Raw genomic sequence first — 41,255 nt, forward strand, 5'->3', positions numbered from 1 at the left:
AATCCCGAAGAGCGACCTTACATGGGCGATAACTGGATTCGTTTTCCTGGTGGGTGGAAGCGTTGTCTAGGGACGGATTTTGATGATCTTTATGCGTTCTGTAACGGGAATACTACCGACTTCAAGCCCATCACAATGCCCGATGGGCGTATATGCGACATCTATCCAACTTGTACTGAATAAGGATATCCAGGCATGACGATGGAAGAATGGAAGCACCCTTTTTTTGATGAAAGTATGCCTGCTTGCGCATTGCATGGAGGTTGGCTGAGTTTTTGTCTGGTGGATGAATCAGGTGATGGGAAAGCCTATGGAGGGCTTAGATATGAGGTTGTTGACAGCGCAGGGCAGCGGTACAAAGGCCATTTGAATGGAGAAGGGTTTGCACGGTTGGAGGGGCAGTGTCGCGGTCCTGTCGTGCTGGTTTTAGATGCTCCATATGAGGCGGGGAGGGGCTACTATTCAACATTGCAGCAGCGAGACAGCTATCCATTACCGATCACCGATCTTCAAGTGCGAGCTGAACAAACCCGTTTTTCAAGCGTCGATGGTCGGCGAACTGAAAGCAATCCAGGACGACAGAGCTCAGATCGGTTTTACCAAGTTGAAGTAAGCGATCTGGTTCGCCATATCGCCCATCTTCCCCCCGTGGAAAAAACACCCCACCGCCCCCAGCGCCACGCATTAAAAATGATGGCCGACCTGGGCTTTGGCCCGCCCCAGCCAACCTTATCGGGTATCGTGCTGTTCCCCAGCCAGCATACCGTTCTCGAAGTCCGACCGCTGCGAGCCTTGCGCCCGATGCTCTCCACTGAAGATGAGTTCTGTGCTTTGAACCTGTATCAGTTGGCTTTGTTTGCAGCGTTGAGTTACTGCGATTTTGGGCAGGAACCCTCAAAGAAACCCGTTGATAAAGTCCATTTCCCGCTGGACCCCAGCGTTGGGAATCTGTTTGGCAAGCAACTGTCTGGATACCGTGAAGCCTGGCGAGTTGATCCCGAGCAAACCCGGCGATTTTTCCCTCTTTATGAAGATGTCCCTTATTCCAGGCGCTTCGAAATCCTGCCCTTCGACCCTGAGTTGTACCTGCAAAATCGCCCGGAGTTGGGCGAGAAACAGGAACATCCCGCAAGCTTGCACTTCTTTGATGACGAAAAAGACGGCACTGACACCCAGGCGTTCATCACCCATCACGATGAGGTGATCCTGATTTCAGTGCGCGGAACGTTCAGCACGGCCGACGCACTACGGGATGCAAACGCCCATCAGGTTGCATTCGCCGACGGGGTCGGCAAGGCACACGAAGGTTTCTATCAGGCTTACCGGGCTGTGCGTGACTTCGTACTGCGTTACCTCAGTCAATTTCACATAGGCCAACGAATAGTCATTTGCGGTCATAGCTTGGGCGGCGCAATTGCGTTGTTACTGGCAGAAGCGTTACGTCGTATTCCTGAGCGTAACTACAACATCCTCCTCTACACCTACGGCGCCCCCCGCGCCGCCGATGCCGAGTTCACTGCCGGCGCTTCCACGTTGGTCCACCACCGCATCGTCAACCACAACGACCCGGTCCCCAGCGTCCCGGCCCCTTGGATGAACACCACCGCCAAACTCTGGATCCCCGGTGCCGTCACGCTATTCAGCGCCCCCACGGCCGGGGGCCTGTTGTTCGCCGCCGGCCTGGTGCGTATTGGCGGCAACCCCTACCAACACCACGGCGATCAACAGCACTTCATGCCGATCATGCTCCCGGACGGTACGCATTCGTCCGTGCTGTGGAAGCCGGGCTGCGAGTCCATTGAAGAAGCCGGCCGCAACCGGGCATGGCAAACGCGCGGTGACATGCCCGATCGCGAAGGCCTGATCAAACAGTTGGTGCAATACAAGCAGCATTTCATGACCGCCAGCTACATCCCGGCCGCCTGGGCGACGTTGCGTCGCTGGCAACAAGCGGTGGATAGCAACGGTCCTCTGGTGACCCAACGGGAGTTTGAACTGCTCGACCACGCCCTTGCGACCATGCGCAAGCAACTGCAAGACAAGCGGCGTGAACTGGCTCGACAGCGCCCGGCCAACGACCGTGCCTATGAATACCATGAGCCGCTGAACGCTGAGATCGACCGCCTGCACACCGGTCGCGAACGCCTGCAAACCCTGCGCTGGCGTCGTCTCGACGCGCGTGATGTCTACGGCAGCCATAGCCACTCCTCCAACCTGCAACCCAGTCTCAAGCGCTGGTTCCGCCATCGTGAAAACCAGGCGTTGCCTCAGGTCGCGAGCATCCCTCCCGCTGCGCAGAGTGAGCTGGGGAGGGCACAGCCGCTGGATCTCGACTCAATCGTCTGACCTGGGTGCTTAGACAAACTCTACCTGCGCCGGCTGGCGTTTCATCAACACCTTGCCGTGGCGAATCGAGTACAGCGGCAGCCCTTGGCTGCGAATCACCTCGTAGTCGCTGTCGGCCGAGAGGATCAGCAGGTTGGCTGGGCGCCCGGCTTCTAGGCCGTAACGGTCACCCAGGGCCATGGCCTTGGCGCTGTTGTCGGTCACCAGGTCGAGGGCGCTTTGCAGGTTGCGGTAGCCGAGCATATGGCAGATGTGCAAACCGGCTTCCAGCACGCGCAGGATGTTGCCGTTGCCCAGCGGGTACCAGGGATCGACGATGGAGTCCTGGCCAAAGCATACGTTCATGCCGGCCTCCAGCAGCTCGTTGACCCGGGTGACACCACGGCGTTTCGGGAAGCTGTCGAAGCGACCCTGCAGGTGGATGCTTTCGGTGGGACAAGAGACGAAGCTGATCCCGGAGTGCCCCAGCAGGCGGAACAGTTTGGCGCAGTAGGCATTGTCGTAGGAACCCATGGCCGTGGTGTGGCTGGCGGTGACGCGGGCCCCCATGTCGCGGCTGCGGGCTTCTTCGGCAAGTACTTCGAGGAAGCGTGAGTGCGGGTCGTCGGTCTCGTCGCAGTGCACATCCACCAGGCAGCCGGTGCGTTCGGCCAGGTCCATCAGGAACTTCACCGAACTCACGCCTTGGTCGCGGGTGTATTCAAAGTGGGGGATGCCGCCGATCACATCGGCGCCCAGGTGAATAGCTTCTTCCATCAGTTCGCGGCCGTTGCGGTATGACTCGATGCCTTCCTGGGGAAATGCGACGATTTGCAGGTCGATCAGGTGCGTGCTTTCTTCGCGCACTTGCAGCATGGCCTTGAGCGCCGTGAGGTCGGGGTCGGTGACATCGACATGGGTGCGTACATGCTGGATGCCGTGGGCGGCGAGGGACTGGATGGTTTTTTTGGCGCGGGTCCTGGTGTCTTCCTCGGTGATGGTGGCCTTGCGTTCACCCCAGCACTCGATGCCTTCGAACAGGGTGCCGCTCATGTTCCAGCGTGGTTCGCCGGCGGTGAGGGTGGCATCGAGGTGAATGTGCGGTTCGACGAAGGGCGGTATCACCAGGTTGCCGGCTGCGTCCAGGTCATTGGGCCCCACTGCCGGCGCTGTTGTGTGTGGGGTGATGCTGGCGATCCGGCCGTGTTCCAGGTGCAGATCATGCAGGCCTTCACGGTTGCGCAGGCGGGCGTTGATGATGTGCATGGGCAAGTTCCTCTTGGCTAAAAACAATCAGGCAGACAGCCGCCAGATCATCAGGGCGATGCCGATGTCCAGGCGGTCATAAGCGTTATCCAGTGTCAGACCGCACAGGGCTTCGATGCGCTGGACACGGTGTGTCAGGGTATTGCGGTGCAAGGCCAGGCGCTGGGCGGCAGCCACAAGGTTACCATTCTCGTGAAACCAGGCTTCCAGGGTCGGCATCAGGCTGGGCCCGTGGTGCAGGTCGTGACGCAGCAGCGGGCCCAGGCGTTCATTGAGGAACTGGTCGAGCAGGGCGCGATCACGCACACCGCTGAGCAGCTTGAGCACGCCCAGTTCGTCATACACGCACAGCCCGGCACGCTCGCTGAAGCGTCGTGCCGCCACCAATGCCTGGCGTGCTTCGTCCTGCGCCTGGGCCAGGCGCGCGGGTGGGTGTGCAGCGGCGCTCAGGCCGATAAACAATTTCAGCGGCGCCAGGCGCAGGTTGAGCGGGTTCAGCCAGTTGGCCAGTTGCTGGCGGTTGGCCAAGGCCGTGACGGCATCCGGTGCCGGCAGCAGCAGGGTCCATTGTCCGGCGCGCCCCAGTACCGGCAGTACCGCCGATAATTGACGCAAGCGCCGACTGATACCGTCGTGTTGCCGCGCCAGCTGTGCCTCCACCTGTGCCGCGTCACCCTGGGCAAACAGCAACTCACTGCCTTCCAATTGCAGTTGGGCGACCTGCCAATGCCCGGCCAGTGGCATATTCAATTGCACGGCCCGATGCAGCAGCAAATCCAGGGATTGATAATCCCCGCTCAGCAAGCGCTCCAGCACGTCGTGCCGCGAGCGTCCCAGTTGCTCGGACTGGATCAGCGCCGAACCAATCGCCTGGGTCACCAGTACCATTTTCAGCGAGTAGGGCTGTTCGATCAGCGGCATGCCGGCGGTTTCGGCGGCGTCGAGCAAGCGCTGGGGAATTGCCTGGATATACGCCGCTCCCGTCAGGATCACCAACCCGGCCACTTGGCGCTGGCAGGCTTCGTCCAGCAGTTGCAGGAGGTTGGCCTCATCCCGTGGGTGGTTGATGCCGGTGACGAACACCAATTCACCGCCCAGCACCCACTCGGCGATCCCACTGTTTTCCGCCACATAAGGCCAACGCACGACGTTATCCAGGGCGGCAGCGCCGGCGCGCAGGCGCATGGATTCCAGTCCCGGCAACGCCAGTACATCCGCAATGGTCAGGCTCATGCCCGGGCATCAGCCAAAGGCACGCGCAGCACGGCGGTGAGCGCGACGTAGGTCAGCGACGCGGCAGCGATGCCCACCAACGGCGCGACCCACGGCGAGTTGAACGCCAGCACGGTACCCACTGCGTACGCCACCAGCCCGGCCCAGTTGAAGGCTGGCAGGCGCGCATCCGCCAGGCGCGGGTAGTGGCCGCGCCAGCGGTAGAAGAAGTCCGCCATGATCACCCCGCCAATCGGCGGAATCACCGTGCCCAGCAGGATCAGGTACGGCACCAGCATGTCGTACATACCCAGCAACGCCAGCAAGGTGCCGATCACCGCACCCGCCAAGGTCACGGTTTTGCGCCGCTTGGTGCGCAGCAGGTTGCAGCCGGCCACGGCGAAGTTGTAGATGGTGTTGTCCTGGGTGCTCCAGATATTGAGCAGTAACATGGCCATTGCCGCCATGGCAAAGCCTTGCAGCAGCAACACTTCGACCACGTCGGGCTGTTGGTAGACGATCGCGCCATAGGCGCCGATCAGCACCATCAAACCATTGCCGATAAAGAACCCGATCAGGCTGGCCAGCACCGCGACCTTGGCCGAGCGGGAAAACCGCGTCCAGTTGGTGGCCTGGGTGGCGCCGCTGACGAACGTGCCGAACACCAGGGTGATCGCCGTGGACAAATCCAGCTCGCCGGTCGGCACCACCGCCAGCAGCCCATCCAGCCCGCCGACTTTCACTGTGGCGACCCACATCGACAGCAACAGCAACAGGCCCATGGCTGGCACCGCGATGTAGGAAAGAATCTCCAGCCCGCGATAGCCCACGTAGGCCGTGGCGCAAAACACCAGGCCGAACAGCACCATCAACGCAAGCACGCTGCCCTGGCTCAGCTCGAAATACTTGCCCAGCACCACGGCCGCCGTGGCGGTGCCCCAGGCGTACCAGCCGATCTGGGTGAACCCGAGGATCAAGTCACTGAGCTTGCTGCCCACCTCGCCAAAGCAGAAGCGGCCCATCAACACCGAGTTCAACCCGCTCTTGAACGCGATGTAACCCAGGCCTGCGGCGTAGATACCCAACAGCAGATTACCCAGGGCCACCACGCCGAGCATCTCGGTGAAACTGAACGCCACCCCGAGCTTGCCGCCGGCAAACATGGTCGCGGTAAAAAAGGTAAAGCCCAGCAGCACCATGGCGGTCGACGCCAGGCCTTTGCGCGCATGCATGGGGACTTCGCTTAAGGGGTAATCGTTGCCCGGTTCTTGCTGCGTCATGTGCGTGCTCCCTGAATGAGTGACGCAGGCCTGTTGCACCGGGCGTGCCAAATCACCGGCAGTGACAGGCGCACGGTTGTCGCTGTGCACTGTGCACAGTATTTATAGCCAAACAGGCGGGGAACGCAGGCGGGAGTGTTCGTTGTGCCCAGTCGGGCACGAAAGCGGTGCAGCAGTGATACAAATTGGATCAGTCGAACAGCGTCTGCGTGGTCTCGCCGCGATGAAAGGCGAACGCCGCCTCCAGATCACTTTCGATGGTGCGCCCCCGGGACAGCGGCGGCAGCTCGTCCAGGCTGAAAAAGTCCACCTCGGTGGTCTCGGACCCGGCCACCGGCGCCAGTTGATCCACCCGTTCACACAGGAAATACAACTTGTAGAAATCCCGCACATCCGGCCGGTACAGCCCCTTGGCCTTGTGGGTGACGCTATACAGTGCCCGCGCAGTAACGCTCAGCCCGGCTTCCTCGCGAATTTCCTTGATGATGTTTTCCGCCGCCGACAACCCGATATCGGCATAACCACCGGGCAGCGCCCAGCAACCGTCGGTGGCCTCGCGCACCAGCAGAATCCGCTCACCCTCGATCACCGCGCCACGTACGTCGATCATCGGCGTCGAATAGCGCTGGGCGAAATCCGACACCAGCCCGGTGATGCGCTCCAGCGGCACGTTGCCCAGTTGTGCCAGCATGCTGTGGGCAATCTCGGCGATTTCTTCCAGGCGTTCGCGCTCGAAATCATCGGTGCAAAAGTGCAGCCCCGTGGAGGCCAATGCTTGCAAGCGTTTGGCCTGGGCCAGCCAGGTAGTTTCCATGGACATCTCCTCGGTCGCGAAGAAGGGCAAGGGTGGAAGGGTGCTACGGGAGGCACAAAAAAACCACCGCAAGGGTGGTTTTTTAACAGCGCAGGTTTACTCGCCGCGATAGATGCAGCCACTGGTGCAGGTCTCGTGGATGCGGATCGCACTGAGCTCCGGCAGCAGCGGCTTGAGTTCAGTCCAGATCCACTTGGCCAGCACTTCGCTGGTGGGGTTTTCCAGGCCTGGGATGTCATTGAGGTAGTTGTGGTCGAGGCGTTCGTAGAGCGGCTTGAAAATCGCCTTGATCTCCGAGAAGTCACGAATCCAGCCGGTATGGGGATCCAGGTCGCCGCTCAGGTGGATCGCCACCTTGAACGAATGCCCATGCAGGCGCCCGCACTTGTGGCCTTCCGGTACGTGGGGCAGGCGGTGGGCGGACTCGAAGGTAAACTCTTTGAAGATTTCCACAGTATTTTCAGCTCGGTCAGGTATCTGGCAGGCGGCGAGTTTAACAGCTTGATCCCATCCCGCGCATACCGCTGGGTCAAAGCGCCTGCAAGCGCTCGCCCAGGCCACCGTTATCGGCCAGTTGCAGAAACTCATCCCCCAGCCGCCGGCTCTCGCTCATCGCGGTTTGCCAGTACTTGTTGCGGCTCGGGTCGTCGCCCATGAAGCGCTTGAAGTCGCTGCGGTCCGGCAGTTTGCCGTGGGGCAGGCGGGCCAGGTAGTCCCTGGACGGCGCCAGCAGCAACACATCCTGCAAGCCGTGCGGGTTGCTGCGCCGCCATGGCAGGCCCTTGTCAAACCAGCCGGGGATGACCCGGTCGGTGAAGTGCGGGTACAGCACGATGTCGTCGCCGTGGTAGGGCAGGTCGAGGTGGTAGTCCAGCAGGCCGCCGTCGCGGTAAGTGCCGGTGCCGGCTCCGGGCAGGTCGCGCACGCCTTGCATCACCATGGGGATCGACCCGGACGCCAGCAGCGCCTGGCGCAGGTTACCCATGTCCAGCTCAAGAAAGCGCGATGGAAAATCCTTCAGCGGGTGCACCGGCGGTGCCTGGCGCGGGTCGTGGATGATCAGCCGCTCGAAATGCCGCGCCAGCCGCGCACGGCCGCGCAGGTTGTCGGCAATCACCGATGACAGGCCCAAACCCAGGCGTCCACGGTGGTCATCGGCGAGCAGGCCGTGGCTCTTGACCACCATGATGTTCAGCCGGTAGTCGGGGTTGTCCAGCACCCGTGCATCGCGGCCGGCCAGCAGGTCGTCGAGCATGCGCTGGCAGCTGCGGCTGACTTCGGCCATGGTCACGCCTTTGGCAAAGCGTTGTTCGTTGTACAGGCGGCCGAGGTCCAGCAGGCCTTGCACCGGGTCGGGCAGGCAGGCGCTGGCAAACCGCCAGGAACCGATCGATGCGCCGATCAACGCCCGCTCCCGCAGTGCGCGCGGCAGCCAGTCGCCGAACAGCGCCAGGTCCAGGCCCTGGATCCCCAGCGCCTTGGGGCCGCCGGCCGCACCGGGAAGGATGCCGACATCCGCAGGCTTGAGACCCTGTTCGCGAATGTGCGCAAAGGCGCGTTTGCCGGCCTTGAGGGTCAGGGCGGGGAACTTGATATGGATGGCTGTCATACCGGTCTCTGTTGAAGCGAGGTGTAGGCGCAAGCGTGCTCGCGAAAAACGTTAACGATACCGCGTGAGTCCTGAATAAACATCGTAGCCCGTCGCGCCTGCTGGAAATTGCCATGGTGGCAATTCAGTTTCAGTTAAGTTGCAGCCGCTACCGTGGCCGGCGTAGGAAAAACATCGTGTAACGGAGACTCATCATGAAACGCCTCACTGCTCTGGTCGCCGCCGCTATCATCGCCTCCACGGCGACTCAGGCCGGAGCCGTGGACCCCGACAAACCACTGATCGTGCCCGCCACTGTTACAATTGTCGCTTTCGACCAGCTCGAAGCCACAGCTCAGGCCCTGCACCCCGGTTCAACGCTGTTGGACACCGACCTGGACGAGGCTTACGGCAAGTATGTCTATGAAGTCGAACTGCAAGATGCCGACGGCATTGAATGGGAGGTCGAATTGGACGCGCTTACCGGGCAGGTTCTCAAGAATCATCAGGATACGTAATGAAGGTAAATTTACGCGCCGGCAGTCGAGTGGCGTTGGTGCTGGTGGTGTTCTGCTCAGGCTTGCAGGCCCGCGACCTTAACCAGGACGAAGCCTTGGCGCTGCGCCAGCAGGGGGTGATCCTGCCTCTGGAGCAACTGTTGCAGCAGGCCATGGCGCGGTATCCCGGCTCGCGCCTGCTGGAAGCCGAGCTTGAGAAAAAGCACGGCCAATATGCCTACGAAGTGGAACTGGTGACCACCGACGGCGTGGTGCGCGAGATCAAACTCGACGCCACCAACGGTGTACTGATCAAAGATGAGGAAGACTGATGCGCCTGCTCCTGGTGGAAGACAACGTACCCCTGGCCGATGAACTGCTGGCCGGCCTGCAGCGCCAGGGTTATGCCGTCGACTGGCTGGCCGACGGCCGTGACGCCGCGTATCAGGGCCGCAGCGAACCCTACGACCTGATCATCCTCGACCTCGGCCTGCCCGGTTTGCCCGGCCTTGAGGTGCTGGCGCAATGGCGCGCCGCCGCGCTGACCACCCCGGTGTTGATCCTCACCGCCCGCGACTCCTGGGCCGAGCGCATCGAAGGGCTCAAGGCCGGTGCCGACGATTACCTGAGCAAACCGTTTCACCCCGAAGAGCTGCACCTGCGCATCCAGGCGCTGTTGCGCCGCTCCCACGGGCAGGCCAACCAACCCACCTTGCAAGCTGCCGGCCTGCACCTGGACGAAGGCCGCCAGTGCGTGCTGCGCGATGGCGACGAGATCCAACTGACCGCCGCAGAATTTCGCCTGTTGCGCTACTTCATGCTGCACCCCGAACAGATCCTCTCGAAAAGCCACCTGGCCGAGCACCTGTACGACGGCGAGACCGAGCGCGACTCCAACGTGCTGGAAGTGCACGTCAACCACCTGCGCCGCAAACTCGGCCGCAGCGTGATCGAAACCCGGCGCGGCCAGGGTTACCGCTTTGGCGCCAGCCCTGCATGAAGTCGATTCAGCGCCGCCTGAGCCTGGGCCTGATCAGCGTGATGGTGATCGTCGGCGTGGTACTGGCGCAAACCAGCCTGTGGTTGTTCGAGGCCGGTTTGCAACGCTACCTGGAAGCGGGGTTGCGCAACGATGCCGAGAACCTGCTGGTCGCCCTGGTACGCGGGCCCAACGGTGTGCAACTGGATGAGCAGCGCCTGTCGCCGGCCTACCAGCGGCCGTTTTCCGGGCATTATTTCCGTATCGATTTTGCCGAGACTCACTGGCGCTCCCGTTCGCTGTGGGACCAGGAATTGCCCCGACTGCCCGAGGCCGGGCTCAAGGGCAACCTGCAATTGGGGCCCGAAGGCCAGCAATTGCTGGTGCTGCGTTCGGACTACAAGCGCTTTGGCCAATCGATTTCCATCAGCGTGGCCCAGGACTACACCCCGGTGCGGGAAAGTTTTCGCCTGATGCGTCGGATCGGCCTGGTGCTGGGGCTGGCGGCACTGCTGCTGGTGTTGTTTTTGCAGCGAGTCACCGTACGTCGCGCCTTGCGCCCGCTGGAAAACGCGCGTAACCAGATCGCCCAACTGCAACAAGGCCAACGCTCGCAACTCGACACCCAGGTGCCGCTGGAACTGGAACCACTGGTCGCCCAGATCAACCACCTGCTGGCCCACACCGAAGACAGTCTCAAACGTTCGCGCAATGCCCTCGGCAACCTTGGGCATGCGCTGAAAACCCCGCTGGCGGTGCTGTTGAGCGCCGCCTCGAGCGAGGCGCTCAAGGATCACCCCGAACTGAGCAAACTGCTGCGCGAACAATTGGAGCAGGTGCAACAACGCCTCAACCGTGAACTCAATCGCGCCCGGCTGGCCGGCGAAACCCTGCCGGGTGCCTTGTTCGACTGTGAACAAGAACTGCCCGGCCTGCTCGCCACGTTGAACATGATCCATGGCGAACACCTGGACCTCAGTTACCACGTCGCGCCGGGTCTGCAACTGCCCTGGGACCGCGAAGACCTGCTGGAGCTGCTCGGCAACCTGCTGGACAACGCCTGCAAATGGGCGGATGCGGAGGTGCGCGTGAGCGTCAGCGAGACGCCGCATGCTTACCTGCTGGCGGTGGAAGATGACGGTCCCGGGATTCCCGAGGCCCAGCGTGACCAGGTCTTCAGCCGCGGTGCACGCCTGGACGAACAGATCGACGGCCATGGCCTGGGGCTGGGGATCGTGCGCGACATTGTCGAGGTGTGGGGCGGGATGTTGCAGTTGCAGGAGAGCGAGCTGGGCGGGCTCAAGGCACTGATCGAATTGCCACGCCGCCAGATCTGAAAACACCCCCGTAGATACCGTCTTATCCAACACCGCGCAAATCCGCAGCTGCCGAGCGCAAGCGAGGCTGCGTCAGGCGCGCTGCCGACTCAAGCTCGAGCCGCGGCCGACGCAGCCTCGCCAAGGCTCGGCAGCTGCTACGGATGTGTGTGGTGTTGGATAAGACGGTATCCACGCGTGGGAGCGATCACTCAGACGCGGAACTGGTCCATCAACCCCTGCTGCTGATTGGCCAGGCTGTTCAACGCCTGGCTCACCCGCGCCGACTCATTGGCCTGTTCCGACAACGACTCGGTCACATCGCGAATGGTCGCCACATTGTGGTTGATCTCTTCGGCCACCGCGCTTTGTTCTTCGGCAGCGCTGGCGATTTGCAGGTTCATGTCGCTGATCACCGTGACCGCATCGCCGATCTGGCGCAGGGCGGTAACGGCCTCGCCGACCTGTTCGACACTGCCCTGGGCCTGGCGATAGCTGTTGCCCATGGAGCCGACGACCTCTTCGGTACCGCTCTGCAATTGCTCGATCACCAGGCGGGTTTCCTCCACCGACTCCTGGGTCCGCCGTGCCAGGTTGCGTACCTCGTCGGCGACCACGGCAAACCCCCGGCCGGCCTCACCGGCGCGGGCGGCTTCGATTGCCGCGTTGAGCGCCAGCAGGTTGGTTTGCTCGGCGATGCCGCGAATCACTTCGAGCACGGAGCCGATCTTCTCACTGTTGGCAGACAGGCCTTCGACCTGGGCCATGGCGGTGCTCATATCGGCCGCCAGTTGGCCGATGTTGGTGGTGGTGCGGTCGATCACTGTCAGGCCGTCGCGGGTAGCCTGGTCGGCATCCCGCGCGGCCTGGGCCGCCTGGGCGGCGCTGCGGGCCACGTCCTGGGCTGTGGCGCTCATTTCGTGGGAGGCGTTGGCCACCTGGTCGACCTGGCGGTACTGCTGCTCCATGCCGGCGCTGGTTTGCGTCGCAATCGCGGCGGACTGGTCGGCGGTGCCACGGGCGTCCTGCACCGAGCGTTTGACTTCGGCAATGATGGGTTGCAGCTTGTCGAGGAAACGGTTGAACCAGCCGGCGAGCTGGCCCAGTTCGTCCTGTTTGTCATACGGCAGGCGGCGGGTCAGGTCGCCTTCGCCGCTGGCGATGTCTTCAAGCATATGGGCCACGCCGAGGATCGGTCGGGTCACGCTGCGGGCCATCAGCCAGACCAGGATCAGGCCGATCACGGCAGCCAGCAGGCCCAAGCCCAGTTCCAGCAGGGTGCCGCGGGTATTATCGGCGTCCATCTGGGTCTTCAGTGCTTCAGCCGGCCCCACCAGGACTTTTTCCGGTACATTCAGCAACACCCCCCATGGCTTGCCGTCGGGAATCGGCGCGAACGGCGCCAGCACCTTGAGTTGATGGTCGGTGCGCAGACTGCGGGTCTGTGTCCCGCCGGCCAGGGCGCTGATCAATTGCGCGCCGCTTTGCGTATCGACCTGATCCAGGCGTTTGCTCAACTGGCTGGCGTCCGCGCTGTAGCCGGCAAGCAAACCGGTGGGGCTGAGGATACTGACCTGGGTCTGGCCGTCATACAGCTTCTGGCTGGCCTGCTGGCTCACGGCCTGCAGGCTGTTGAGGTTGATGTCCACCGACAGCGAAGCGATCACCTTGCCATTGACCGTCAACGGAAACACGATGCTGGTCATCAGCACGTTTTGCCCGTCGATCACATAAAAGTACGGTTCGATCACACACGGCTTGAGGGTGCTGCGCGGGCAGGTGAACCAGGCGTTGGCCGGTTCGCCGCTGGGGCCGACGCGGGTGTCGGACATGTCGCTTTCCGGCAGTGCCATCGATGTCAGCGTGCCCGGCGTCGGCTGCGACCAGTACAGGGCGAAGCGGCCCTTGTCGTTGCTGCCCAGTTCGGCCTGGTCGGCAAACAACTCATCCTTGCCATCCAGCGCATTGGCTTCGAATACCAGGGACAGGCCCAGCAGTTCCGGGTTGGCCTGCAATGCGGCCTTGACCTGGCGGGTCAGGTCTTCGCGGGTGTCGAAGGCGTCGAGGAAGCGTTTTTCGGCTTGCTCACGCAGGAACAGGACCTGGCGGGAAAACCCGTGCCCATATTGATAGGCGTCCATGAATTGCCGGCGGATGCCCGCGGCCTGCACCTCACCTTGGGCCTCGATGCGAGCCTGGGCCGCTTCATCGAGCATCTGCATGCTGGAAGCCTTGACCTGCTCGGAACTCTGCGCCATGCGGTACAACGACAAACCCACCAGCAGGGTCACGATCCCCAGCAGGCACAGGCCGGCGAGCAGGGTGATTTTCCATTGAATGGAGAGCTGTCTGAGGGACATCGGTACATCCTTACCTGAAAACACATAGAGCACGGTTATCGGCCGATCTGGAATTTTCTTTATTCAAACGATCAATTTAAACCTGAAAGCGGCGTCGCTTTTTGACATGGGGCGCGACCTGCTGCACAGTGCGCGCCCTCTAATAAGACCTCCTTCAAGCCTGCACGCCGGCTGCCATCCGATGGCCGCCCGGGCGCGGGCATGCCTGTTTTGTATGTTTCTGCTTGAGGTAACCATGATTAACGCAGTCATCGCCGCGGTCGGCACCATGCTGGTGCTCAGCCTGTCCCGCGTGCATGTGGTCATCGCCATTATTGTCGGCGCCCTGGTGGGCGGCCTGACCGGTGGCCTGGGCATCGAGGCCACGCTCAAGGCGTTCAACGGTGGCTTGGGAGGGGGGGCGACCGTGGCCTTGTCCTACGCCTTGCTCGGCGCTTTCGCCGTGGCGATTGCCAAGTCCGGCCTGGCCCACGCCCTGGCGGACAGGGCCTTGCTGCTGGTCGACCGTCAGCAAGCCAGCGGCGGCAACCACGTCAAATGGCTGCTGATCGGCCTGCTGTGGGTGGTCGCGATTGCGTCGCAGAACATCCTGCCGATCCATATCGCGTTTATCCCGTTGCTGGTGCCGCCCCTGTTGTATGTGCTGACCAAATTGCAGTTGGACCGCCGCCTGATCGCCTGCGTGATGACCTTCGGCCTGATCACGCCGTACATGTTCCTGCCGGTGGGCTTCGGCAATATCTTCCTCAACCAGATCCTGCTGGCCAACGTGGCCAAGAGCGGCGTGGACATCAGCCAGGTCAACGTCACCCACGCCATGAGCCTGCCGGCGCTGGGCATGGTGGTCGGGCTGCTGGTGGCGGTGTTTATCAGCTACCGCAAGAAGCGCGTGTATGACCTGGAGAAAATCGAGCGGGTCGAGCAAGTGGCGGTGCAGTACAACCCGCTGACCCTGGCGGTGGCGGGCCTGGCGATTGCCTCGGCGTTCATCATCCAGTTGTGGCTGGACTCTATGATTATCGGCGCCTTGGCCGGGTTCCTGATCTTCTCGGTCTCGGGCATCGTGCGCTGGCGCGACACCGACGACCTGTTTACCGAAGGCATGAAGATGATGGCGATGATCGGCTTCATCATGATCGCCTCGTCAGGCTTTGCCGAAGTGCTCAAGGCTACCGGCGACGTACGCTCGCTGGTGGAAACCTCGGCGGCGTTCATCGGCCATAGCCGTGGGGTGGGGGCGTTGTTGATGTTGCTGGTGGGGCTGCTGGTGACCATGGGCATCGGCTCGTCGTTTTCCACAGTACCGATCCTGGCGGCGATTTTCGTGCCGCTGTGTGTGCAACTGGGCTTCAGCCCGCTGGCCATCGTGTGCATCGTCGGCACCGCCGGGGCGCTGGGTGATGCCGGTTCGCCCGCCTCGGACTCCACCCTGGGCCCGACCTCCGGCCTGAATATCGACGGCCAGCATCACCATATCTGGGACACCGTGGTGCCGACGTTCCTGCACTACAACCTCCCATTGCTGGCGTTTGGCTGGTTGGCGGCGATGACGCTCTGATCTACAGATTCACCGGCGCTGGCCGATAACCTCTCAAGTCGCCCAATAAGAGAGAAAAGCCATGCGTCTGAGCCTGAAGGCCAAAGTCCTGTCCCTCGCCGTTGTGCCGGTGTTGCTGTTCGCCGTGGTCATCAGCCTGACCACCGTGTGGATCCTCCAGGGCCAGGCGCGCAATGAGGTGGATGAAACCCGCCAGCGCCTGCTCAACAACGCCAAGGCCACCCTGCAAAGTTATGTGGAAGTGGCCATGACCACCATCAAGCCGCTCTATGACGCGGCCGCCCCCGGCGATACGGCGGCGCGGGCCGAGGTGGTCAAGCTGCTGTCCAACACCAGCTACGGCAAGGACGGTTACTTCTTCGGCTACGACTCCGAGACCATCCGCCTGTTCAAGGGCAACAGCCCCGACGGCGTGGGCAAGAGCTTCAAGGACAACCGTGATCCCAACGGTGTCTACGTCAACCGCGACCTGGTCAAGGTCGGCAAGGACGGCACCCACTACCTGCAATACAGCTCGACCCAGCCCGGCCAGACCGAACTGGTGCCCAAGATGGGCTACACCGAATACCTGCCCAAGTGGGACATGGTCATCGGTACCTCGGTGAACCTGGATGGCATCGAAGCCCAGGTGGCGGTGGTCGAAGCCAAAGTGAAAACGCGCATGGAAGGCGTGCTGCTGAGCATCCTCGGCGTGGCCGTGGTGGTGTTGCTGGTGATCGCCGCTGCCGGCATGCTGCTGGCCAACACCATTTTGCGCCCGCTGCATTTGATGAAAGCCAACCTCGACGACATTGCTGCCGGCGAAGGCGATTTGACCCGCCGCCTGGCCATCACCAGCCAGGACGAGCTGGGCGACCTGGCTGGTGCGTTCAACCGCTTTGTCGACAAGATCCATGGCCTGGTGCGCCAGATCACCGAGATGACCACCCAACTCACCGGCCTGGTCAGCCAGGTGTCCGACCAGGCCCAGCGTTCTGAGCAGGCCATGGAACGCCAGCGTCACGAGACCGACCAGGTGGCCACCGCCATCAATCAGATGTCCTCCGCAGCGCAAGAAGTGGCGCGCAGTGCCCAGGGCGCCTCCGTGGCCGCGCAACAGACCGACGCCGAAGGCCAGGCCGCCAAGCGCGTGGTGGACGGCAGCATCGCGCAGATCCATGCGCTGGTGAATGACATCCGCAGCAGCGGTGTGTCCCTCGACAGCCTGCAGCAGGACGTGTCGTCGATTGTCAGCGTGCTCGGCGTGATCCGCTCGATTGCCGAACAAACCAACCTGCTGGCCCTCAACGCGGCGATCGAGGCCGCGCGGGCAGGGGAGGCCGGGCGCGGTTTTGCCGTGGTCGCCGACGAGGTGCGCGCCCTGGCCAGCCGCACGCAAACCAGCACCCAGGAAATCCAGGGCATGATCGACCGCCTGCAAAAAGGCACCGAGTCGGCCGTAGATGCCATGCGCCGCTCCAGCGATGCCGGCGACGGCACCTCGGCCAAGGCCAACGAAGCCGGGGCGTCCCTGGACACCATGGCCCAGTTGATCGGCACCATCAACTCGATGAACGCGCAGATTGCCAGCGCTGCCGAAGAACAGACCGCCGTCGCCGAAGAGATCAACCGCAGCGTGCATCAGATTGCCGTGGCGGTGGACAGCGTGGCCGATGAAACCCAGTTGGGCGCCCAGACCTCGCGCAGTCTGGCGGACCTGGGCCAGCGGTTGGGGCAGTTGGTGGGGCAGTTCAGGATCTAGAGATCGCGCATCAACAACCCAAAGCGCAGATCCACCTGCGCTGGCAGGGGCACATACACCGTGTGCCCATCCCCCGGCGCCACTTCGATGGCTTCACCCTTGGCGTTGTGCAGACTGGACAGGTCAAAGTGAAAGTTGCCGGCGGGGGTCATCAATTCCAGATGATTGCCGACGGCAAAGCGGTTCTTCACCTTGACCTCGGCCAACTCGCCGCGGCGCTCGCCGGTCAATTCGCCAACAAACTGCTGGCGCTCGGACACTGAGCTGCCGTTCTGGTAATTCTGGTATTCGTCGTGCACGTGGCGGCGCAGGAAACCTTCGGTGTAGCCGCGTTGGGCCAGGGATTCCAGGTCGGTCATCAAGTTGCGGTCAAACGCACGGCCGGCCACGGCATCATCGATTGCCTGGCGGTACACCTGGGTCGTGCGGGCGCAGTAGAAATGCGATTTGGTGCGGCCTTCGATCTTCAGCGAATGCACGCCCATGTGGGTCAGGCGCTCCACATGCTGCACGGCGCGCAGGTCCTTGGCGTTCATGATGTAGGTGCCGTGTTCATCCTCGAAGGCGGGCATCTGTTCGTCGGGGCGGTTGGCTTCCTGCAGCAGGAACACCTGGTCGGTGGGCGCGCCGATCCCCAGTGTGGGTTCCGGTTGATACACCTGGACAATATCGCCCGTGGCGTTTTCCACCGCCGGGGTGGCCTGGTATTTCCAGCGGCAGGCATTGGTGCAGGTGCCCTGGTTGGCGTCACGCTTGTTCATGTAGCCCGAGAGCAGGCAGCGCCCGGAATAGGCCATGCACAAGGCACCGTGCACAAACACTTCCAGCTCCATGGCCGGCACCTGCTGGCGAATCTCGCCGATTTCTTCCAGGGACAGCTCCCGCGACAGGATCACCCGGCAAATTCCTTGCTGCTGCCAGAACTCCACGCTGGCCCAGTTCACCGTATTGGCCTGCACTGAGAGATGGATCGGCATCATCGGGAAGTGCCGGCGCACCAGCATGATCAGCCCTGGGTCGGACATGATCAGCGCATCCGGGCCCATGGCGATCACCGGGGCGAGGTCCTTGAGGAACGTCTTGAGCTTGGCATTGTGCGGCGCGATGTTCACCACCACATAGAACCGCTTGCCCAGCGCGTGGGCTTCCTGGATGCCGAGCGCCAGGTTGGCGTGGTCAAACTCGTTGTTGCGCACGCGCAGGCTGTAGCGCGGCTGGCCGGCGTAGACTGCATCGGCGCCGTAGGCGAAGGCGTAGCGCATGTTTTTCAGGGTGCCGGCGGGGGCGAGCAGTTCGGGGGCAAGGACGAGAGGCATGGGGATCGGATCGCAAAAGGCCGCGAGCGTAGCCCAACATGTGCCGGGCTTTATTGATCTGGGTCTACGCTTACCGCAACAAAGATGGCACTCCCGGGATTTGCGGTGGACTAAGCAGCTGGACGCACACGCGCGGCCTGCTTTTCTGACATGGATCGGACATGAATCAAACCAACCTGCAATTCAAGACCCTGCTGCTACTGCTGGCCCTGGTGACCGTCGCCTTTATCTGGATATTGCTGCCGTTCTACGGTGCAGTGTTCTGGGCGGTGATCCTCGGCATCATCTTTGCGCCGATGCAGCGTCGCCTGCAGCAGCGCTTCGGCTGGAACCGCAACCTGACGTCCCTGGCCACCTTGATGGTGTGCCTGGTGATCGCGATCCTGCCGGTGATCATTACCAGCGCATTGCTGGTGCAAGAGGGCGCCACGCTGTACAAAAACGTCGAGAGCGGCAAGCTGGATGTGGCCGGCTATATCGAGCAGTTCAAGAACTTCCTGCCGCCGTACTTCCAGCACCTGCTGGACCGCTTCGGCATGGGCAACCTGGAAGGGCTGCGCGAGAAGATCGTCAAGAGCGCCATGCAGGGCAGCCAGTTCTTTGCGACCCAGGCGTTCAGCTTCGGTCAGGGCACGTTTGATTTCCTGGTGAGTTTTTTCATCATGCTGTACCTGCTGTTTTTCCTGCTGCGGGACGGCCCGGAACTGGTGCGCAAGGTCCGCACGGCGGTGCCGCTGGCCGAGCCGCAGAAGCGTCGGTTGCAGCTCAAGTTCAATCGGGTGGTGCGCGCCACGGTCAAGGGCAACGTGCTGGTGGCCGTGACCCAGGGGGCGCTGGGTGGTTTGATCTTCTGGTTCCTGGACATTCCCAGTGCGTTGCTGTGGGCGGTGTTGATGGCGTTTCTGTCACTGCTGCCGGCCGTGGGCGCGGGCATTGTGTGGGGGCCGGTGGCCGCCTACTTCCTGTTGAGCGGTTCGATCTGGCAGGGTGTGGTGCTGGGCCTGTTCGGCGTGTTTGTGATCGGCCTGGTGGACAACGTATTACGCCCGATCCTGGTGGGCAAGGACACCAAGATGCCGGACTACCTGATCCTGATCTCGACCCTGGGCGGCCTGTCGGTATTCGGCCTCAACGGATTTGTGATCGGGCCGCTGGTGGCGGCGTTGTTCATGTCCAGTTGGGCGTTGTTTGTCGAAAGCAAGCCGCGGGTCAAGTTGCCGTTGCCGTAGAGGGGCAGCTTCAAGCTTCAAGTTTGTAGCTTGTAGCTTGTAACTGCTTCTCCGCTGCGTCTTTAGTCGTCAGCGGGCCGCTGATGGCTTCGCCGTCGCGCACCACGTACCAGCAAGCCAATAAACCCAGCTCTCGAAGCGGGGCAGGGACGGCGCTGCCGATGACGGACATGATTTGAACAGTGGGCATAAGGACCTCCAATCGCTATAGAGGTCACCTTACGGGGCACAGGCGCTCAGGAAAAATCATCTGGCTCGATAGTCGACATCAACAAAAGGCCTCAGTCGACCACTTGATCGAGCATGCTCACCACTTCCTGCTCATTAAGCAGGCCTTTGTGCACCAGGTTTTCCGCCAGCAGCGCGAGGAACTTGGCGCTGCGGTGGCCTTCCAGGTGCTTGAGCTCCGTGAGGGCGCTGTAGACCTTGCTGGACGTACACAGGCCAGCGGTGCGGTGCGGATTTTGTGTGGGCATGGTCAGTCGTCCTTGTTGTTATGGAGTGGACAGGATTGATAGTGGGAGTGTGTCGTGACACAAACATGACAGCGTGAGCCCCGTTCGGGCAAGTAGACTTTCGACCTTAATCATGTGGGATTGCAGCCCGGCCATTGTCCTCAGAGCGACCTTGGCAGGATAAATCCGGACGTTACCCACAAGAAAAGGCCCCGCGGGTGGGCGAGGCCTGTTGCATAGCTGACGGTTGAGACTTACCAGCCGCGGCGGTAATAGCCGTGGGGCGGGCCATAGTAGCCACGCGGTGGGCCGTAGTAGACCGGCGCCGGGCGGTAATAGACCTCCTGCTGCACGTACACCGGTGGCGGTGGTGCGTAGTAGACGGGAGGGGGCGCGGCATACACCGGCTGTGGTTGCACGTAGACCGGCTGCTGCACATAGACCTCACGGGGCTGGCTGGCCACCACGGAGCCCACTACGGCGGCGCCGACCAGGGCACCCAAGACGGCTGGGCCACCCCATCCACCACCATGGGCGGAGGCTTGGCCTGCCATAGCGAGTGCACCTACCAGCAAGGCGATCTTGGGGATTGTACGAATCATGGTCATTCCTCGGTTAGCCCCTGCGCTTGTGGTCTGCAATCAATAGACTCAAGTAATGTCGCGGGGATACTTTTAAGACAACGTATTTCTGAAAAACAGCACGGCCGCTAAGTAAAGGTTGTGTAAGGTCTGTACCGATTTGCTTACTCAAAGGAGTTATCCATGCAGATGCACCTCAACAAGGACACCCAACTGTGCATGTCGCTGTCGGCCCGCCCTGGGAATTTTGGCTTGCGTTTTCATAACCACCTGTACGAACAGCTGGGGCTGAACTTCTACTATAAAGCCTTCAGCAGCCAGGATTTGCCCGGCGCGATAGGTGGTATCCGTGCGTTGGGCATCCGGGGTTGCGGGGTGTCCATGCCCTTCAAGGAGGCCGCCATTGCCTTAGTGGACGAACTGGACGATTCGGTTCAAGCCATCGACTCCCTGAATACCATCGTCAATACCAATGGCCATCTCAAGGCCTACAACACCGACTACATCGCCGTCGAACAATTGCTCAAGAAACACGCCGTGCCGCAGGATTCGACCTTCGCCCTGCGTGGCAGTGGCGGTATGGCCAAGGCCGTGGCGAGCGCCTTGCGGGATGGCGGTTACGCCAATGGTGTGATCGTGGCGCGTAACGAAGCGGCGGGCCGGGCGTTGGCGCATAACCTGGGGTATGAGTGGCAGGCGGAACTGGGCGATTTGCGCCCGCAGATGCTGATCAACGTGACGCCCATCGGCATGACCGGCGGGGCCGAGGCGGATGCCCTGGCGTTCGAGGCGGATGCCGTGGATGCAGCGGACACTGTCTTCGATGTGGTGGCGATCCCCGCCGAAACGCCACTGATCGTGCGTGGACGGGCCAAAGGCAAGCGGGTAATCACTGGGCTGGAGGTGATTGCGATCCAGGCGTTGGAGCAGTTTGTGCTTTATACCGGCGTGCGGCCTACGGATGAACAGTTCCAGGCAGCAGTAGCCTTCGCCCGCAACTGAAGGCCACTGCAGCTCTAAATGTGGGAGGGGGCAAGCCCCTCCCACATGTTTGACCGTGTCAGGCCTGTTCCAGCTGCGCCAGCCGCTCCTCCAGAGCTGCAATTCGTGCTTCAAGCTCTTCGATACGATCCAGCGAGATTGCTCCGGCAGAGCGCTCCACCGGGTTTCCCCGCGCCGCGATAATCACCTCGATGTCCGCCGGATCCCCCAGCGCATGGGTATAGCGATCTTCCCGCTGCCCCGCCTGGCGCGGCACCAGCAGCGCCAGCCCGCGGGCAATCAGGCGCTCCAACTGGTGCACCACCTGCTCGGCATCCTCGAAGTCATGCATGCGCCCGCTGCGGGTCAGCAGTTCGTTGACCGTCTGCGGCCCACGCAAGAACAGCAGCCCGGTCAGGATCACCTGGGCCGGCACCAGTTCCAGCGCCTTGTCCACGCGATGCTCCCAGCGGTCGGCACGGCTGCCCATCACCAGGCGCGTGAAGCCTTGGCCTTCCAACGCACGTAGACTCTGGCCAACCTGGCCCTGGCTCAGGTTCATCACCGGCTCGCGGCTGGTCTTCTGGTTGCAGGCCAGGACCAGGGCGTTGAGGGTCAGGGGATAGGTTTCCGGGTTGGTCGCCTGTTTTTCGATCAGGCAACCCAGGACGCGAATTTCCGTGCTGTTCAGGCGCGGCTCAGGGGTGTCGGTGTCGTGCTCGGCGGTCATCGCGCTTTCCCTATGCAGTGAATGGGGGCGTTCTCAATTAGTTTCCCCGCCGCGTTGTCGCCTTAAAGCGGGCCAGGCCCAGCGCGGCGAGGAAACTAATTGAGAACGCCCCCGCCTAGCGTAAGCCGGAAAAAATAAAAGACAAGCGCCTGGCGTGTCTATAATCGCCGCTGGTTCCAACCCTGCCACTACCCATGAGACTGCCATGACTATTTCCCTGTACGCCGCCTCCATCCCGGTCTTCAAGCAAATGCTCAGCGCCCTGAGCGATGTGCTGAACAAAGCCGAAGCCCACGCCACCGCCAGGAACATCGAACCCAACGCCTTGCTGCAAGCGCGGCTGTTCCCGGACATGTTCCAACTGGTGCGCCAGGTGCAGATCGCCGTCGACTTCGCCAAGGGTGTTTCCGCACGCCTGGCTGAGATCGAAGTGCCGAAATACGAAGACACCGAAGTCACCTTCGCCGACCTGCAAGCGCTGATCGCCAAGGTGCTGGCGTTTGTCGACACCATCAAGCCCGAGCAAGTCGACGGCAAGGAAGGCATCGAGATCATCACCCGCCCAGGTACGCCGAAAGAGAAGCGCTTCAGCGGCCAGTCCTACCTGCTGACCTACGGCCTGCCGCAGTTCTTCTTCCACGTCACCACCGCGTACGCCTTGTTGCGTCACAACGGTGTGGAAGTGGGCAAGCGTGACTACATGGGCGCTTTCTAAGCCCAGGCATCGGAAAAACGCCCGGAGCTGTTCTTTGCCGAATGGCCCTGGGCGTTTTTTATTCCATCCCCGTGTGGACAAACACCCCCGCAATTTTCTCCGGCAGCGGGGTAGACGAGATCAGCACAAGCCGTTGGCCTGCGCGAGTCATCGCCATATACAGCTTGCGAGCATTCTGTTCCAGCTCGTCGGCCGTGATGCCAACCTTCTGCTCGATAATCCTGAGCAATTTTTCCAGCCCAACCAGAAACACTACGTTGGCTTCCAGTCCGGTTGCACTTTCAACTGTCGCGATTCGCAGCGTTTCATCATGACCGGGTACGACGTCTGGATCATTCATGTCCCAGATTCGCTCGGTGCCGAAACTCTTCTTCAGGGTTTTCATTAACAGCGCTTTGTCTATGCCCTTGCCATACAGCAGCAACATCGCCGACAACGGTAATTCATAGCTGTTCCGATGCGCTCCAATTTCATTGCAGGCCTGGACAACGGCATCCTGTGGAGAGGGCGACAGAACAAACAGCGGCGGTGTACCTGCTTCCATACCGTCGAAGTCTGGTTGCAGATACTCGTCCGGATCGGTCTGTGTAATATCGGCCAACATCTGGCTGGCAGCGCTTAGTATGGCCTGGGTGGTGCGATACGATTTGCGCAGCTTTTTGGTCTTGCCCGCCACATCCAGGCCGACTCGTTTCCAGCTAAGGCGGCTCTTCAGAAAGCCCTGATTCGGATCAGCGCATAAAAACAGCGTTCCCTCGGTTTTTTCCAGGGTGAGTTTGATCAGTTGGAACCACGACGGTGCGAAGAACTGCGCCTCGTCCACCAGAATGTGCTGATAGGCTTCCAGCGTGTCTGGGCGATTGGCCAGGCACAGATCACGGGGCAGAGAGCTCCATAAACGCAGCCCATGCTGATTGAACAGGGCTTTGGTCACCCGTTCGTACAGCGCCCAGACCTGTTGTCGCTCCTCTTTGCGCAGCGCAAAGCCCTGGCCTGCCCGTTCTGCCTTGAGATAATCAGGCTCGTCGATGACGACGTTGTCGTTTATAAAGTTGAACTCATCAAGCAACTGGTTATTGTCCGGTTTCAGTTCCCGGTATTCCGTGTCGCGAAAATGCTGAATAAGGCCTATGGCTTCGGTAGTGAACTTAGGCATCTTCAGTGTTTCTTTAAACAGCGCCCTCCATTGCCTTGAGATCCAGCCCAGCGCCGTCATGATGGTGAGGTTCTTGGGGATTTCCCCATAGACGCGCTGCAGGCGGTGTTTCAGATCTTTCACGACAGGAACGTTGTGAATCAGCATGAGAACCTGCTGGTCAGGGAATTTCCTGGCCAGGATATAGGCGCGACTGGCAGCAATAAGCGTTTTGCCGCTGCCCGCTACACCATTGATCAGCCGCACGGAAAAATCCCCCGCCATTTCCGTTTGCTCATCCGGAAGGTCCAGGTCGAGCTTGCTGGCCCACTCTTGCTGAGGGTCCAGAAAGTAGCGCAGCGTGCGGGCACTGTTGTCGCGCGAAAACTGACGGCGTGTTGAGCGGAGCCCGGCTATTTCGGCCTCGGAAAAGTAACGGCCCATAAGGGTCTGCCGGGTTTCCGAAGACAGTGCCTTGAGCAGCTTGGGCAGTTGTTCTGCACCGGACTCAAGGAACGTCTTCTTCGACATCAGCCAGATTCCCCGACCTTCGCAATGCCTTGACCAGAGGATTTTACTTTGCTCGGAGTCGCAGCCCCACATCACCACCATCTTGCGCATGGCCGGGATACCGGCCTGGGTTTCGAATGTTCCCAGTTTCTCCAGCATCTGGCTGAATGCTGTCTGCTCTGCGGTCAAAAACAGCTGGTCCGGGTCCAGCGTATCGTACGGCAACTCGCACACCATCAGCGCCAGCCACTCAAGCTCACCGCGCTGTAGGAAAAAATCCGGTGCCCAACTGTCTTGGGTCAGGCATTTGCGGACGACGTAGTCATCCTCAAGCTTCTTGAGTACCCGCTTGCACTGTTGCTGGGAGCCGCTGCTGCGCTGCCATTCGGGTATGAAAAGAGTCATAGCGGGAAATTTACCTTATGGCATTGGCTGATCAACTGGCGGTATTGCTCAGCCCAGGCCTGTGCTGTTTCGCTGGAACAGATGATCCCGTGCTGCAGCTCCGGCCCGATGATGATCAGCTTGGTCATCGCGCGTGTGATGGAAACGTTCAGGCGCTCAGGCTGAAAGAAAAATGTCCCGATTGCACTGATAAACGCTTCGTCGCCACTGCACAGGGACAGGATCACCAACTCCCGCTCCTGACCCTGCATACGCTCGACAGTATCCGCGACGATTGTACTCGCGGCCTCGCTGCCGAACTGTTTGGCCAGCGCCTTGCGAATGGCTCGACCCTGAGCACGGTAGGGCGTCACGATGCCGATTTCATGGAGTGGCAGCCCCATGTCGTGCGCTTGCTGGCACAACTGGACGACGCACCTGGCGTCTGCTGGGTTGCGGTTCCGCGCTTTTGCGTCCTGCGTCGGGATGAACACCGCGCAGGTTTGCGGATCAAGCGCTTCGCTGACATCTACCTGATGAATGGGCGACAGGAGACGGTCCCTGTTTCGCCCGGCGGCGCGTAATCGCCCGCCGTAATACATTTGGCTGGGCCACTGGGTCAGCCAGCGATTCATCCGGTAGGTTTCTTCGAGCATTACCGTGTGATCGGCATCCTGAGCCGTCAGGCGGGCGAACACAGACATGGATTCTTTTGACAGAACCGAGCGAGAAAGCAGTACGGGGGGGAGTTGTTTCTGGTCGCCGATGAAAATAAAGCGTTTGCCCTTGCGCATCGCCATCAGGGCGAGAGGTACGGTGATCTGACTGGCCTCGTCGAAAATCACCGTGTCGAAATTGTAATTGGACAATGAGGAACACGTTGCAAAAGGCGTGGCGCCAATCACATAACCTTGACCTGCCTCTGGCATCCCTTCCCATCTGGCCGGTTCGGCTGCCCAGTCCACGTGTTTGTCGAGGTCTTCCCGGCGGCCACCGACCTTGACGGTCGGCACATCGCGCGCAGCAATCTTACTCAGAGCGTTGTTGATGGCCATGTGTGTATGCGAAGTGATGAACACCCGTTCGCCGCGCTCGACCAGCAACTGAGCGATCAGGGCCAGGGCTCTGGTCTTGCCGGTACCGGGTGGACCTTGAATGCAGGCGACCTGTTCAGCACCGAAGGCAAAACCCACGGCCTCGGCTTGTTTCTGGTTGCAGCCCTCTTTGAGCGCGATCTGCTCGGCGTATTCGAGGTCCGCGTCATGGAAGCCGATATTGGGAGCATCGCCGAGCAAAGGAAGAATCGCGTTGTTACCGTGTATGTCGCTCTCAATATCCTGCAAGGTTTGAAGATATTTCGGCGTCAGGTCCATGCCATCAGGGTCCGCGTAGCAAACACCTTCCTGATAGCTCTCCCAAATGAGCATTGCCTGATCCGAACTGAGAAGCCAGCGATCATCCTCTTCCTTTTCGAACTTCATGGCCTGGCATAGCAGCGGGCCTTGGGCATCGCCCAGATGCAGACGCAGCAAGTCACCTGCACGAAAGCGCGATTCGTTGTCGTCGAGGTAGGCCCACAGTAATTTGGCTGTATCGCCACGTTCGAGTCGAACGAAGCCCTGTGTCCAGCCCTGCAGCAACTTGTCCTTCAAGGGACGTTCCCATACCTCTTGAAGTTTTTGCCAGTTGGCGGCCTGTTCGGCGTATACGAAGTCGTACAGTTTTTGAATCAGGGGGTGCTGTCCGAGCATGGCGGTGAACAATCCTTATCGACCGAGGCATCTGTTGGCAGTGTTACATAATGTTTGTCGTGGTTGCGAGCCAGCACGTGGCACGGAAAACCCGACTAGCCCATACAAAAAAAGCCCGGCGCCGTTCTTCATTGAAGAACGGCGCCGGGCTTGCTTACGCTGGCTGTTTTAAACCGACTGCTCTTCCTTGCCCAGGCACGCGGCCGCGGTAAACAGCACATCGGTGGATGAATTGAGCGCGGTTTCCGCCGAATCCTGCAACACGCCGATGATGAAGCCTACGGCCACCACCTGCATGGCGATTTCGCTGGGGATACCGAACAGGCTGCATGCCAGGGGAATCAGCAGCAGCGAGCCGCCGGCCACACCCGACGCACCGCAGGCACAGATCGCCGCGACCACGCTGAGCAGCACGGCAGTCGGCAGGTCCACGGCAATGCCGAGGGTGTGCACGGCCGCCAGGGTCAACACGGTGATGGTGATCGCAGCGCCAGCCATGTTGATCGTGGCACCCAGTGGAATCGACACCGAGTAGGTGTCTTCATGCAGGCCCAGGCGTTTGCTCAAGGCCAGGTTCACCGGGATATTCGCCGCCGAACTGCGGGTAAAAAACGCGGTGATGCCGCTTTCGCGCAGGCACATCAGCACCAGCGGGAACGGGTTGCGGCGCAGTTTCCAGAACACGATGGCCGGGTTGACCACCAGTGCCACGAACAGCATGCAACCGATCAGTACCACCAGCAGGTGGGCGTAGCCGAGCAGGGCGCCGAAGCCCGAAGTGGCGAGTGTCGAAGCCACCAGGCCGAAGATACCCAGCGGGGCGAAGCGGATCACCACGCGCACGATCAGGGTCACGCCGTTGGACAGGTCGTCGAGCACCGTGCGGGTGGTCTCGCCGGCATGGCGAATGGCAATGCCCATGCCGATGGCCCAGGCCAGGATGCCGATGAAGTTGGCGTTCATCAGCGCGCTGATGGGGTTGTCCACCACGCTCAACAGCAGGCTTTGCAAGACCTCGCCGATGCCGCCGGGAGCGCTCACGGTGGCGTCATGGGTGGCGAGCACCAGCGATGAGGGAAACCACATGCTGGCAATCACCGCCACCACGGCGGCGGCAAAGGTGCCCAGCAGGTACAGGAACAGGATCGGCTTGATATGGGTTTCCTGGCCGTGTTTATGATTGGCGATCGACGCCATCACCAGCACAAACACCAGGATCGGCGCCACGGCCTTGAGCGCGGCAACAAATACCTTGCCGATAAACCCGGCGGCCTTGGCCGCCTCCGGCAAGAGCAGGGCCAGCAGGATACCGGCGATCAAGCCGATGACGATTTGCGTGACCAGGCTGATGCGGGCCAGGCGTTGGAAAAGGGAAGGGGCAGCAGTCATATAAAGGTTGTCTCTAGTTTTTTTAAGGGCGCAGCAATGCAGGCGGAAAGAGCTGTAGGAAGCAGGGCGCGAAGTCTAGCATGCCGCTGGACCTGTCCCGGCCGCTGCGGCATTGGGTCACCGGGGCTTCGCAAAAGCCGGACATACTCTGTTAAGATTCTCCCCTCTCACCTTTCCTCTCCGTCAGCGGGCCCTTCGGGCTGTCGTTGATGTCGTCGTTTCTGGAGTTTTCATGCTGTTTCCCATCCTGCTGCTGTCGGCCGCCGGTTTTACCGTGCTGACCACAGAATTCGTTATCGTCGGCCTGTTGCCGTCCATCGCCCGGGACCTCAACGTCAGCGTGTCCCAGGCCGGCCTGCTGGTGACCTTGTTTGCCTTTACCGTGGCGGCCTTTGGTCCGTTTCTGACCGCGTACTGCGCCCGTTTCCCCCGCAAGCGTCTGTTTATCAGCATCCTGCTCCTGTTCGGCGTGGCCAATACCGTGGCCGCATTGGCGCCGAATATCTGGGTGATGGCGTTGGCGCGCTTGATCCCGGCCCTGGGCCTGCCGGTGTTCTGGGCCCTGGCCAGTGAAACGGCGGTGGATATTGTCGGCCCCGAATACGCCGGGCGCGCCATCGAAAAAATCGGCTTCGGCATCGTCTGCGCCACGGTGTTCGGTATCCCGGTGGGCACGTTGATTTCCGATATGTTCGGCTGGCGCGCCGCGTTTGCGATCCTCGCCGTGGTCGCGCTGGCCAAGGCCTTGCTGCTGTTTATCTACCTGCCGGCGACCCAGCCGAAGAACGACCAGGTGTCGTTGCGCTCGCAGTTCAAGATCCTGCGCAACCCGTTGATGCAAGGTCATATCCTGTTGTCGGTCCTGGTGTTCAGCGGCATGTTCACGGCGTATACCTACCTGGCGGACATCCTTGAGCGCCTGGCCGGTTTCGACGGCACGCTGGTGGGCTGGTGCCTGATGGGCTTTGGCGCAGTGGGGCTGATCGGCAACTCCCTGGGCGGGCGTGCGGTGGACCGTCACCCGCTGATCGCTTCGATGGTGTTCTGCGGTTTCATGATCGCCGGCATGGTCGCGCTGGTGCCGGCGATTCACTCCACGGTCGGCCTGGCGGCGGCGATGGCGGTGTGGGGCGTGACCCAGGCGGCGATGTTCCTGGTCAGCCATGTGCGGTTGATGAAGGCCGCACCCCATGCGCCGGCGTTTGCGGCGTCGTTGAATATCGCCGGGGCCAACCTGGGCATTGGCCTGGGGGCCATGGTCGGCGGGCATGTGATCGACACCCTCGGCCTCCGCAGCCTGGGTTTTGCCGCTTCCGGGTTTATCCTGGTGTCGATCCTGCTGGCGCTGTGGCTGATGACCGCCAGGCCAGCGGCCGCGTCCAACGCCTGAACGCTCAGGGCAGGGCGGTAAACAACTCTCGCCGTGCACCTTCGGTTATCGCCACGATGCCGGGGTGCTTGACCTTGCGTTCCACCGAGATCGCGTAGAACGATTCGGTGACGGCATCGGTCTGGCCAATCAACGCCACCCCGTACTGGCGCACCACCTCATCGGCGATCACGCTGGGCGCGATAAAGATCCCGCTGCCGGATTGGCCAAAGGCCTGCATCAAGGCGCTGTCATCGAACTCGCCGATGATCCTGGGCAGGATCTGCTGCTCGGCAAACCAGCGCTGCAAACGGCTGCGTACTACGGTTTCCGCGCCGGGAATCAACAGGGGCGCGCCGTGCAGGCACTGTGGGAAGTCACCGGCGTACCTGTCAGCCAATGCCTGGGTGGCGAAAAAACTGATGCCACATTCCCCCAGTTTCTGGCTGTAGCCCTTGATATCCAGGTGCGAGGGCATGGGGCTGTCGGAGATCACCAGGTCCAGGCGCTGGATCGCCAGGTCGGCCAATAAACGCTCGAGTTTGTCTTCACGGCAGGTAATGCGCAGGGGCTCGCTCAATTCCATGGTCGGCGCGATCAGTCGGTACACGATGGACTTGGGCACCACATCCGCCACCCCGACCCGAAACAGGATCTGTTGCTCATCGGGCTGCGCGCGCAGCATCGCCTCCAGTTCATTGCCGGTCTGGAACATCTGTTCGGCATAGGGCAGGGCCTGGCGCCCGGCTTCGGTGAGTTCAAGCTGGCGGCCTACCCGCTGAAACAGCGCAATCCCGTAGGTTTGCTCCAGCAGGCTGATCTGCCCGCTGATGGTCTGTGGCGTGAGGTTCAGTTGCTCGCAGGCGCGCACGATGCTGCCAGTCTTGGCCACTACCCAGAAGTAATGCAACTGTCGGTAATTGAGCATGATGATCGTCGCTTCGTAAAAACCGAAGTATACGCGAGGAAAATACGAATTTTCCTGAACTGTTTGCCTGCATAGAATGCCTCGCTATCGCGGGGCCACTATTTGGACCCAATGGTTCTAACGAGGAAAACATGATGAAACTCAATTTCCTGAGCGCGGCATCGTTGCTTGCGCTTTCATTGGTGATGATCAGCGGTTGCGATCAGGTCGAAAAAAGCGCGCAACAGGTCATGGGCAAAGCCACCGAGTCGGCCAAGCAAGCCATCGATGACACCCAGAAAGCTGCCGAGCAGGCGTTGAGTGAAGCGACAAATGGCCTGATCAATCCACAAAAAAAGGACGATCAGGAAGAAAACGAGTCTGAATCGAACACCAAAGAAACCTAATCTCCCCAGCACAACGTCAGGACTGACCTATGGATTACCTTTTACAACTGGCCGCCAGCCCTACCGCCTGGATTGCCCTGGCCACCTTGATCGTTATGGAAATCGTGCTGGGCATCGATAACCTGATCTTTATCTCGATCCTCACCAACAAATTGCCGGAGAAACATCGGGCCAAGGCGCGACGCATCGGTATCAGCATGGCGCTGGTGTTGCGCCTGGGCCTGTTGAGCACCATTGCGTTTATCGTGCAATTGACTACGCCGGTGTTCGAAGTGCTCGGCCAGGCGTTCTCATGGAAGGACATGATCCTGATCGCCGGTGGCCTGTTCCTGGTCTGGAAGGCCACCACCGAGATCCATCACAGCATGGACCCTGAGCCCGAAGAAAAGACCAGCACCGGCAATGTCGTGGCCATCGGCTTTGCCGCAGCCATCGGGCAGATCCTGTTGCTTGACCTGGTGTTCTCCATCGACAGCATCATTACCGCCGTGGGCATGACCGAGCACTTGCCGATCATGATCATCGCCGTGGTGACCTCGGTGATCGTGATGCTGGTGGCGGCCGAGCCGTTGGCCAAGTTCATCAACGACAACCCGACCGTGGTGATGCTGGCCCTGGGCTTCCTGATCATGATCGGCATGACGCTGATCGCCGAAGGCTTCGGCGCCCATGTGCCTAAAGGCTACGTCTACGCGGCCATGGCCTTCTCGGCGGCCATCGAGTGCCTGAACATCGCTCGGCGCAACCGTCACAAGCGTCTGCTCGCTGCCCGGCAGTAACGCTGCAACCCCAAAGGCCGGCTGTGCTCACAAGAGCCCAGCCGGCCTTTTGCTGTCTGTTAGAATCCGCCCACTTGATAGCTTGAGGTCCACCATGAACGAGCCGATTCGCCTTACCCAGTACAGCCACGGCGCGGGTTGTGGCTGCAAGATTTCGCCCCAGGTGCTGGAAGTGATCCTGGCTGGCAGCGGCGCGCAGAACCTTGACCCCAACCTGTGGGTGGGCAACACCTCCCGCGACGACGCGGCGGTGTACGCCATCGACGATGAGCGTGGCGTGGTCTCCACCACTGACTTTTTCATGCCGATTGTCGATGATCCCTTCGATTTCGGCCGCATCGCCGCCACCAATGCCATCAGTGACATCTACGCCATGGGCGGCGACCCGTTGATGGCCATCGCCATTCTTGGCTGGCCGGTGAACGTGCTGGCGCCGGAGATCGCCCGTGAAGTGATCCGTGGTGGCCGCTCGGTGTGCGACGAAGCCGGCATCCCGTTGGCGGGCGGGCACTCCATTGACGCGCCCGAGCCGATCTTCGGCCTGGCCGTCACCGGCATCGTGCAAAAGCGCCATATGAAGCGCAACGACACCGCCACCGTGGGCTGCCGTCTGTATCTGACCAAACCGTTGGGTATCGGCATCCTCACCACCGCCGAAAAGAAGGGCAAGTTGCGTGAGGCGGATATCGGCCTGGCCCGTGACTGGATGTGCACCCTCAACAAACCCGGCAGCCGTTTCGGCAAGCTGGCCGGTGTGACGGCAATGACGGATGTCACCGGTTTCGGTCTGTTGGGCCATTTGGTGGAGATGGCGGACGGCAGCGCTGTGACCGCACGTATCGAATACGACAAAGTCCCACGTCTGCCCGGGATCGAGGACTACCTGGACCAGGGCTGCATGCCGGGTGGCACCTTGCGCAACTTCGACAGCTACTCGAGCAAGGTCGGGCGTCTGCAGGAATTGCACAAACGCGTGCTGTGCGACCCGCAGACCAGCGGTGGCCTGCTGATCGCGGTCGCGCCTGAAGGCGACGCAGAATTCCATGCGGTCGCCGCCGAGCTGGGCCTGAACCTTGAGCCCATCGGCGAACTGGTTGAGCGACAGACCCACGCGGTAGAGGTGGTTTGATGGCAACTGACATCACCGATTACCGCGACATTTTCCTCAACGACCGGCCGATGATGGACACCCGTGCACCGGTCGAATTCGCCAAGGGCGCGTTCCCCGGCGTGATCAACCTGCCGTTGATGACCGATGACGAGCGTCAACGCGTCGGCACCTGCTACAAGCAGCAGGGCCAGCAAGCCGCGATTGTGCTGGGGCATGAGCTGGTGTCGGGGGCGATCAAGGCTGAACGCATCGAACAATGGGCACGGTTTGCCCAGGCCAATCCTGACGGTTTCTTGTATTGCTTCCGTGGCGGGCTGCGCTCGCAGATCGTGCAGCAATGGTTGAAGACCGAAGCCGGCATCGAGTACCCCCGGGTCGGCGGTGGCTACAAGGCCATGCGGACCTTCCTGCTGGATACCCTTGACCAGGCGGCCGCCCACTGTGATTTCGTGTTGCTGGGCGGTATGACCGGCACCGGCAAGACCGAGGTGCTGGGCCAGTTGCGTAACGCCCTGGACCTGGAGGGCCATGCCAACCACCGCGGTTCCAGCTTCGGCAAACGCGCCACGGCGCAACCCTCCACTATTGACTTCGAAAACCGCCTGGCGGTGGACCTGCTGAAAAAACGCGCGGGCGGTATCGAGCAGTTCGTGGTCGAGGATGAAAGCCGCATGATCGGCAGCTGCGCGCTGCCGTTGCCGTTGCACAAGGGCATGCAGACCTTTCCGATGGTGTGGCTGGAAGACAGCGTCGAAGGCCGTGTCGAGCGCATCCTGCACGATTACGTGATTGACCTTTGCGCAGAATTCATCGCGGTATTTGGTGAGCAGGGGCAGGCGTTGTTTGCCGAACGCCTGACCCAGGGCCTGGCCAATATCCACAAGCGCCTGGGCGGCGAGCGTTTCCAGCGGTTGCAGGCGATCATGCAGGATGCTCTGGCGGAACAGCTGCGCAGCGGCGCCGTGGACCTGCATCGCGCCTGGATTGAAGGGCTGTTGCGCGAGTATTACGACCCGATGTACGCCTTCCAGCGTGAAAGCAAAGGCGCACGCATCGAGTTTGCGGGAGAGCAGGGCGCAGTCACGGCCTATCTGCGCGAGCGCGCCCTCAGAGGATAAGCGCGCCGATCAACCCGCACACCACGCCCACCAGCATGGTCAACCCGGCCACCGTCACCAGCACCCGCGCATCGAAATCCTTGCGCAGCATCAACAGCGACGGCAGGCTCACGCTGGGCAGGGTCATCAGCAAGGCCACGGCCGGGCCGGTGCCCATGCCCAGGGTCATCATGGTTTGTACGATGGGGATCTCTGCCGCTGTAGGAATCACAAACAGCGTGCCGACAATCGCCAGGGGCACCAGCCACACCAGGCTGTTGGCCATGGCGCCGTCCACGTGGGGGAACAGCCACACCCGTGCGGCACCGAGCACCAGCACCGCCAGGATATAGATCGGTATGGTGCTCCAGAACAGCTGCCACAGGGTACGCAGCCAGCGACTGAAGAAGGGTTGTGCTTCGACCTGGCTGGCCTCGGCCACCGCGTCCAAGGCAACTTCCGGCACCTGGTCCGGCCGTGCGATGCGTTGTGCCACCAGTGACACACCCACCACCAGCACAATGCCCGCCACCAGCCTCAACGCGGTAAAGCCCCAGCCCAGTACAAAACCCATGAACACCAGCGTCGCCGGATTCAGCACCGGGTTGGCAATCCAGAAGGCCAATGCCGCGCCCACCGACACCTGCTGGCGGCGCATACCGGCCGCGACGGGCGCCGCGCAGCAACTGCACATCATCCCCGGCAAGGCGAACAGCCCGCCGCGCAAGGTCGAGCCGAGGCCGGCACGGCCAAACAGGCGCAGCAACCAGTCGCGGGGGATCAGCACTTGCAGCAGCGAGCCGAGGATCACCGCCAGTACGGCAGCCTTCCAGATCGCCAGGAAATACACCTGGGCGTAGGCCAGCGCTGCCGCCAATGGCGAGCTTTGTTGATCGTTGAGGATCGAGGCGCCGATGCTGTGGTTGTCAGCGGCGACAAACGCCTTGAAGTAGTAGGGCGACCACTTCACGTAGTAGAGGCCGACGCAGGCCACCAATAGGAAGAGGGCAGGTTTCCACCAGAACGACCAGCCCCGGACGGGCTGGGTGGAGGCGAGGTTGGGCATGGGGGAGGGTCCGCGAATGAGTCAATAGCGGTGCATCATACGCCCTCAGCTATCGGCACTCACCTGTGTTGGCTGCGGGCAGGTTTCTTCACCGTCGTTCAGGCCCTGCTTGTAGTTGCGGCTGAGCAACGAGGCTTTGCCGTTGTGCCAGGTCAGCGTCAGTACGTACAGCGTGTCGTAGTCGCTGCCGGACCAGTCGTCGGTAATCGTGTGTTTTTCGCCGGAGGCCTCACTGGCCACCTTGTTGATCAGCTCCGGCAGGTAGCCGTGGGACCACGCGGTGTAGATGGTGGCATTGTGGTATTTGTCTTCCACCAGCTCGTCGGCCAGGTCGCTGGTGTCGTTGGCCGAGAACTTGATGTTCACCGGCAGGCCCAACTTGATGGCGCTGGGGCTGATGGTCATCAACGGGCGAATATAGCTGTAGGAATTGTCCAGCTCACCTTCCTCGACATTGCGCGTCGGGTTGGCGGCAAACACGAAGTTGGCCTTGCCGAATTTTTCCGGCAGCAGGGTGGCCAGGTTCATTGCTCGGTTCAACCCTTGGCAATTGAGTTGGCCCAGGCCGCCGGCCGGTTTCTCGGCGTGGCGCAGGAACACCAGGGTTTGCACGCCGTCCACCGGTTGGGCGCGGCTTTCCCGGGCGTCGAGGGCGGCAACCATGGCGCCGCTCACCAGCAAAAGGGGCAACATGATGTAGGCGTAGTGTTTCAGTCGTTGCACAAGGCGCAGAGGCTTGATCGTCATTATGGGTTCGAGTCTTCGTGCGTCACGTTAAGGCGGACAAGCCTGGCCCCAATGACGCCTGGGGCGTCCTGCGGGTATTCCGTGTCGGTACAGCGAGGTGCCTCCATTCACCGTTTGAGCGCACTTAAGAGTGCACGCGGGCGTATTGGTTCGCCCACGGGGGATAATAGCCCGCTGATGTTGCGCATTGATGACCCATGCAGGACGTGGGACAGATGATTATCATGGGGGCTTTCCGCCAGGGAGTTTCCCGATGAACCCGATCGCCGCGTTCCCGATCAACAGCAAATGGCCCGCCCGGCATCCGGAGCGCCTGCAACTGTACTCGTTGCCCACGCCCAACGGGGTAAAAGTCTCGATCATGCTCGAAGAGCTGGGCCTGCCTTATGAGGCGCACAAGGTCAGTTTCGAGACCCAGGACCAGTTTTCCCCCGAGTTCCTGTCCCTGAACCCCAACAACAAAATCCCCGCGATCATCGACCCCGACGGCCCGGCGGGGCAGCCGTTGGCGCTGTTCGAGTCAGGCGCAATCCTGATCTACCTGGCGGAAAAATCCAGCCAGTTGCTTTCCGAAGATCCGGCGACACGTTATGAAACGATTCAATGGCTGATGTTCCAGATGGGGGGCATCGGTCCGATGTTTGGCCAACTGGGCTTCTTCAATAAGTTCGCCGGCAAGGACTACGAAGACAAGCGCCCCCGCGACCGTTACGCCGCGGAATCCCGTCGCCTGCTGGACGTGCTGGAAAAGCGCCTGCTCGGCCGCACCTGGATCATGGGCGACGACTACAGCATCGCCGACATCGCCACCTTCCCCTGGATTCGCAACCTGATCGGTTTCTATGAATCGGGCGATCTGGTGGGCATTGCCGACTTCCCTAACGTACTGCGCGCGCTGGACGGCTTTGTCGCCCGGCCGGCGGTCATCCGTGGCCTGAATATTCCGAGCTGAAGCATGCCGACTTTCGATTTCAAACAACTGGATGTATTCAGCAGCGTGTCGCTCAAGGGCAATCCGCTGGCCGTCGTGCTGGGTGCTGACAGCCTCAGCGACCAACAGATGGCTGACTTCGCCAAATGGACAAACCTCAGTGAAACCACGTTTTTGCTGACACCGCGCGATGCTCGGGCGGACTACCGGGTGAGGATCTTTACCACCTTGCAGGAGCTGCCGTTCGCCGGGCACCCGACGCTGGGCAGTTGCCATGCGTGGCTCAAGGCGGGTGGGGTACCCCAAGGCGAGGAGATTATCCAGGAGTGTGGAATCGGCCTGGTGCGTATTCGGCGTCAAGGCGATGAACTGGCGTTTATTGCACCGCCGTTGATGCGCTCCGGCCCTGTGGACTCCGCGCTGCTGGAGCGCGTTCGCCTGGGATTGGGCCTGGCGCCGGGGGCCATTGTGCGCAGCCAGTGGGTCGACAATGGCGCGGGGTGGCTCGCGGTGATGCTGGCTGACCGTGATCAGGTCCTGGCCTTGCAGCCGGACTATTCGCAGCTGCTTGGGCTGGCCGTCGGGGTGATTGCTCCTTGCAACCCGGCTGACGACGTGGACGCGCAGTTTGAGGTGCGTGCCTTTGTCGCAGGCGACGGGGCCCAGGAAGACCCGGCCACCGGCAGCCTGAATGCCGGCGTCGCACAATGGCTGCTCAGCGAAGGACTCGCGCCTGAGTGCTACGTGGTCAGCCAGGGCACGGCCATGGGGCGTGCGGGGCGGATTCGCGTCGAGCGCCAGGGTGATGAAATCTGGGTCGGCGGCGCCGTTACGGTGTGTATCGAAGGTCATCTACAGCTCTAGATCAATACATTATTACGGCCCCCGCAATACACTGTTGGCCCCAGGGCATTTGTGCTGCCGGGGCCTTGGGGCATAAGCTTTCGCCCCAAAGATTTCCCGCCACTTTTTCAGGACAGCCATGACCAGCCAGTTCCCCCAAGCCCGTCCACGCCGCCTGCGCCGCTCCCCGGAGCTGCGTGGCTTGTTCCAGGAAACCGAGTTCACCCTCAACGACCTGGTGCTGCCGATTTTCGTCGAAGAAGAAATCGACGACTTCGTGCCGATCACCAGCATGCCCGGCGTGCAACGCATCCCGGAAAAGAAGCTGGCTGCCGAGATCGAGCGCTATGCCCGTGCCGGTATCAAGTCGGTGATGACCTTCGGCGTGTCCCACCACCTGGACGCCAACGGCAGCGACACCTGGAAGGAACGCGGCCTGGTCTCGCGGATGTCCTCGATCATCAAGGACGCGGTGCCGGACATGATCGTAATGTCCGACACGTGCTTCTGCGAATACACCGACCACGGCCACTGCGGCGTGATGCACGGTGCCCATGTCGACAACGACGCGACCCTGGTCAACCTCGGCAAGCAAGCCGTTGCCGCCGCCCGCGCCGGGGCCGACGTGATCGCCCCCTCGGCCGCCATGGACGGCCAGGTCCAGGCCATCCGCCGTGCGCTGGATGAAGCCGGCTTCACCCATATCCCGATCATGGCCTACTCCACCAAATTCGCCTCGGCCCTCTACGGCCCATTCCGCGAAGCCGGCGGCAGTGCGCTCAAGGGCGACCGCAAAAGCTACCAGATGAACCCGATGAACCGCCGCGAAGCCGTGCGCGAATCGCTGCTGGACGAACAGGAAGGCGCGGACGCACTGATGGTCAAGCCGGCCGGTGCCTACCTCGACATCATCCGCGACATCCGCGAAGCCTCGCGCCTGCCGGTGGCGGCGTACCAGGTCAGCGGCGAGTACGCGATGATCAAGTTCGGTGCCCAGGCGGGGGCGATTGATGAGGACCGGGTTGTGCGGGAAACGTTGGGATCGATCAAGCGGGCGGGTGCGGATTTGATCTTTACCTACTTCGCGATGGACTTGGCGTTGGCTGGGATCTAAGGGCAACGTAACCCACCCCTGGTGAGCGAACACTTGTGGTGAGCGAGCTTGCTCGCGTTGGGCTGCGTAGCAGCCCCATGCCCACGATCTACCTTAAATACTTCATCTGCCTGACTAACTACATTCTGTGAAGTTTGAATTGTTTGATTGGATGAAGGGGAGGTAATCGCTGGTCTGAATTTTATATATTTTTCCTGGCTTTTGAATAGAAGGCTGCGGAGGATTGAAAGTTTAGGTTGATGTTTCGTTTCAGTAGTCCGTGCAGGCGGTGATTGGGTTTCCGTCTGTATCTAGTATTGTTGTTGATTTTCTTTATGTTGCATATTCAAAAATGTGTATTTTTTATAGCTCTCTCCGATTGATTTCCGCTGGTTGAGCATTTTTTTATATGTAATTTACGGCTGTGAGTAAGTGAACTTATGCTCAAAAATTTGTTGGGTGAAGAAGAATGTCATTTGTTATCACTTCAACAAAGCTGGGCTTGCCGGTGATTGGCTTGTCAATTTCAATCAAAATTACTGAATCGCCGATTTTTAGTATTGAGCAACTTTGGTCTGCATCTTGGATAAGCTCGCCGATAATTTTATGAGCCCCATTCGCAGAAGCGATCTGTGGTGTTTTTACAGATGAGGACATGATGTTTTGTCCCCATGAAAATATTTCATCAAGTTCTAACTCTACATCCAGAATTTCACCAGTTTTTAACTTGGTTCCGCTCCATAAAGCTGTGGCATTTCCAAAAGGTGAGTTGAATTTTACTCTCACAGTGCCTTTGTCAGAAAAAATATCAGTTATTTGTATCTTCATTTCACTTCTTCGTCAGGGGAACGCGTACAACAGTATTGTCAACGTTCATGGTGTTGGTTTTTATCTCGAACGTCCATGTCTCCTCATGATAGTGATGCTTGCTTGGCTTGCTATTCATCTCATGGGCCCCGTAACGAATACTTCTTTTTGCGTCGCTGGAAACAATTCTGTCGCGGTCGGGCTTCCCAGTTCGTGGGTTGGTGTTTGTGTGAGGGCCAGGTCCTAGAAATTCATCCCATTTCTGAATGGTTTCTTCCGGCTTTACAGGTTTATTGGCAAAGGTCTCCTTATGGTAGCCCAGTGTAGGTGGAGAGTTGGAGCTTGTGGGACTGAGTGGGCTGCCTTCATTAACCTGTGCTTTTCCCGCTGGAACTTCAGCACTGGGGTTCGGCTTGCATTTATCCCCGCCTGGACAGGTACTCAGACCTAACGGATCCACCCACCCCATAGGGTTCGGCACGTACTGGTACGCGTTGAGCCCACCCGCCAACTTCACCGGATCAGGCGTCAGGTAACACCCAATATCCGGATTGTAGTAGCGATGGCGGTTGTAGTGCAGTCCGCTTTCCTGATCGAAGTACTGACCCTGGAAACGCAGCGGGTTGTCGATTGTGCCTTTGTCGAGTCGGCTGATCTGGCCGTAGGCGCGGTAGTGCGCGGACCAGACGATGGCGCCGTCTGGAGAGGTGAGTTCTTGCGGCGTGCCGAGGTGGTCGAGTTGGTAGTGATAGGGCTTGGTATCTTTTGGGCCGAAGCCTTCCAGCAGGGCGAGCGGCCTAAAACTATCGGGTTCGTAGAGATAGCTGCGATGGCGATCCGCATGGTGTTCGGCAATCAGCCTGTCGCCTTGCCAGAAAAACTCCGTCGTTAGGCCGTCCACGGTTTTGCTGATGCGTCGCCCAAACGGGTCGTAGCGGTAGCTGGCGGTTTGGCCGTTGGGTTGGGTGATGCCTATCAGCCGATGCTGGCAGTCGTAACGGTATTCGGTAACGAGTTGATGACCTTTGCCACGCCGCTCGCGGATGAGGTTGCCGAAGGCGTCATAGTCGTAGTGGCGGTCGCCCTGGATCATCAGGCGGTTGCCGGCAACGATGTCGGGGCCGGGGCGGTCTTGCATCAGCAGGTTGCCGGCGCGGGTGTGGCCGAAGCGTTCCTGCAGGTCTTGGGAGTGGTCGGCGCGGGTGAGTCGGCCTAGTGGGTCGTAGTGGTAGTGGTGTTCGCCTTTGCGCGTGTCGAGCAGGCGGGTGAGGTTGCCGGTTTTGTCGTAGTCGTATTGACGTTGGTAGAGGTGATCTTGTTGCTGGGTGATCGCGTGGGCGTGCAGGCGGTGCTGGTCGTCGTGGTGGTAGTGGCTGAGGAGTTGGCCTTGTTGGCGCTGGTGTTCCTGGCCGGCTTTGAACAGATGAGACGTCAGCAGCGCGCCGTTTAATTCGACGGTGGCGAGGTGGCCGCCTTTGCCGTGGTTGAACACCAAGCGGTTGTTGTCCGGCAGGCGCAGGTGTTGAAGCTGGCCGCAGGCGTCGTAGCCGTAGCGCAAGGTGCCCCAGCCCTGGTGTTCAGCGGTGAGGCGGTTTTGGCGGTCGTATTCGTAGGCCAGCGCCCAGTGGCCGTCATCGACGCTGAGGAGGTTGCCCTGGCGGTCGTAGGCATATTCAACAAGGCTACCGTCGGGCAGGGTTTTTCTGACGAGGCGTCCGGCGTGGTCTCGCTCGTAACGGGTAACGAGCTGACTACCATCGTCACCGTGTTCGGTCTTTTCCTGCAGGTTGCCGTTGAGGTCGTAGACGTAGGCCGTACGCTGCCCGTCAAACCCGGTTTCCTGCTGGATCAGGCCATTGGGGTGGTAATCAAGTCGGTAGGTCTCGCCAACCTCGTTTTCGATCTCGGTCAGCAATAACCGCACGTTGTCGTAGCGGTACTTGACCTGAGTGCCATCAGCGTTGATGCGCCGACTGATCAGGTGCA

General features: G+C 60.8%; 39 protein-coding genes and 2 pseudogenes (1 of these 41 only partly in view). 20 read left to right on the forward strand and 21 right to left on the reverse strand.

Annotation, left to right across the window (positions count from 1 at the left end):
• Positions 1-183, forward strand: partial view of a hypothetical protein gene (locus tag BFP99_RS08210; RefSeq protein ID WP_065926930.1) — the final stretch only. The gene continues 600 nt to the left of window position 1, outside the view; 183 of the gene's 783 nt are visible here — the last part of the coding sequence; its start codon lies beyond the left edge, outside the window; the stop codon is at positions 181-183.
• Positions 184-195: 12 nt separating this feature from the next.
• Positions 196-2,346, forward strand: coding sequence for a lipase family protein (locus BFP99_RS08215; RefSeq protein ID WP_065947068.1), 2,151 nt, complete (start codon positions 196-198; stop codon positions 2,344-2,346).
• Positions 2,347-2,355: 9 nt separating this feature from the next.
• Here the strand turns inward: BFP99_RS08215 and codA are convergent, their stop codons facing one another.
• The 6 genes from codA to BFP99_RS08245 form a co-directional block, all read right to left on the reverse strand.
• Positions 2,356-3,591, reverse strand: coding sequence for a cytosine deaminase (codA, locus tag BFP99_RS08220; protein WP_065926932.1), 1,236 nt, complete (start codon positions 3,589-3,591; stop codon positions 2,356-2,358).
• A gap of 27 nt (positions 3,592-3,618) precedes the next feature.
• Complete coding sequence (locus BFP99_RS08225; protein WP_065926933.1) at positions 3,619-4,824, reverse strand: PucR family transcriptional regulator; 1,206 nt, start codon at positions 4,822-4,824, stop codon at positions 3,619-3,621.
• Positions 4,821-6,083 (reverse strand): cytosine permease, encoded by a 1,263-nt coding sequence (gene codB, locus BFP99_RS08230; protein ID WP_065939378.1) that lies wholly within the window; start codon positions 6,081-6,083, stop codon positions 4,821-4,823. Before codB ends, BFP99_RS08225 begins: the two co-directional genes overlap by 4 nt.
• Positions 6,084-6,273: 190 nt before the next feature.
• Positions 6,274-6,897 carry an NUDIX hydrolase gene (locus tag BFP99_RS08235; protein WP_065947069.1) on the reverse strand — a complete coding sequence of 208 codons (624 nt, stop codon included), beginning with the start codon at positions 6,895-6,897 and terminating at the stop codon, positions 6,274-6,276.
• A gap of 96 nt (positions 6,898-6,993) precedes the next feature.
• Complete coding sequence (queD, locus tag BFP99_RS08240) at positions 6,994-7,350, reverse strand: 6-carboxytetrahydropterin synthase QueD (RefSeq protein ID WP_003237990.1); 357 nt, start codon at positions 7,348-7,350, stop codon at positions 6,994-6,996.
• A 76-nt stretch (positions 7,351-7,426) separates the two neighbouring features.
• Complete coding sequence (locus BFP99_RS08245; RefSeq protein ID WP_065947070.1) at positions 7,427-8,506, reverse strand: hypothetical protein; 1,080 nt, start codon at positions 8,504-8,506, stop codon at positions 7,427-7,429.
• 194 nt (positions 8,507-8,700) lie between these two features.
• On the opposite strand from BFP99_RS08245, the gene BFP99_RS08250 reads away from it, so the two are divergent.
• From BFP99_RS08250 to BFP99_RS08265, 4 genes are read left to right on the forward strand one after another with little or no spacing between them, the layout of a single operon-like run.
• The gene (locus BFP99_RS08250; protein ID WP_065926937.1) at positions 8,701-9,003 is read left to right on the forward strand and encodes a PepSY domain-containing protein; all 303 of its coding nucleotides are present in this window, start codon (positions 8,701-8,703) and stop codon (positions 9,001-9,003) included.
• Entirely contained in the window at positions 9,003-9,314 is a 312-nt protein-coding gene (locus BFP99_RS08255) for a PepSY domain-containing protein (RefSeq protein ID WP_027603140.1), read from the forward strand. The genes BFP99_RS08250 and BFP99_RS08255 overlap by 1 nt, the downstream gene beginning before the upstream one ends.
• Positions 9,314-9,982 (forward strand): response regulator transcription factor, encoded by a 669-nt coding sequence (locus BFP99_RS08260; RefSeq protein ID WP_065926938.1) that lies wholly within the window; start codon positions 9,314-9,316, stop codon positions 9,980-9,982. The genes BFP99_RS08255 and BFP99_RS08260 overlap by 1 nt, the downstream gene beginning before the upstream one ends.
• Positions 9,979-11,298: a sensor histidine kinase gene (locus tag BFP99_RS08265; RefSeq protein WP_065947071.1), complete on the forward strand. Its 1,320-nt coding sequence runs from the start codon at positions 9,979-9,981 to the stop codon at positions 11,296-11,298. Before BFP99_RS08260 ends, BFP99_RS08265 begins: the two co-directional genes overlap by 4 nt.
• Positions 11,299-11,489: 191 nt before the next feature.
• On the opposite strand, the gene BFP99_RS34025 is transcribed toward BFP99_RS08265, so the two are convergent.
• Positions 11,490-12,245, reverse strand: a complete 756-nt coding sequence (locus BFP99_RS34025; protein WP_370737646.1) for a methyl-accepting chemotaxis protein — start codon at positions 12,243-12,245, stop codon at positions 11,490-11,492.
• Positions 12,246-12,347: 102 nt separating this feature from the next.
• Positions 12,348-13,637, reverse strand: a pseudogene (locus BFP99_RS34030) (HAMP domain-containing protein); the annotation flags it as partial.
• Between the two features lie 238 nt (positions 13,638-13,875).
• Here BFP99_RS34030 and BFP99_RS08275 point away from each other — a divergent pair.
• From BFP99_RS08275 to BFP99_RS34040, 3 genes and pseudogenes are all read left to right on the forward strand, one after another.
• The gene (locus BFP99_RS08275) at positions 13,876-15,195 is read left to right on the forward strand and encodes a Na+/H+ antiporter family protein (protein ID WP_161985740.1); all 1,320 of its coding nucleotides are present in this window, start codon (positions 13,876-13,878) and stop codon (positions 15,193-15,195) included.
• A gap of 61 nt (positions 15,196-15,256) precedes the next feature.
• Positions 15,257-16,078 (forward strand): annotated as a pseudogene (locus BFP99_RS34035) (cache domain-containing protein); the annotation flags it as partial.
• A gap of 102 nt (positions 16,079-16,180) precedes the next feature.
• Positions 16,181-16,936, forward strand: coding sequence for a methyl-accepting chemotaxis protein (locus tag BFP99_RS34040; RefSeq protein ID WP_370737647.1), 756 nt, complete (start codon positions 16,181-16,183; stop codon positions 16,934-16,936).
• Here BFP99_RS34040 and yegQ read toward each other — a convergent pair.
• Positions 16,933-18,252 (reverse strand): prephenate-dependent tRNA uridine(34) hydroxylase TrhP, encoded by a 1,320-nt coding sequence (gene yegQ, locus BFP99_RS08285; protein ID WP_065926943.1) that lies wholly within the window; start codon positions 18,250-18,252, stop codon positions 16,933-16,935. The genes BFP99_RS34040 and yegQ overlap by 4 nt on opposite strands.
• Positions 18,253-18,413: 161 nt before the next feature.
• Between yegQ and BFP99_RS08290 the strand changes: the two genes are divergently transcribed.
• Entirely contained in the window at positions 18,414-19,481 is a 1,068-nt protein-coding gene (locus BFP99_RS08290) for an AI-2E family transporter (protein ID WP_027603150.1), read from the forward strand.
• Between the two features lie 10 nt (positions 19,482-19,491).
• On the opposite strand, the gene BFP99_RS08295 is transcribed toward BFP99_RS08290, so the two are convergent.
• From BFP99_RS08295 to BFP99_RS08305, 3 genes are all read right to left on the reverse strand, one after another.
• Positions 19,492-19,671, reverse strand: coding sequence for a hypothetical protein (locus BFP99_RS08295; protein WP_065926944.1), 180 nt, complete (start codon positions 19,669-19,671; stop codon positions 19,492-19,494).
• Between the two features lie 91 nt (positions 19,672-19,762).
• Positions 19,763-19,957, reverse strand: coding sequence for a hypothetical protein (locus BFP99_RS08300; protein ID WP_027603152.1), 195 nt, complete (start codon positions 19,955-19,957; stop codon positions 19,763-19,765).
• 233 nt (positions 19,958-20,190) lie between these two features.
• Positions 20,191-20,544: a hypothetical protein gene (locus tag BFP99_RS08305; protein ID WP_027603153.1), complete on the reverse strand. Its 354-nt coding sequence runs from the start codon at positions 20,542-20,544 to the stop codon at positions 20,191-20,193.
• Positions 20,545-20,700: 156 nt separating this feature from the next.
• On the opposite strand from BFP99_RS08305, the gene BFP99_RS08310 reads away from it, so the two are divergent.
• Entirely contained in the window at positions 20,701-21,519 is an 819-nt protein-coding gene (locus BFP99_RS08310; RefSeq protein ID WP_065947074.1) for a shikimate 5-dehydrogenase, read from the forward strand.
• A 58-nt stretch (positions 21,520-21,577) separates the two neighbouring features.
• Here the strand turns inward: BFP99_RS08310 and BFP99_RS08315 are convergent, their stop codons facing one another.
• Positions 21,578-22,228, reverse strand: a complete 651-nt coding sequence (locus BFP99_RS08315) for a YceH family protein (RefSeq protein WP_065947075.1) — start codon at positions 22,226-22,228, stop codon at positions 21,578-21,580.
• Between the two features lie 205 nt (positions 22,229-22,433).
• On the opposite strand from BFP99_RS08315, the gene BFP99_RS08320 reads away from it, so the two are divergent.
• Positions 22,434-22,943, forward strand: coding sequence for a DUF1993 domain-containing protein (locus BFP99_RS08320; RefSeq protein WP_027603156.1), 510 nt, complete (start codon positions 22,434-22,436; stop codon positions 22,941-22,943).
• Between the two features lie 58 nt (positions 22,944-23,001).
• Here BFP99_RS08320 and BFP99_RS08325 read toward each other — a convergent pair whose 3' ends face one another.
• The 3 genes from BFP99_RS08325 to sstT form a co-directional block, all read right to left on the reverse strand.
• Entirely contained in the window at positions 23,002-24,993 is a 1,992-nt protein-coding gene (locus tag BFP99_RS08325) for a 3'-5' exonuclease (RefSeq protein ID WP_065947076.1), read from the reverse strand.
• Entirely contained in the window at positions 24,990-26,723 is a 1,734-nt protein-coding gene (locus BFP99_RS08330; RefSeq protein ID WP_065947077.1) for a DEAD/DEAH box helicase, read from the reverse strand. The genes BFP99_RS08325 and BFP99_RS08330 overlap by 4 nt, the downstream gene beginning before the upstream one ends.
• Positions 26,724-26,891: 168 nt before the next feature.
• Positions 26,892-28,112: a serine/threonine transporter SstT gene (gene sstT / locus BFP99_RS08335; protein WP_065926950.1), complete on the reverse strand. Its 1,221-nt coding sequence runs from the start codon at positions 28,110-28,112 to the stop codon at positions 26,892-26,894.
• Between the two features lie 232 nt (positions 28,113-28,344).
• On the opposite strand from sstT, the gene BFP99_RS08340 reads away from it, so the two are divergent.
• Positions 28,345-29,502: an MFS transporter gene (locus BFP99_RS08340; RefSeq protein WP_065947078.1), complete on the forward strand. Its 1,158-nt coding sequence runs from the start codon at positions 28,345-28,347 to the stop codon at positions 29,500-29,502.
• A gap of 4 nt (positions 29,503-29,506) precedes the next feature.
• Here the strand turns inward: BFP99_RS08340 and nhaR are convergent, their stop codons facing one another.
• Positions 29,507-30,409, reverse strand: a complete 903-nt coding sequence (gene nhaR / locus BFP99_RS08345; RefSeq protein ID WP_065926952.1) for a transcriptional activator NhaR — start codon at positions 30,407-30,409, stop codon at positions 29,507-29,509.
• Between the two features lie 134 nt (positions 30,410-30,543).
• Between nhaR and BFP99_RS08350 the strand changes: the two genes are divergently transcribed.
• The 4 genes from BFP99_RS08350 (at position 30,544) to mnmH (ending at position 33,803) form a co-directional block, all read left to right on the forward strand.
• Positions 30,544-30,795, forward strand: coding sequence for a hypothetical protein (locus BFP99_RS08350; RefSeq protein ID WP_065926953.1), 252 nt, complete (start codon positions 30,544-30,546; stop codon positions 30,793-30,795).
• Positions 30,796-30,824: 29 nt separating this feature from the next.
• Positions 30,825-31,574, forward strand: a complete 750-nt coding sequence (locus tag BFP99_RS08355; RefSeq protein ID WP_065926954.1) for a TerC family protein — start codon at positions 30,825-30,827, stop codon at positions 31,572-31,574.
• A gap of 94 nt (positions 31,575-31,668) precedes the next feature.
• On the forward strand, positions 31,669-32,703 hold the full coding sequence (selD, locus tag BFP99_RS08360) for a selenide, water dikinase SelD (protein ID WP_065926955.1): 1,035 nt from the start codon (positions 31,669-31,671) through the stop codon (positions 32,701-32,703).
• Entirely contained in the window at positions 32,703-33,803 is a 1,101-nt protein-coding gene (gene mnmH / locus BFP99_RS08365; protein WP_065947079.1) for a tRNA 2-selenouridine(34) synthase MnmH, read from the forward strand. The genes selD and mnmH overlap by 1 nt, the downstream gene beginning before the upstream one ends.
• Here mnmH and BFP99_RS08370 read toward each other — a convergent pair.
• Positions 33,793-34,848, reverse strand: coding sequence for a permease (locus BFP99_RS08370; protein ID WP_027603164.1), 1,056 nt, complete (start codon positions 34,846-34,848; stop codon positions 33,793-33,795). The genes mnmH and BFP99_RS08370 overlap by 11 nt on opposite strands.
• 45 nt (positions 34,849-34,893) lie before the next feature.
• Positions 34,894-35,595: a histidine phosphatase family protein gene (locus BFP99_RS08375; protein WP_065947080.1), complete on the reverse strand. Its 702-nt coding sequence runs from the start codon at positions 35,593-35,595 to the stop codon at positions 34,894-34,896.
• 253 nt (positions 35,596-35,848) lie between these two features.
• Between BFP99_RS08375 and BFP99_RS08380 the strand changes: the two genes are divergently transcribed.
• The 3 genes from BFP99_RS08380 (at position 35,849) to hemB (ending at position 38,483) form a co-directional block, all read left to right on the forward strand.
• On the forward strand, positions 35,849-36,547 hold the full coding sequence (locus tag BFP99_RS08380) for a glutathione S-transferase N-terminal domain-containing protein (RefSeq protein WP_065926958.1): 699 nt from the start codon (positions 35,849-35,851) through the stop codon (positions 36,545-36,547).
• A 3-nt stretch (positions 36,548-36,550) separates the two neighbouring features.
• A complete protein-coding gene (locus BFP99_RS08385) occupies positions 36,551-37,390 on the forward strand; it encodes a PhzF family phenazine biosynthesis protein (RefSeq protein ID WP_065926959.1) in 840 nt (279 codons plus the stop codon).
• A gap of 118 nt (positions 37,391-37,508) precedes the next feature.
• Positions 37,509-38,483 carry a porphobilinogen synthase gene (gene hemB / locus BFP99_RS08390; protein WP_065926960.1) on the forward strand — a complete coding sequence of 325 codons (975 nt, stop codon included), beginning with the start codon at positions 37,509-37,511 and terminating at the stop codon, positions 38,481-38,483.
• 423 nt (positions 38,484-38,906) lie between these two features.
• Here hemB and BFP99_RS32720 read toward each other — a convergent pair whose 3' ends face one another.
• Both BFP99_RS32720 and BFP99_RS08395 read right to left on the reverse strand, forming a co-directional pair.
• Positions 38,907-39,290, reverse strand: a complete 384-nt coding sequence (locus tag BFP99_RS32720) for a hypothetical protein (RefSeq protein WP_141690762.1) — start codon at positions 39,288-39,290, stop codon at positions 38,907-38,909.
• A 1-nt stretch (position 39,291) separates the two neighbouring features.
• The coding region (locus BFP99_RS08395) for an RHS repeat domain-containing protein (protein ID WP_141690763.1) at positions 39,292-41,255 on the reverse strand (1,964 nt) is incomplete at its 5' end.

Source organism: Pseudomonas sp. 1 R 17, from assembly GCF_900067035.1.
Taxonomy (GTDB): Bacteria; Pseudomonadota; Gammaproteobacteria; order Pseudomonadales; family Pseudomonadaceae; genus Aquipseudomonas; species Aquipseudomonas marginalis.

What these genes read in the sequence shown, in the direction of transcription:
- BFP99_RS08215 (WP_065947068.1), top strand. Translation starts at nt 196, where the DNA reads ATGACGATGGAAGAATGGAAGCACCCTTTTTTTGATGAAAGTATGCCT.
- codA (WP_065926932.1), bottom strand. Translation starts at nt 3,591, where the DNA reads ATGCACATCATCAACGCCCGCCTGCGCAACCGTGAAGGCCTGCATGAT.
- BFP99_RS08225 (WP_065926933.1), bottom strand. Translation starts at nt 4,824, where the DNA reads ATGAGCCTGACCATTGCGGATGTACTGGCGTTGCCGGGACTGGAATCC.
- codB (WP_065939378.1), bottom strand. Translation starts at nt 6,083, where the DNA reads ATGACGCAGCAAGAACCGGGCAACGATTACCCCTTAAGCGAAGTCCCC.
- BFP99_RS08235 (WP_065947069.1), bottom strand. Translation starts at nt 6,897, where the DNA reads ATGGAAACTACCTGGCTGGCCCAGGCCAAACGCTTGCAAGCATTGGCC.
- BFP99_RS08245 (WP_065947070.1), bottom strand. Translation starts at nt 8,506, where the DNA reads ATGACAGCCATCCATATCAAGTTCCCCGCCCTGACCCTCAAGGCCGGC.
- BFP99_RS08250 (WP_065926937.1), top strand. Translation starts at nt 8,701, where the DNA reads ATGAAACGCCTCACTGCTCTGGTCGCCGCCGCTATCATCGCCTCCACG.
- BFP99_RS08255 (WP_027603140.1), top strand. Translation starts at nt 9,003, where the DNA reads ATGAAGGTAAATTTACGCGCCGGCAGTCGAGTGGCGTTGGTGCTGGTG.
- BFP99_RS08260 (WP_065926938.1), top strand. Translation starts at nt 9,314, where the DNA reads ATGCGCCTGCTCCTGGTGGAAGACAACGTACCCCTGGCCGATGAACTG.
- BFP99_RS08265 (WP_065947071.1), top strand. Translation starts at nt 9,979, where the DNA reads ATGAAGTCGATTCAGCGCCGCCTGAGCCTGGGCCTGATCAGCGTGATG.
- BFP99_RS34025 (WP_370737646.1), bottom strand. Translation starts at nt 12,245, where the DNA reads ATGGAGCAGCAGTACCGCCAGGTCGACCAGGTGGCCAACGCCTCCCAC.
- BFP99_RS34040 (WP_370737647.1), top strand. Translation starts at nt 16,181, where the DNA reads ATGGAACGCCAGCGTCACGAGACCGACCAGGTGGCCACCGCCATCAAT.
- yegQ (WP_065926943.1), bottom strand. Translation starts at nt 18,252, where the DNA reads ATGCCTCTCGTCCTTGCCCCCGAACTGCTCGCCCCCGCCGGCACCCTG.
- BFP99_RS08290 (WP_027603150.1), top strand. Translation starts at nt 18,414, where the DNA reads ATGAATCAAACCAACCTGCAATTCAAGACCCTGCTGCTACTGCTGGCC.
- BFP99_RS08295 (WP_065926944.1), bottom strand. Translation starts at nt 19,671, where the DNA reads ATGCCCACTGTTCAAATCATGTCCGTCATCGGCAGCGCCGTCCCTGCC.
- BFP99_RS08300 (WP_027603152.1), bottom strand. Translation starts at nt 19,957, where the DNA reads ATGCCCACACAAAATCCGCACCGCACCGCTGGCCTGTGTACGTCCAGC.
- BFP99_RS08305 (WP_027603153.1), bottom strand. Translation starts at nt 20,544, where the DNA reads ATGACCATGATTCGTACAATCCCCAAGATCGCCTTGCTGGTAGGTGCA.
- BFP99_RS08310 (WP_065947074.1), top strand. Translation starts at nt 20,701, where the DNA reads ATGCAGATGCACCTCAACAAGGACACCCAACTGTGCATGTCGCTGTCG.
- BFP99_RS08315 (WP_065947075.1), bottom strand. Translation starts at nt 22,228, where the DNA reads ATGACCGCCGAGCACGACACCGACACCCCTGAGCCGCGCCTGAACAGC.
- BFP99_RS08320 (WP_027603156.1), top strand. Translation starts at nt 22,434, where the DNA reads ATGACTATTTCCCTGTACGCCGCCTCCATCCCGGTCTTCAAGCAAATG.
- BFP99_RS08325 (WP_065947076.1), bottom strand. Translation starts at nt 24,993, where the DNA reads ATGACTCTTTTCATACCCGAATGGCAGCGCAGCAGCGGCTCCCAGCAA.
- BFP99_RS08330 (WP_065947077.1), bottom strand. Translation starts at nt 26,723, where the DNA reads ATGCTCGGACAGCACCCCCTGATTCAAAAACTGTACGACTTCGTATAC.
- sstT (WP_065926950.1), bottom strand. Translation starts at nt 28,112, where the DNA reads ATGACTGCTGCCCCTTCCCTTTTCCAACGCCTGGCCCGCATCAGCCTG.
- BFP99_RS08340 (WP_065947078.1), top strand. Translation starts at nt 28,345, where the DNA reads ATGCTGTTTCCCATCCTGCTGCTGTCGGCCGCCGGTTTTACCGTGCTG.
- nhaR (WP_065926952.1), bottom strand. Translation starts at nt 30,409, where the DNA reads ATGCTCAATTACCGACAGTTGCATTACTTCTGGGTAGTGGCCAAGACT.
- BFP99_RS08350 (WP_065926953.1), top strand. Translation starts at nt 30,544, where the DNA reads ATGAAACTCAATTTCCTGAGCGCGGCATCGTTGCTTGCGCTTTCATTG.
- BFP99_RS08355 (WP_065926954.1), top strand. Translation starts at nt 30,825, where the DNA reads ATGGATTACCTTTTACAACTGGCCGCCAGCCCTACCGCCTGGATTGCC.
- selD (WP_065926955.1), top strand. Translation starts at nt 31,669, where the DNA reads ATGAACGAGCCGATTCGCCTTACCCAGTACAGCCACGGCGCGGGTTGT.
- mnmH (WP_065947079.1), top strand. Translation starts at nt 32,703, where the DNA reads ATGGCAACTGACATCACCGATTACCGCGACATTTTCCTCAACGACCGG.
- BFP99_RS08370 (WP_027603164.1), bottom strand. Translation starts at nt 34,848, where the DNA reads ATGCCCAACCTCGCCTCCACCCAGCCCGTCCGGGGCTGGTCGTTCTGG.
- BFP99_RS08375 (WP_065947080.1), bottom strand. Translation starts at nt 35,595, where the DNA reads ATGACGATCAAGCCTCTGCGCCTTGTGCAACGACTGAAACACTACGCC.
- BFP99_RS08380 (WP_065926958.1), top strand. Translation starts at nt 35,849, where the DNA reads ATGAACCCGATCGCCGCGTTCCCGATCAACAGCAAATGGCCCGCCCGG.
- BFP99_RS08385 (WP_065926959.1), top strand. Translation starts at nt 36,551, where the DNA reads ATGCCGACTTTCGATTTCAAACAACTGGATGTATTCAGCAGCGTGTCG.
- hemB (WP_065926960.1), top strand. Translation starts at nt 37,509, where the DNA reads ATGACCAGCCAGTTCCCCCAAGCCCGTCCACGCCGCCTGCGCCGCTCC.
- BFP99_RS32720 (WP_141690762.1), bottom strand. Translation starts at nt 39,290, where the DNA reads ATGAAGATACAAATAACTGATATTTTTTCTGACAAAGGCACTGTGAGA.